The organism is Modicisalibacter luteus DSM 23508 (genome assembly GCF_000378505.1).
Taxonomy (GTDB): Bacteria; Pseudomonadota; Gammaproteobacteria; order Pseudomonadales; family Halomonadaceae; genus Modicisalibacter; species Modicisalibacter luteus.
Genome location: NZ_KB900003.1, coordinates 1 through 57671, shown reverse-complemented (window position 1 = coordinate 57671; position 57671 = coordinate 1). Strand labels below are relative to the sequence as shown.

Genomic DNA, 57671 nt, shown 5'->3' with positions numbered 1-57671 from the left:
CGCCGGTGTGCACCGTGCTCAAACAGGAACTGCTGCGCTTGCCGTTGTTCGGCTGGGCGCTACGGCTATTGCATCCTATCGCGCTGGATCGCTCGCGGCCCTCAAGGGCGTTGAAGCAGGTCCTGTCCCAAGGGCCGCAGCGTATCAAGGAAGGGCTTTCAGTACTGATCTTTCCCGAAGGGACCCGCGTTGATCCTGGCCAGCGCCGTCGCTACAACAAGAGCGGGGCGGTCATCGCCTGCCGCGCTGGGGTACCGGTTCTGCCTGTGGCTCATAACGCCGGCGAGCGTTGGCCTGGTCGGCACTGGGTCAAGAACCCCGGTCGGTTATCGGTAGTGGTCGGTGATCCCATCCCCACCGAAGGGCGCACGCCGGAAGACGTCCTGGTCGACGTCGAGCAATGGATCGAGGCCCGGCTTGAAGAAATCTCGGAAGTACGCCGGCCCGAGCGGGCTCAGGCACCTTCGCCTCAGGTACCAACGTAAGCCTGCCACTTTCACAAACGAAACGGGCGCCCTGTAGGGCGCCCGTTTGCGTCAGTACTATGCCCCGGCTCAGTCGCGCAGTTTTTCCATAACCAGGCAGGCGTTGGTACCGCCGAAGCCGAAGCTGTTGGAAAGAATACGATTCACCGGAACGTCGCGGCGAGCAGTGACGATATCGAAGCCTTCGGCCTGCTCGTCGAGCTGCTCGATGTTGGCTGATGCAGCAATGAAGCCGTGCTCCATCATCAGCAGCGAGTAGATGGCTTCCTGGACGCCAGTCGCTCCCAGCGAATGGCCGGTCAGCGACTTGGTGGAGCTCATTGGTGGCGTCGCACTGCCGAATACCTCGCGGATCGCCTTGAGCTCGGCGAGGTCGCCGACCGGCGTGGAGGTGCCGTGCGTGTTGATGTAGTCGATGCCGCCTTCGAGACCCTGCATGGCCTGACGCATGCAGCGCATTGCGCCTTCGCCGGACGGGGCGACCATGTCGTAACCGTCAGAGGTCGCGCTGTAGCCGACTACCTCGCCGTAGATCTTGGCGCCACGGGCCTTGGCGTGTTCAAGCTCCTCGAGCACCAGCATGCCACCACCGCCGGCAATGACGAAACCATCACGGGCCTTGTCGTAAGGGCGTGAAGCTTTCTCGGGAGTGTCGTTGTAGCCAGTGGACAGGGCGCCCATGGCATCGAAGAGACATGACAGGGTCCAGTGCTCCTCCTCGCCGCCGCCGGCAAACACGACATCCTGCTTGCCGAGCTGAATCTGCTCGACGGCGCTGCCAATGCAGTGCGCAGACGTGGCGCAGGCCGAGGAAATGGAGTAATTGATGCCCTTGATCTGGAAGGGGGTCGCCAGGCATGCCGATACCGTGCTGCCCATTGTACGGGTAACCCGGTAAGGGCCGACGCGGCGCAAGCCCTTATCGCGCAGGACGTCAGCAGCTTCCACCTGATTGGCGCTGGAAGCGCCTCCGGAGCCGGCGATCAGACCGGTGCGCTCGTTGGATACCTGCTCAGGAGTCAGCCCGGCATCTTCGATGGCCTGAGCCATCGATACATAAGCGTAGGCCGCGGCGTCGCCCATGAACCGGCGTTGCTTGCGGTCGACCAGAGCATCGAGATCGATGTCGACCGTACCGGCAACATGGCTGCGGAAACCTCGCTCCGCGTATTCTTCTTTGAAACGGATACCTGATCGTCCGGACTTGAGGGCATCCAGCACTTGATGCTGATCATTGCCGAGACAAGAAACGATGCCCAAACCGGTGACTACCACTCGTCGCATGCAAGCCTCCTGATCAGAAATTCGCAGTGGAGGTGAACAGGCCGACACGCAGGTCATTGGCCTGGTAGATCTCGTTACCGTCGACAGTCACAGTGCCGTCGGCGATACCCAGGACCAGCCGACGCGTGATTATCCGCTTCACGTGAATGTGATAGGTAACCTTGGCAGCGTCGGGCATGATTTGGCCCGAGAACTTGACCTCCCCGCAGCCTAGTGCACGGCCGCGCCCCGGATGGCCCAGCCAGCCAAGATAGAAACCGACCAGCTGCCACATGGCATCCAGGCCCAGGCAGCCGGGCATGACCGGGTCGCCGGGAAAGTGGCAGTCGAAGAACCACAGGTCGGGGCGGATATCTAGTTCGGCCACCAGTTCACCCTTGCCATGCTTGCCGCCATCCTCATGGATACGGATGATGCGGTCGAGCATCAGCATGTTGGGTGCCGGCAGCTGGGCGTTGCCCGGGCCGAACAGCTCACCTCTGCTGCATGCCAGCAGCTCTTCGTAGCTAAAGGAGTGTTGCTTGGTCACTGAATCGTTCCGAGAGTCAGAATTGAGCATCGTGCGCCCTGCGCAGATGCGCCTAGTCTACTGTTAGCGCGTGGCGATTGCACGCCATGCGGCGCATCGCTGACGGCATTTGGCGACATGTCAATCACCTTAGTTCGCTGGACAGGTCGACGCAACGCCAGCCGTTGAGCGCTTTCGGCTTGCGCCCAGCTTCCCCTGCGGGGCATGATGCCCGCTGATGTCGGCTGTCTAAACCCTACAACGAGATACCATGTGGCCTTCCTTTTCGCTTAATCGACCCCTTGCCTGGATGGGTCTGGCCGCCCTGATGGCGATGGCTTGGCTGCCGTTTGCTTCGTTGCGAATGGCAGCCTTGGCTATTGTGATTGTCGGCATGGTCGACTGCTGGCGACAGGTGCGACGCGAGCATCGCCGCCGCCAGCTGAGCGAAGAAGCGCTCAAGCTTTCCGAGGACGGCGTGGTCATCACTGATGACCACAATCGTATCGTGGCGGTCAATCCCGCCTTTACGCAGATCACCGGGTATACCCATGACGAAGTGCGCGGTCTGGACTCGTCTGCGCTCTCTGCGGGGCGTCACGACAAGGCCTTCTATGACCGCTACTGGCAGACGCTGCATGCCACGGGGCGCTGGGAGGGCGAGATCTGGAACCAGCGCAAGCATGGGGACCAGTTCCCTGAGTGGTTGCGGGTTCAATCTTGCCCCGACAAGCGGGGAAGGGTCAGTCATTATGTGGGGCTGTTTACCGATATTTCCCGGCACAAGGCTCGCGAGCAAGACCTTCGCCGTATCGGTTTCGAGGATCCGCTGACCGGCCTACCCAATCGCCGCCGCCTGCACGACATGTTGACGTCGCGTCTCCAGCGGCTGCGTGCTGGCGAGGGACTCGATCTGGCGTTGATTGATATCGACGGCTTCAAGGCGGTCAACGACGGCCTTGGCGTGGATAATGGTGACCGCCTGCTGGCACGCTTTGGCCAGCGCCTCGCTGCCTTCGTGGCCGGTGGCGTGGTCGGCCGCCTGGGTGGCGACGAGTTCATGGTGATCCGCACCACGACCTTCGACGACCACGAGAAGTGGGTCACCAGCCTGCGTGAACACATGAGCGAGCCCTTCGAGCTCAATGGCAATTCTCTGCGCCTGGGGCTGACCATTGGCAGCTGCCGTGCACCCGAGGATGGCAGCGATTCGGGCATTCTCTTTCAGCGCCTGGAGTCGGCGCTATACAGTGCCAAGCGCCATGGTCGCAACCACGATCGCCGTTTTCGGCCTTCGCTCGAAGTCGAGGGGGATCGTCAGCTGGCGCTGGTCAACGAACTGCGCCGCGCCCTGGCGCAGGGCGGTCAGCTCGAGCTTTTCTATCAGACCCAGCATCGCCTGGCTGATGGTGCACTGGTGGGGATGGAGGCGTTGCTGCGCTGGCGCCATCCTGAGCAGGGCATGATCTCGCCGGCCGATTTCATTCCCCTGGCCGAGCGTCATGGCTTGATGACCGCCCTGGGCAATTGGGTAATCGAACGCGCCGTCGCACAGCAGGCAAGCTGGCGTGCCAGTGGCATGCCGCGGGTACCCATCTGGGTAAACATTTCTGCACTGCAGCTGATTCAGGGGGATCTGGAGTCGCGGTTGGCCGCGGCGCTGGCACAGCACAAGGTGCCGGCGACCATGCTGGGGCTGGAGCTGACCGAGTCGGTGCTGCTCGATGAGCGCGCCGGTGATATCTCTCCGCGTCTCGAGGCGCTACGAAACCAGGGCCACCAAATTGCCATTGATGACTTCGGGACTGGCTACTCCTCCATGGCCTATCTGAAGCGTCTTCCTGTCGACAAGCTCAAGCTGGACCGCGCCTTTATCCAGGCCCTTCCTGATGACCGCGCCGATGCCGCCATCGTCGTGGCGGTACTCGCCATGGCTCGCGGGTTGCACCTGGAAGTGGTGGCTGAAGGCGTCGAAACTCAGGCCCAGTGCGACTTTCTCATCGAGCACGGTTGCCCGTTGACCCAGGGCTTTCTGTTTGCCCGTCCCGAGCCGGTTGCGTCGATCGAGGCACGCTATCTCAACGCATCTCAGCCGATCAACTGAGCAATACGATTCTGCCATGGCACTGGCTGCCCGCTGCCTTGGGTGGGGCTGGTCAGGGCAGGTTCTGTAGCGACTTGAAGGCATCTAGGACTCGCTTACGAGCAGCCTTGTGGTCAACGATAGGGGGCGGGTAGCCGCACGCCTCGCGTTGCTCCCGAGACGGATCATGGCGAGCCTTTTCCGGCAGACCTGCCAACTCAGGAACGAACTCGGCGATGAACATGCCGCTCGCATCGAAGCGCCGTGCCTGGGTAATGGGGTTGAATATCCGGAAGTAAGGCGCCGCGTCGGTGCCCGTCGAGGCCGACCATTGCCAGCCTCCATTGTTTGACGTGAACTCACCATCGATCAGATGCCGCAGGAAAAAGGTTTCGCCGCGCCGCCAGTCGATCATTAGGTGCTTGCTCAGGAACATGGCCGTGATCATGCGCAGCCGATTGTGCATCCAGCCCGTGGTCACGAGTTGACGCATGGCCGCATCAACGAGCGGATAGCCGGTGAGCCCCTCGCACCAGGCTTTGAAGCCGTCATCGTCGTCCCGCCATGGCAGGCCCGCTGTGTGTGACTGAAAAGGCTGGTGGCGGCACACTTCCGGAAAGCCGAATGCAATGTGCTGATAGAATTCTCGCCAGATCAGCTGGTTGACCCAAGCGGTCAGGCCGGCATCCCCGTCGGCCAGGTGCCCGCCGTTCCTGTGCATCACTGCCTGCAGGCACTGGCGATGTGAAACCATCCCCAGCGACAGATAGGGAGAAAGCTCGCTGGTACCAGGCACTGACGGATAGTCGCGTGCCTCGCGATAGTGCCGGGCGCGGTAGCGCAGGAAACGCGCCAGCCGATCAGCGGCAGCGTCCTGGCCGGCGGGCCAGAGACCAGGGGCGATGGGCTGGCCGCCGCCTTCCGGCAAGTCGGGCAGGGGATCATCTTCGATCGCGGGGCGTGCCTGGGGCGCTGGAGCGTCGTGAAGAGCCAGGCGGCGATGATCTATCTTGCGGTGCCAGGCCTTGGCGAAAGGAGTGAAGACGCGGTAGTAGCCATCCTTGCCGGTGAGCAACTCACCTGGAGCGAAGGCCACGGCATCGGTATGCGTCTGGACGTCCAGCCCGGCCTGCCTGAAAGTGTCGGCGACGGCCTGGTCGCGGCGCCATTCGTTGAGCGGGTACTCGTGATTGAAGTGCAGCGTGGCGATGTCATGCTCATGTGCCAGCGCCAAGAGTGCATCCGGGGCCTCGGCAAAGCGCGTAATGCTTCGCTGCAATAGCGGGATGTTCAGGTCATTCAGTGCATCGCCCAGCGTCTCGACACCGCGGCGCCAGAAATCGATCTTGTTGGCACCATGGCCGTGCTCCCGCCACTGGGGGATGCAATGCAGGAAAACGGCAATCACGGGCCCTTTGGCCGCTGCCGTTGACAGAGCCGTGTTATCGAGCGTGCGTAGGTCGTTGCGAAACCAGGCGAGTTGGCGTGCCATCGCTGATCCTGCTTCGATAGGTTACTGCCTCGAAAAGCTACTGAGTGAGGAGCGGGCCCAGCCGGCTGGCGGCCAGCACGGGGTCCTCGCCCAGGGTTTCCAGGCCACTGTTCTCGATTTCTGCTGAACGAATGCGTGTCACGGGTCCGGCCAGGCAAACCGGCGTGGCCAGTTGTTCGGCCAGCCGTGGTAATTGTCGTCGCATCAGATCCGAACGCTCTGCCTGAGCGCTGACCAGTACCATGGCGGCGATATGCAGCCGATCGATGGCAAGAGACAGTTCGTTGAGAGGAGGGGCGTTATCCAGCATCACTACACGGTACCCTTCATGCGAGGCGGCTAACGCCATCAGCAACAGGTTCAGTTGGCTGGTTTCCTCGGGCAGTCGTGACAGCAGTAGTCGCGGCCCGCGAGCCACATGGTTGGCGTGGTAGAGGCGGGTTCCCACACGGGTCCGCAAGAAGGCTTCCAACAAGTTACGTTGCAAACCGGCTCCCAGCCTGTCGCTCCAGCCCTCTTCGAGTTGGGCAAGGGCGGGTTGCCAAAGTTCGGCCAAGGCAACATTGACTGGATAAAGCGCCAGGCTCTGGTTGAACAGGGCTTCGAGCCGAGGCAGATCCAGCGACTCCACGGCGGCCATGAGTTGCTGGCGCTGGCTGACCCAGTCGCCACTTACGGTGTCGGGGGCAGGGGGGGCGGCTTCGGGCTGGTCGATCAAGTCGCGAACCTGGCTGACCGGAACGCCACGACCAAGCCATTGCAGAATGCGTTCGATACGGGCGATGTCGTCACGGGCATAAAGACGATGCCCCTTGGGCGTTCGCTGCGGACGGATCAACCCGTAGCGGCGCTCCCAGGCACGCAGGGTGACCGAGTTGACACCGGTCAGCCGGGAAACCTCGCGTATCGGATAGAGCGGCGCATCGGCCGGATTCATCGCCTTGTCATTCATGCGCACGCATTCCTTTTGCTGGAAAAGCCTTGCTGCCGCGCGATGGCGAGGCTGGCAGCTCATTCTGCCTCGGCAAGGTTTGGGCACCATATTGTACAAGGCGTCTGGTTTGTACAACCCTGACTTCTCAAGCTGCGGGGGGATTATCATGCCGCTCGATGATGCTGGCCAGCGCAACGGCAAAGACAGGATGCTGTCCTGGTCGGCGCAACCACGGGCCATCGCAGCTAGACTTACAAGGCTAGCAGCTATGTAGAATGGTTGTATAAACACTGAGCAACATGGGAGGTGCCATGCGTATTCTGGTCACTGGGGGCAGCGGCTTCGTCGGGCAATTGCTCTGTCGCTATCTTCAGGAGCGCGGCCATGTCCTGTCGGTCGTGTCCCGAACTCCGGACAAGGCGCGTCGGCGACTGCCTCCAGGCTGTGACATTCGCCAGCATGTGCTCGATTTCACGGATACCTCACCCGAGGCTATTGTCAACTTGGCGGGTGAGTCGATCGCGGGGCGGCGCTGGAGCGAGGCGCAAAAACAACGCCTGCGCGATTCCCGGCTGGGGATCACGCAGGACCTCGTGACACTGTGCTCGCAACTGACGACACCCCCCGGCGTGATGGTTTCTGGCTCGGCGATGGGCTACTACGGTGATCAGGGACAACGGGCGGTCGATGAGGACACCGCGCCACACGATGAATTCGCCCACCGGTTGTGTGCCGAGTGGGAAGCATCGGCGCGCGGTGCCGAGCAATACGGTGTGCGAGTGGCTCTTTTGCGTACCGGGCTGGTACTGGACGCCGGGGGCGGTGCGTTGCAAAAGATGCTGCCCGCCTTCCGGCTGGGCCTGGGGGGGCGTTTGGGCGACGGACGGCAGTTCATGCCGTGGATCCACCGGCTCGACCTGGTGCGCAGTATCGAGTTTCTACTCCGAGAGTCGTCGCTGGACGGGCCGTTCAATGGCTCGGCACCGCAGCCAGTGACCAATGCAGAATTTACCCGTTCCCTGGCCCGGCACTTGGGACGTCCGGCCCTGGTGCCGGCGCCGGCACCATTACTCAGGTTGGCACTGGGCGAGATGTCCCGTCTACTGCTGACCGGGGCCGACATGCGGCCCCGGCGGCTCGAGGCGGCGGGTTTCACCTTCCTCTATCCGACACTGGACGAGGCGTTCAGCGCCATTCTGGGACAATGACCTAGCGCCGCGTCTGGTTATCCACGGTCACGATCACTCGCGCGGCATCCAGGCGCAGGCGGGTGCCCTCGATGGCCGTATCGAGGACCTCACGCTCGTCGCGCAGGGCCTCGATCTCGTCATCACGGACTGCTGGATTATGCCGGGCGAGCGCCTGCAGGCGAGTGAGTTCATCGTCGAGCTCGTCACGCATGCGCTGTTGTGCCATCTCGATGATGCTTGGCAGCTCGCGGTCGGCCTCACCCTCGCCTTGTGTCAGCAGGTCGCGCAGTTGGCCATGGCGCGACTTGATGAGATCGCGCGCCACGGCTTTTTTGACCTTCTGAAGGTTCTTGGCAAGACCGGTAAAGGACACCTTGTCCGACAGGTTGGCCCCGGACTCATCGAGCAGGACGCGGATCGCGGTGGGCGGTAGAAAGCGATTGACGTGTAGGCGAGACGGCGCCGGACAGTAGGTACGGAACACCAGCTCCACCATTAACCGGCCGGCGGGAATCGCCGGGTGATTGAGCAGGGCCAGGGCGGTGTTGCCCATTGCACCGTCGAGGATGCGCCCCAGCATCTCGCGAACCAGAGGGTGTTCCCAGGACAGGCGCTGCACATCGTCACGGGCCAGGGCGCGGGCGCGTGACAAGGTGGCCGTAAAACCTTCCTCGCCCTTCGCCAGGCCGGGCAAACCATCCAGCATATGTGGGCCGGCCCGAAGATGGGTCAACTCACCTCCCAGATCCTGACTGTCGATGCCGAAGATGTCGAAAGCCTGGTCGAGATAGCGCGGGAGGGCCTTGTCCGCATCCAACTCGCGGATGGCATCGGCGACGGTTTCGGCGCGCTCGTGACGGCAGGCGTTGAGTTCCAGCAGGCGATTGCGACCGGCATCGCGCTCGGAAAGACGCGTCTCGAACAGGGCACGGGTCTCGTTGATGATCTCGTCGAGGCTCTCGGGGTCGAGCAGGGCATCGGCCAGGGCGTGACCGAAGGCGTCGTACAGATCGCTGCCCACCCCATGCGGGGCGCTGAAAGCGTCCATGCCCTCTTGGTACCAACGCAACAATCGCTCCCCCGGGCTGTCGGCGAAGACCGGAACATGCAATTCGATGGCGTGGCGCTGGCCGATACGGTCGAGACGCCCAATGCGTTGCTCGAGCTGATCGGGGTGCTGGGGCAGGTCGAACATCACCAGGTGGCGGCAGAACTGGAAATTACGCCCTTCCGAGCCGATCTCCGAGCACACCATGACTTGGCTGCCATCCTCCTCATCGGCGAACTCGGCTGCCGCGCGGTCGCGCTCGACCAGTGTCATGCCCTCGTGGAATACCGGAGCGTGCACGCCGCCCAGTATGCGCAGCGCTTCAGCCAAGTCGGTGGCTGTCTCACGGTCGTGGGCAATGACCAGCACCTTGTCGCGGCCGGCGTCGGTGAGCAGCTCCAGCAGCCAGGTCACACGCGGGTCGATCTGCCACCAGGGTTCGGCGTTGAGCGGGTCGTCGGACAGGGCCCGGTAGGTGGTATCGAGGTATAGCAATACATCGGGATGGTCGAGGCCGGTCTCGATCAGCAACTCATCGAGGGCATCCTCGTCGCGACTCAGCTTGCGTAGCAGGCGCCGATAGGCCGACGGCAGCTCCAGCGAGGCAACGTGAAGGTGACGCTCGGGAAATCCTGCAACGTGGCGGCGGCTGTTGCGAAACATCACCCGGCCGGTGCCATGGCGGTCGAGCAGTTGCTCGCGAAGTTGACGGCGTGCGGCGGCACGCTGCTCTTCGTTGCTTTCGGCGTCGACCAGGGTTTCGAGCAGGGCCTGGCTATCATCGTCGTCGATGACGCGCTCGACCACCGTGAAGGCATTACTGTCGCCGGGCAGTTTATCGAGAGCGTCGATGGCGGTGGCGACCTCGACATAGCCGGCTTCCTCGGCCATGAAGGCGCTCAGGTCGTGGTAACGGTCCGGGTCGAGCAGGCGCAGGCGGGCAAAATGACTTTCCACGCCCATCTGCTCCGGAGTGGCGGTGAGCAATAGCAGGCCGGACGCGGCATGGGATAACCGTTCGACACAAGCATAGCCTGGCCCGCTGCCTTCGGGTGACCAGTCCAGATGGTGCGCTTCGTCGACGATCAGCATATCCCAGCGGCAGGCTTCTGCCTGGGACTGGCGGTGCGAGTTGGCAAACAGCCACTGCTGGCTGGCCAGTATCAACTGGCCGGTCTCGAAGGGGTTGGTGTCGCCGTAGGCCTGGCTCTGCTGCTCGTCGAGCAGGGTCACTTCCAGGCCGAAGCGACGCAGTAGCTCGACCAGCCACTGGTGGGTGAGGCTGTCGGGTACCAGAATCAACGCTCGCTCGGCACGCCCAGTGAGCAGCAAGCGGTGCAGAATGAGGCCCGCCTCGATGGTCTTGCCCAGCCCCACTTCGTCGGCGAGCAGCACGCGTGGGGCGTGACGCCGCGAGACTTCATCGGCGATGTAAAGTTGATGCGCGATCAGGTCGATCTTGGGGCCGGCCAGGCCTAGCGCCGGGTTCTGCTCAATGCGATGAAAATGGTGCAAGGTACGGAAGCGCAGGTCGAACCAATCGTTGCGGTCGACCTGGCCAGTCAACAGACGATCGCGCGCCTGATTGAATTGCATGCTATCGGCGATCTGGGCTTCCGATAGCTCGCGCAGTTCGCCGTCGTCGGTCTCGCCGATATAGACAATAAGACCATCGATCTCCTTGATGTCATCGACGATCAGCTGCCAGCCCTCGGCGGCATCGATGCGGTCGCCGCTACCGAAGACCACACGGGTCAGCGGTGCCTGACGCACACTGTAAGTGCGCGTTTCCTGATTAGCGGCGAACAGGACGGTCACACTGCGGAAATCGACGTTCAGGATGGTGCCCAGGCCCAGTTCGGCCTCGCCGTCGCTAATCCAGCGCTGGCCGGGAATGAATTCGCTCATGGTGCCTCGATGCTCGAAAAACGGTGCTCGCCCGCCGCAATAAATCCTGCCGAGCCGCGTTGGCAGCGACGGGGCGCGGTATCTTACAGGAAATGAAGTAGACGATTAAGCGTTGATGTCAGGCTGCTCGACAGCATAGTCCAGTGAGCTAGTGCGACAGCCAGGCATCGAGCTGCGCTCGCGACAGTTCACCGACATGCTGGTCGACAAGGCGGCCGGAGGCATCGAAGAGCAGAGTGGTGGGCAAACCCGGCGTGGCGGTCAGGGCCATCATCTGCTGCTGGGGGTCAAGTAGGGCGTGCTCGAAGTCCAGCTCATTAGCGTCCATGTAACGGACGACTTGAAGCAGGCTTTCACCCTGGTTGACCACGACCACCCGAACACCGGCACGGGCATCGCTCTCGACGAGCAAGGGCATTTCGCGCAGGCACGGCGGACACCAGCTTGCCCATAGGTTGAGAATCACCGTCTCGCCCTTCAGCGATGACAAGGCGACGGGGTCGCCGTCGAGGTTTTCCAAGGTCAGTTCGGGCAGTGCCTGCACCTGGGCGTTGCTACCCAGTGGATTCCATAGCATGAGCCCTAGCCACACGGCAAAGGCGGTAGCCAGCATAACCTGGGCAGTAACCAGCGTGACCAGGCGCTGCCGCAAGTACCAGGCGCTCCATGCCGCAGCACCGAGCAGGCCCCATGTGGCACTGTAGCCGGGCTGCCAGAACTTCAGCGCATCCAGCGGGGCGGCAGCATAGCTATCCCAGTACATCAGCACATGGCCCAGGCGGGCGGCGATCAGCCAGGCCAACAGCAGGCCATTGAACCAACGGCCGCGCTGCGATCTGGATAACTGCAGGACCGCCAGGCTGGCCAGCACCAGGGCCAGGGCCGCAATGAAGGCATACAGACGGGGCAGGGGGATCAGCAGTGGGCCTAGCGCGAGGGCATCCATGGCGTGCAGGGGGTCCTTCGGAAAGCGGGTTTTCTCTCGGCGAGCATCGCCGGTTACAATACTGCCAGCCTACTGTTGTCGTTCGTTCCTGTCATCATACGGCGCTTGGCGTCGCTGGAGTGCTGTCATGGGCAAATCTTTCGATCCGCTGCGTGCACTGGCCATTGCCAGCCAAGCGTTCGGGTTCGTATTGATCATCATCTTGGAAACATGGCTGGAGGACGAGGCACGGCCCTGGCAGGGTGTCACGCTGGGTATCATGCTGCTTGTTGCGCTGAGCGTGGCGCTGATGCGGCTCTACCGTCGTAACAAGGCCCGCAAGGCGGCCGCCGAGCGTGCCCGTAAAGACTCGGAGAGTTGTATGTCGGACTGAGGCATTACTGCCGCGAGGTGGCGGGAGGGGCTGCCGTGATCGGTGCGCAGCGTGTCGGATCGATGCCGACGACAACTAACCTGTGGCCTTCGGGCGCATTGCAACTCAGGATGCGCCAGGCGCACCCCGGGGCGCTGCTGTCCTCGCTCTGGAACAGCTGGACGCCACGCTGGCGCAGATGCTCGCAAAGGGGCGGAAATTCCTTGTCGCTGACCTCCAGGGTCAGGTGGCGTGGGGTGTCGGCATGCTCATCGGCAAGCAACATGAATACTTGGGTATGCCCGCGAGTATCCACACCGAGCTCGAAGGTGACCGCCGTGGCGGTCTCCAGCAGTACGGGCAAGCGTAGCATGTCGATGCAGAACGCCTTCATGGCGTTCAGGTCTCGCACGCGAAGTATTCCCGTATCCAGTGATAGTCGCTGCATCGCGCACCCTTGGTTTTGTGTTGTCTGCTGTGCTTACCACCATGGCTTTGATTGGCATTTTTTTCCGTTTGAACTTGCTCACTGCCTCGATAGGCCTGAACTATCGCAGGCTGCGCATGTTTCTCATGGATCGGGCCGCTACGCTATATAACATCGCTTTTCAATCGGCTCCGCCTGTTCAAGGCTCATGGACGAGTATCTCGGCGGGGCTCAGGATGTCCAGGGAGGGCTGCTGGCGTGGAATCGCATATCTTCTTTCTTGGAGGCTTCGGGCTGCTGATCCTGTTGGTGGCCTGGTTTCCTATCTTTATCCGTAATCTACCGCTGACTCTACCAATCATTTGCGTGGCGATCGGTTACGGCTTTTTCCATTTGATGGATGAGTCGGGGCTAACGCCACGCGACTATCCGCAGGCCCTGACATTTCTGACGGAGCTCACCATCATCGTCTCGCTCACCGGGGCCGGGCTGAGCATCGACAAGCGGCTCAAGTGGCGGGAATGGGCCAATACTTTCCGCCTGATCGGGTTGGCCATGCCGCTATCCATTGCGGCAATCGCGGCGCTGGGCGCCTTCTTTCTCGGGCTCCCCTGGGAGACAGCAGCGCTGATCGGCGCAGCATTGGCACCTACTGATCCGGTACTGGCAGCCGATGTCAGGGTCGGGCCGCCCCAGGCGGAGCCGGAAGACGAAGTACGCTTCAGTCTAACCTCGGAAGCGGGGCTCAATGACGGGCTGGCGTTCCCGTTCACTTTCCTGGCTATCGGCTTGGCGGCGCATGGTGCCAGTTGGGGCCCGTGGACTTGGGAATGGCTAATTCTCGATGTGGTCTGGCGGGTAGCTGCCGGCTTTGCGGCTGGTTGGGTCGTGGGCAGTATGCTCGGTAACATCGTTTATCGGATGCGTCATAAAATCATTGCGCGTACCGGGCAGGGGTTTGCGTCACTGGGGATCACTTTTGTGGCCTATGCCGGGGCGGAACTGATCCATGGCTATGGCTTCGTTGCCGTCTTCGTCGCTGCCCTGGTCATGCGGCGGCGAGACAATCACAACGAGTACAACCATCGGCTCTACGATTTCACCGAACAAGCCGAGCATCTGCTGATGATGACCTTGCTGGTCCTCTTCGGAGGGAGCTTGGCGGGCCCGTTGCTCGATGGCCTGACCTGGCCGATCGTTGCGGCGGCGATTGTGGTCCTGTTCGTGATCCGGCCAGTAGTCGGGATGCTGAGCCTGGTCGGCAGTGGCATGCGTCGCTGTGAGCGCTCGATCGTTAGTCTCTTCGGCATCCGTGGCGTCGGGTCGTTTTACTATCTGTCCTATGCCACCAATATCGAGGACTTCGGTGAAGTCGACACGGCCTGGACACTGATCAGTCTCGTCGTGCTGCTCTCGATCGTATCCTACGGTATGCTTTCCGCGCCGCTCATGGGTTGGATGGACCGGCGTCGCAGACACGTGGGTGCGGCGTAGCGGTGCCACCATCTGAAATGCAACGCAAAACCGCCACCCTGAATCATTCAGTGGCGGCGGTTTTGCTAGTGATTGGATTAATGCTAAATCAAGCTCGCAAACGCTTGTCCAAGGGGCTTCGGTTGCTAACGACCTGTTATTCGACTCGGTTGATTGTTGCGTAGCGAGGACCAGCTTTTAAGTTCGTTCACTGACTGCATCAGATGCTATAGCTCTGCCTTGGGCGGGGCATCTCTTCTGACCTACCACAAAAGCGTAATCATCTTTACTGAACCTGACATCGAAGGGTTTAATTGCAGTGATGCTGCTGGAGCCAGCGTCTTTTGACTCTCGCTTATGCACCAGCTGATCCTCAGGGACCGGGCGACCCAGCATATAGCCTTGGACTTCATCGCATTCTAAGCTGCGTAGTGCCTCCAGTTGATCCATGGTCTCGATGCCTTCTGCGTTTACCTGCATCTGTAGCGAGTGCGCCAGCGAAATGATCGATTTGACAACCGCGTCCACCTTCGAGTCCACGGCGATGCTTTCAGTGAAAGCACGGTCAATCTTCAACTTGTCAAAGGGAAAGCGCCAAAGATACGCCATGCTCGAGTAGCCTGTGCCGAAGTCGTCCATGGCAATCCGTACTCCCATTGCGCTAAGGCGGCCCAGCGTCTGAGTGATCTGGGTGGTATTGCTCATCAGCATCGACTCGGTGATTTCCAACTCGAGGCGATAGGCCGACAGCCCGCTCACATCGAGTGCCCTGGCAACGTCTTCGACAAGGTCTTGTTGTCGGAGCTGAACGGCGGAAAGGTTGACTGCAACGCTCAGCTCCTCCGGCCAGCTGGCCGCTTGCGCACAAGCAGTATGAAGAACCCATTTGCCTAGCGGTACGATCAGGCCGGTCTCTTCTGCGAGTGGTATAAACTTATCCGGCATTTGTAAGCCGAGGGTAGGGTGTACCCAGCGCAGCAATGCTTCGTATCCCTTGAGGGTAGTGCCATCCGAAGCAAATTGAGGCTGGTAGAACAGCTTGAATTGCTCTTCATCTATCGCTTTTCGAAGCTCTCCGGTCAAGATACTACGTTCCGCCAGCTCCTTATCGAGCTTCTCGTCATAAAAACTGAATATGCCGCGTCCGAACAGCTTGGAGCGATAGAGCGCGAGAGCCGCTTTGTGCAGCAACACATCGGTAGTTGTTGCATCGGTGCCGAAGATGGCAGCGCCTACCGACCCCCGGCACTGCACTGCCTCGTTACCGAGGTCAAAGGAGATGGCAAGAACCTCGATTATCCTTTGCGCGAGAGTGCTGACGTCCTCGGGTGAGTGCACGCCAGTCTGTAAAATGGCGAATTCGTCGCCTCCCAGGCGAGCGGCTAAATCACCGTGACGAATCAGCGAGCGCAGGCGTTCGCCGGTCTGACGAAGCACCTCGTCGCCAGCGGCGTGGCCGAGGGCGTCGTTCACGCTCTTGAAATGGTCAAGGTCGACACAAAGCACCGAGAAACTCGGCCCGCCCGACTGATAGCTCTGGGCGGCTTCATTCAGGGCTTCGTTGAAACTTGACCGGTTCATCAACCCCGACAGGACATCATGATAGGCCAGGTAGCGCACGCGCTCATCCGCCCGCCGCTCAGCCTTGATGCGCCTCAAGAGAACACTGCCGCCAATCAGTCCGAACATGCTCAATAAGATGAACATTGCCCCGGCAACGACGTTGAACGCACGAGAGATGAGGGCGGCACGCTCGGTTTGATTGACGTAGACCTCGACGACGCCAAGCATCTGCCCATCTCGCTTAAGTGGTACATAGGCCTCACTGTAAATGGGGGGGCGCTGCTGGTTATCTTCCGCTCTCTTCAGGAGGACCACGTTCTGTCCATTCAGGACTAGATTTCGCACCTTGGTGTTGCCATGCCCAATGTTGCTTACCGTAGGCTCGGCGCCAGCCGGGTTATCCAGGTCGTCCGAGACGAGCATGGTGTGCCCCTCGCGATTGAACATCTTAAACCGGAACACTTCCTCCACTTGCCGAAAACGCTTCAATTGGATATGGGCGTCGTCAGTGAGCTCACCTTCCGTAAGCAGTACGTCGAGATCCGGGACACTACTGCTGGCGAACTCAGCCCAAAATATGGCGGTCTGCTCGGCGTCGCGCTCAAGCAATTGCATCGACGAATAGCGCATCACCCCCGCCATCACCGCCACCGCCAGGACTATGCATGTAAAAATCGTGACACCAGAAATCCATATGGTTTTGTTCTTCATGAATAATTTACCCGTTCGAGGTGGCCTGCGTTAAATATTGTTCTTTTGTGTATTAAAAATGTAGCACTTAAAAATGAAAGGGCAATGCCATCTAACGCAATGACTACTGGGTGAGAACAACCCGGCTTTTCAGCGGGTCATATCGCTAGCAATAGCGATCCTTTGGCCCGAGCCATGGTCGCCAAGTGGGCCACGCAGAATACGGCTCATCTCAACCGGGTCGGTCAAAAAGGCATTCGCAAGTGGGGCAGGTGCCTGAGGGGGGATGTGTATCTACGGATGCCATGTACCTTCTGCTGGCTCGTCATGGGCCGCTGATGTTGATCTAGCGCTATGACATGGTGAGGACAGGCGATCAACGCTGGAGGCAACTGCAAGGTGACTTGAGTGTCGAAACAAAAACCGCCACTCGGCTTGATCCGTTAGTGGCGGTTTTGGCGGGGATTTCTGGACAGAGTGATAGGATTTGAACCTACGACCCCTGACTCCCGAATGTGGCGTATATGCCGCGTTTCGAAACACAGGCACGGGGCAGTTCCTAGGATCGAGGGACTACTGCAAATGCATTCATACAACTCCTCGACGGGCACAAGCCATCCTAACGTCTAACGGCTGGCCGGTGCGCCATGGCTAAAAGAGAGGGCGTGGCAAACGTCAACTAGCCGCTCCCTGTAGGTGGGACCCGGTAGCCGTTTCCTTCTCCACAGCCTCCCAAGTCAAGTCCCCGGTATAGCGCCAGGCCATACGGCCGGCTTGGTCTAACGCGAAGAGGTGCATCCATCGGTTGTCGAATAAAGCACGCACGCTATCGTGGCGTTTGAGGATGTCCATCATCGCTTCGCGTGGCGCCTCAATGCATACCGAAAGACGTAAGGGCTCATGAATAAAGGCCTCGCCATCATGAACTGACTGCCACGCCAGGCCGGATCGCATTGTCCCGCCGTTACCTTCGACGATACCGATGCCGCCGGTGACATTGTGGAGGAGCTTGTTGCCGGAACCGTAAACCGATGGCGAGACGGTGGAACCGTAGTACTGCAGACTAATCCAGCTCGCTACCACTACCGGCGCGGTCATAATCTGTTCGAGTACGCTAAACCGTTCGTCCTGACGCCAGTCGTAGTTATGCAGAAACACCCGCCCCTCGAAATTTCTGCCGGCAGTCCGTGAACGCGGGGCGGCGATAAAGGCCTTGCAACCGGCCAAGCCCCATTCCGGGCGGACTTCTGCCCAGTTACGGCTACGCCGCGGTATATCCTCTTCGTGGCCGGCTCCGGGTAGGCGCAGAGCGCGTTCGCCCCGGGCGGATTTACCCGCCGCGGCGAGCCAACTACGGGCCTGCGCAATGTCCTTTTGGTGCGTCTCTACTGCATGGTCCGTATCATAGAGAGTCACGGCGTCGGTCGTAGTATCGTGCAGCGCGCCGAGGAATAGCGTGTCATCGGGGATCGCCACGCCCCGGGCTTGCAGCCCCTGTCTTACCTCTGTGTCGTTTAGAAGCCCAGCCAGCAGTCGCGCGTTCACCTCGCCGGAATAGCCTCCGCAGGCCCCGCAGTCCAGCGCGCTGCCCTGAGGGTTGTTGATCACTCGCGCACCATGTCCCGTTAGCAGTACCAGACGGGCGAAGTCCTGAGTGAGCGACATGGCTCGTAGAATCTTCTCGGCCATGTCGATTCGCGACTCGACGTTGAGGGCGGGCTCGAAGCGTGGAGCCGGGTCACTCGGCATAGGCGTGGAATCATGCCCCAGGGCGTCGCGTAAAAGCTTTGCCAGGTAGACAGGCCCTGTAGCCTCCACGAAGGCGAAAGAGGATACGGCGGCGAGCTTGAACCGGCCCCAGGCTCGCTTGGCCCGGGCCGTAAAACGCGTAGTTCTATCTGACTCGGCGTCCTCCGGCCCGCCCGAGAGGCTTGAAACGCTGGGGCTGAGGAGGGCCGGCATTCGCCGCTCCGGTATATCCGATGCGAACCGACAATGAGCCGTCGGAATCCCGAAAAAGCCAGCGAAGCCCAAGGTTCGGATGCCGGGATCGACGTTCTCTAGGGCGCGCCGGAATACCTCCGAGCGCACGTCAATACAGAACGCTGCCTGTAGCGTCGGACGCGACGCCGTGGGTAACGCCTTTGCAGGCGCTTTTAGAGCCTCAGCAAGTTCCCGCTGGGCCGCGCGCTCGGTGGCGTCTTGCAGGATGGTGTCGATCACCAGCGCGGCGGTCGGCTCAGGCGGCCTGGCGTGGGCGGTTCGCACTTCTTCCCAGTGGGCAGCAATGTCCTCGGCATATTGCTCGAAAAGTGCTTCCTCCCAGATCAGGCGAATGACAAGAAGATCTGTGAGCGTATCGTCTGACTCCCCTGACAATTCCGCCTGCCAGAGCTTATAGCGCGCGTACTGGGCCCAGCCGCCGAGTGACATGAGCAGTTCATGGAAATAGGTCTCAAGTGCCGCCTCCGCAAGCCCGAGGCGTTCTGCTGCTCGCGCAAGCGTTTCCTGCGCTCGTTCAGGTGCTTGAGCAACAAAAGCTGCGAATCCGGAGAGGCCCGCTATTTCGGGCGTCAGATCGTAGGTCGCGACACCACGCCATGCGGCGTAAGTCCCTTGTGCGCGAGGCGCAGGCCAGAGCGCCTGCCCTTCGTCGAAGTAAGAGGCCGCCCAGGCGCCGAATCGCTCCTCAATGATGCCTGGCCAGTCGATTCCGGAAACTTCGGCGGCAAGATCGGCGACGGTAGGCAGCGGCTGGGCCTTGGGCGCCGGCTTGTCTGCCTCCGCCTTTAACGCGGCGACATCAGCGGGGCGCCGCTCCGCCGAAACCGCGGCCAGCGCCGCTGCGAGTTCGGTGTCGCCGAGCTTGCCCGAAGCGATCTGCTCACGATACCAACTGCGTGGCATGGTAACGTTTGCACCAGCGACCCGGGCCAGACGAGCACCCGCCGCGGCGAGATCTTCATGAACCTGTCCTAGAAACGGATTAACGGCAACACTGGAGTCTAGCGGCCAGAGCGGCGGTACTGCACGCGCCGCGGCGAGTGCGTTCGCGCAAAGGTTAACGGTAGAGTCGGGCTTGACCACTGTCAGTAACTCCTTCCGGATCGACGCGCGGACCAGCCACCGACAAGGCGGTTGAACAGCGCATTGGCGTAAAGGCCGTTGGACAGATGCACGCGCAGGCTTGCCGCTGCTGGGTGGTGTACCCAGAGTGGAAACGTCGCCTGTGCCACCGCCACGAAGCCGAAGCTGAGGACTGCGAGGATTATCAGCGCCCACTCGAGGGGGCCTGGTGCGGGAGTTTGAGGTAGCGTTCCTGCCGTCAGCCATTCGGCCCCAGTCTGAAGCGCGAAATAGGCGACCGCAGCTGCGATCGAGTAAAGTCCAGTGCGCCGGGTTAGGATCTTGGGTGCGTCATCTGCCAATCCCTGTGCCAACAGATAGGCCACACCAAAGATCAGGATCGCACCAAGCGCGATCGCCTGAGACGACTTGCCATCGAAGCCGGCAACTGCGCCGACCACTCCATAGATCACCAGCGCGATCACGAATGCGCGCGCTACTGCGGCTTTGTCGGGGATAGCAACCGGCCCGGGGCGGCGGCTTGCGGCGACCTGTTTGACCGCGCCGCCTGATGCCAGGAATGCGTGAGCCTTATAGAGTGAATGGGCGACGATATGCAGGAGGGCAATAGGGAAAAGCGCGAGACCGCACTGTAGGATCATGAAGCCCATTTGCGCTACCGTCGACCACGCAAGTGATGTTTTAACAGCTGGCTGCGTGAGCATTACCAAACCGCCGAACAGCGCCGTGAAGCCGCCGATCATTACGAGCACTGCAAGTACTCCGGGAGCCAGCAGCATCACGTCGGCGAAGCGGATAAGCAAGAAGCCGCCCGCATTGATGACCCCGGCGTGAAGCAGTGCCGAGACCGGCGTGGGCGTCTCCATTACCTCCGTTAGCCAGCCATGGGCCGGGAATTGCGCTGACTTTAAGATTGCTGCTACAGCGAGCAACCCGGCGGCCCAAAGGGCAGTGGTAGAGCCTTCGCCGGCGCGGGCCGCTTCGTTGATCGCGGCAATATCGGCAGTGCCAAAGTCGATCGCTAGCAGCAGAGCGGCCGCCCCGAGAGCAACATTGACGACCCTTGCGGTTACGAGCCTCTTATAGGCCGCCCGTTGTGCCATGATCCGATCAGGATAGAAGAGCAGGAGTCTCTGCAGGGAAAAGCTGACTGCAACCCATGCGCCAACGAACTGGAACAGGTTACCGGCTTGAACAAGAAGCAAGACCGCCCCAAGAGTTACACACAGCCAGCCAGTGAAAGCGCCTTGCCGTGCCTCGCCGTCCATATAGGAGACGGCGTAACGCAGCACGACCCAGCCGATAAAAGATACGAGCAGTAGCATGGCGACGCTGACGGCATCGACGCGTACCGCCAACCCGATCGTATCGGTACCCAGAATCGGACTCGTACCTTTGCCGTACAAAACTAGGATCAAGGTCGCCAGCACCGCGACGACTAATGAGGCCAATGCTGCGACTTCCGCGAGTCGGGGCGTCAGGGGCGGTCGTCTGCCGGGGTTCAGGAAAGCGGCAATGGCCGCCAGAAACAGCACGGCCGGTGCTGCAAGTGGCAACAAGTAAGTAAGCAATTCTTTCTCCGAAGCGTGACCCGTTCCACGGCAAACCTTAACAGTTGAGGTAAAATATAAAAAATACATTGTTTGCCATGAATCGTTCACTTAAATAGAACTAATATGCGTGACCTTAATTACCACCATCTCCGTTACTTCCACGCGGTAGCCCACGACGGCAACCTCACCCGCACCGCTGAACATATCAACCTCTCGCAGTCGGCCCTGTCGGCACAGATTCGGACTCTGGAGAAGCATCTCGGTCAGGCCCTGTTCGAACGGCGTGGTCGTCAACTGCATTTGACAGAGGCTGGGCGCATCGCACTCGACTATGCCGATACTATCTTCGCTGCCGGTGATGAATTGGTAGCAACATTGCAGGCGACGGGCCGGGCACGGCAGATTCTGCGGGTCGGGGCATTGGCTACTCTGTCGCGAAACTTTCAGATCGGCTTTCTACGTCCGGTCCTGGCGCGACCGGATGTCGAGGTGACCCTGCGTTCCGCTGGCATGGCGGAGCTGCTTCAGGGGCTCGAGGCGCTTAGCGTAGACGTGGTCCTGATCAATCAGCGCCCAGCGCAGGATGCCATGACGCCGTTCGTCGCGCACAAGCTGGCCGAACAGCGGGTCAGTTTGGTCGGCACGCCCACACGCCTGCAGGACCGAGGAACTCTAGCCGATCTCCTTTCCTCGCAAACGATGATCGTACCCTCGCACGGTAGTGTGCGGAGCGGGTTCGATGCACTGACGGATCGCTTGGGCATCCGCCCGCAAATTGTTGCCGAGGTCGATGACATGGCCATGATGCGCCTTTTGGCGCGGGAGGATATTGGGCTTGCCGTGTTGCCTCCTATTGTGGTCAAGCACGAGTTGGAAAGCGGCCACCTAGTAGAGGCCGACAGTCTTCCCGGCATTGCAGAAATCTTCTATGCAGTAACCGCCAAACGAAGATTCCCGAACCCACTGCTGCGCAGCCTGCTCAGGGCCACCGAAAGTAGGCATCAGCAGTGACATTATCCCGCGTACCAGGGTTGAGCGCACCGCGTAAGCTGGCAGCCTGCCCAGATGTATCGATGGGCGAATGGGCGTTATTGAATCTCTCGTGTATTCGATAGCCACAGCACATTCGGCGGAGCCGGCTGAAACTGCCGTCGAAACAGATCCATCGGGCAGGTCTGGGTGGAGAAACTCTTTTGCCACTACCAGCAGGTCGTCGACGCTCAGACGCAGGTGGCCGCGCAGGGCCACCAAGGTCTCTTCCTGAACGGGAGGCAGCGTCGCGAGCAAGTTGTGTCGCGTGTGGGATCGGTCATGTTGTGTGCTGCGGTAACGCCACCGGGCAATGGTGACTCGTGGTATTCGGTCTCGCACTGCACGACGGGATGAGGAAGGAAAGCAGCTATGGGAAGCGAGTGCACTATTGCCTGGCTGGGATATGGATGGGTGTAGGTAGACAACTGCTGACTAGACAGCTGCCACCTATATGTCACCTACCGAAAGGCATAGAAAAACCGCCACTCGGTATGATCCGTAAGTGGCGGTTTTTGCGGGAATTTCTGGTCGGAGTGATAGGATTTGAACCTACGACCCCTGCCTCCCGAAGACAGTGCTCTACCAAGCTGAGCTACACTCCGACGCTGTTGGGCTCGCGCCTCAACGGTGCTGCATTATACGCATCGCGCTGACTTGCGCAACCCCTCGTCCTCGATCAGGCCTGGCGATCGACCGCTAGCTTGGCCAGTTCTGCCAAGGTGTCGCGATAGCGGCTGTGAGGCAACACGTCGAGCTGGCTCAGGGCGCGGCGGGACATTTCTTCGGCACGTTGACGGGTGTAGTCCAGCGCGCCGGTTTCCGCGATGATGGCCAACACTTCATCAAGCTGATCCAGGCCACCTTTGCGTATCGCCTTGCGAATCAACTGGGCCTGCTCGGGGGTCCCGCAGGTCATGGCCTGGATCAGCGGCAGAGTGGGCTTGCCCTCGGCAAGGTCGTCGCCGACATTCTTACCCATGGTATGGGCATCGCCCTGGTAGTCGAGCAGGTCGTCGGTGAGCTGGAAAGCTAGCCCCAGGTAACGGCCATAGAGTTGCAGCGCCATCTCCTGGTCGGCATTCGCTGCAGCGAGCACGGCGCCGCTATGCGTCGCAGCCTCGAAGAGCATGGCCGTCTTGCCCTGGATGGTCTCGAAGTAGGCCGCCTCATCGACGTCGGGGTTGCCGATATTGGTCAGTTGCAGGACTTCGCCCTCGGCAATGGTGCAGGTGGCGGCAGAGAGAATCTCCATGACGCGCATCGAACCGACCTCGACCATCATCTGGAACGAGCGAGAATAGAGGAAGTCACCGACCAGCACGGAGGGGGCATTACCCCAGTTCACGTTGGCTGTCTTGCGCCCGCGGCGCATGCTCGACTCGTCGACCACGTCGTCATGCAGGAGCGTGGACGTATGCATGAACTCGATCAGCGCGGCCAGCGTGACATGGCGATCGCCATCGTAGCCCAGGGCGCGAGAGGCCAGCAGTACCAGAAGCGGGCGCAGGCGTTTGCCGCCGCTCTCGATGATGTAGTGGCCGATGCTTTCGACGAGCGGGACACGGGAGTCGAGCTGGGCGAGAATAGTGCGGTCGACGGCAGCGAAGTCCTCTGCCACCGCCGCATGGATTGGCGATGCGTTAGGCTGCATGTTGGCTTTCTATAAAGGGATTGGGCCGCTTCGAGAACCACGCCACAGGTGGGGCCGGCCTTGGGTGGGGTTATGCTATGGGCCCCTTGGCAGGGCGTCAAGGCAAGTCGCCGTTGGGATGGTGATGGTCTTGTGGTCCTATGCGCGAGTCGTTATAATCCGCGACCCTACTCATCATGCTCCCTGTCAGATGGCTGCCGGAAGGGGCGCCACTCGCCGCAGGTCGATGAAGAGCCCACCCCGATGAGTGTCTGGAGAGTGAGTTATGTACGCAGTTATCAAGAGCGGCGGTAAACAGTACCGTGTCCAGGAAGGCCAGACCCTGAAGCTCGAGAAGCTTGAAGTGGCCACCGGCGACAGCCTGGATTTCGACCAGGTATTGCTGGTTGCCGATGGCGACGACGTCAAGGTTGGCGCACCGCTGGTCGATGGTGCCAAGGTTTCTGCCGAGATCGTGTCTCATGGTCGTGGCGAGAAGGTTCGTATCATCAAGTTCCGTCGCCGCAAGCATTCCATGCGTCGTCAGGGCCACCGTCAGTGGTACACTGAAGTCAAGATCACCGGGATTTCCGCTTAAGCGGAACCTCCCCCTGAACGAGCGAGGAGTTAGCAATGGCTCATAAGAAGGCAGCGGGTAGTTCCCGTAACGGTCGCGATTCCGAATCCAAGCGCCTTGGTGTCAAGCTGTTCGGCGGCCAAGCCGTGACCCCAGGCAACATCATCGTTCGCCAGCGTGGCACGCGTTTCCACGCCGGCACCGGTGTCGGGATCGGCAAGGATCATACCTTGTTCGCATTGAACGAAGGCGTGATCAAGTTCGAGACCAAGGGTCCGAAGAACCGCAAGTTCGTGAGTGTTGTCTCCGCCTGAGGCGGGATGCACCAGAGTCGCCAGCGGAATGGCGGTTGCCGGGCGCAGCCGTTCGACCGTGGCAGAAAAGGCCCCGCAATGCGGGGCCTTTTTGTATGATGGCGGGTAGGCCGTCGGGAGAGTGACAGATGCAATTCGTCGATGAAGCCTCGATTATCGTGGAGGCCGGCAAGGGCGGTAGCGGTTGCCTGAGTTTCCGTCGCGAGAAGTACGTGCCCAAGGGCGGCCCCGATGGCGGTGACGGTGGCCATGGCGGCAGCGTCTACCTGATCGGGGACGAGTCGCTGAATACCCTGATCGATTTCAAGTACCAGCGCTTCTACAAGGCGCAGAATGGCCAGCCGGGCCAGGGCCGTCAGATGAGTGGCAAGGCTGGTGACGACCTTCATGTAAAGGTGCCGGTAGGTACTACGCTGATCGACGTGGACACTTTTGAGGTCATCGCCGACGTCACCGAACCCGGTCAGGTAGTGCTGGTCGCCCAAGGGGGGCGGCGTGGCTTGGGCAACATTCACTTCAAGTCGTCGACCAATCGTGCGCCGCGGCGGACAACGCCCGGCACCGAGGGTGAGCGCCGCAATCTGCGCCTGGAAATGAAAGTCATGGCCGATGTCGGCTTGCTGGGCATGCCCAATGCAGGTAAATCGACATTGATCCGCTCGGTTTCGGCGGCCAAGCCCAAGGTGGCCAACTACCCCTTTACCACGTTGGTGCCCAACCTCGGGGTAGTCAAGCTAGGAACGCACGAGCATTTCGTGATGGCCGATGTGCCGGGGCTGATCGAAGGGGCCTCTGAAGGGGCTGGTCTGGGGCTGCGCTTCCTCAAGCATCTGACGCGTACGCGCCTGCTGTTGCATGTGGTCGATGTGGCACCATTCGATGAGTCCGATCCGGTTGATGCCGCCCAGGCCATCGTTCATGAACTCGAGCAGTTCTCGGCGACGCTTGCCGAGCGGCCGCGCTGGCTGGTGCTCAACAAGCTTGACCTGCTGCCCGAGGACGAGCGCGAGACGCGTGTCGATGATATCGTCTCCCGGCTAGGTTGGGAGGGCCCTGTATATCGCATATCGGCGATCAGTGGCGACGGAACTCAGGCGCTGGTACAGGCCGTGCATCGCTGGTTGACCGAGCAGCGCCAGCTAGAGGCCGAGGATGAGGGGGCGGCCGAGCGTGAGCGCGAGATGCGCCAACGCATGGAGGCCGAGGCGGTTGCGCGGGCCGAGTCGCGGCTCAGCCGCAAGCGCAAGCGTGACGAGGATGACGACGACGATGACTTCGATGATGATGATTATGAAGTCGAGGTCGAATATGTGCAGTAGGGCGCAGCATGACGGATAGCGAGCAAATGCCAGGGCGTGAAGCGCTGACTGAGGCGAGGCGGATCGTGGTCAAGATCGGCAGTGCCCTGCTGACCAATGATGGGCGCGGTCTCGACGAAGCCGCCATCGGTGGCTGGGTCGACCAGATGGCGGCCCTGCATGCGCGGGGCATCGAGGTGGTGCTGGTTTCGTCAGGGGCAGTGGCAGCCGGTATGGTGCGCCTGGGCTGGAATGTACGCCCGTCGGCGGTGCATCAGCTTCAGGCTGCTGCCGCTGTTGGGCAGACCGGGCTGGCACAGTGTTACGAGGGGCATTTTGCGCGTCATGATTTGCGCAGCGCTCAAGTACTGCTGACCCACGATGACCTGTCCAATCGCAAGCGTTATCTCAATGCGCGTTCGGCCTTGCGTACCTTGGTCGACTTGCGGGTTGTGCCGGTAATCAACGAGAACGACACCGTAGTCACCGATGAGATTCGTTTCGGCGACAACGATACCCTCGGGGCGCTGGTTGCCAACCTGCTCGAGGCAGATGCTCTGGTAATCCTGACCGATCAGGAAGGCTTGTTCGACGCTGACCCGCGTCTTAGCCCCCAGGCACAGCTGATTCATGAGGGCCGCGCCGACGATCCCAGTCTGGCGGCCATGGCGGGTGGTGGTGGTGTGCTGGGGCGGGGCGGTATGACTACCAAGGTGCGTGCTGCTCGCTTGGCGGCGCGCTCCGGGGCGGTAACGGCGATCGCCAGTGGGCGCCAGCCTGGGGTGTTGACCCGTCTGGCCGACGGTGAGCGACTGGGAACCCTGTTACGCCCGGACCACGCTCCTCTGGCCGCTCGTAAGCGCTGGCTGGCCGGGCAGCTTCAAGTGCGCGGCACGCTCACGTTGGATGCCGGTGCGGTCAATGTTCTGCGTAGCCGGGGGTCGAGCCTGTTGCCGGTGGGTGTCAAAGCGCTGAATGGCCACTTTGTCCGTGGTGACATGGTGGTTTGTGTCGACGAGCAGGGCGAGCGGGTCGCCAAGGGGTTGGTCAATTACGGCAACGATGAGGCGGCGCGCATTCTCGGTCAGCCGAGCCATCAGATCGAGGCGATCCTCGGCTATATGGAAGCACCGGAGCTGATCCATCGCGACAATTTGGTAATTCTTTAGGCTATGTGTGTGATTGTTTGCAGCAGTCATGCGGCAAATACCCATTTACACTGCACAAACCCCGCTTGCTCGCTGATTTTTGCCTTGCCTGATGTTCGCCACCGACTTTTCTTGGGAGCGGCAGCAGGCGAGCCAGTCTTTACGCGGGCTGTAGCAAGGCCTGGGGGGCTATGCTAGAATGCCGCATCCTCTCAGACATGGCCCGTGATTCTTGAACGGCCGAACAGGCTTGGGGTGAAATAAAGCCAAGTCTGATCAATGTTTTATATCGAATTTACACCGAAGCAACGGTTTCAGATTCTCCAAGGAGATTACGGTGGCGAATACCAAGCAAGCTCAGAAGCGCGCACGTCAGGCTGAACAGCGTCGCAAGCACAACGCCAGTCAGCGTTCCATGGTCCGCACTTACATCAAGCGCGTTATCAAGGCCATCCAGGGTGGCGACCATGCGACTGCCATGACTGAGTTCAAGGCGGCCCAGCCGGTCATCGACCGTATTGCTGACAAGGATGCGCTGTCCAAGAAGAAGGCTGCTCGTATCAAGAGCCGCTTGAACAAGCGTATCAAGGCGCTGGCTGCGTAAGCCGGTCGCCACGGGGAACACCGCTGGCGCATTGCGTCGGGGGCTGAATTCTCGGCAGAAAAAACCGGCCTCGGCCGGTTTTTTTGTGCATGACATCCTGGCCTGCATGAAAGGAGGCGACAGTGCAGCCTGACGATAGCCGCGAGACACCGCCTGCGGCCCAGGAAAATACACAACTTGACGCCGGTGCGCCGACATCGCCTTCGGCGGGTGATTGGGCATCAGGCAGTCCCGCAACGACACCTGGGCAGGCGCAAACGCCGCCCGAAGGCGGCCGGCCGGTACGTGCTGGACTGCTGCGTTCCGGGCTTGTCGTCAGTATGATGACCATGCTCTCACGAGTCCTCGGGCTGGCCCGCGACGTGGTCATCGCGGCGTTGTTTGGAGCGGGTAGCGGGGCGGATGCGTTCTTCGTCGCCTTCAAGATTCCCAACTTCATGCGTCGTCTGTTTGCCGAGGGGGCTTTCAACCAAGCCTTCGTGCCGGTGCTCTCCGAGTATGCCTCCCGGCGCTCCCGGGCAGAGGTGCGCGAGCTGCTCGATGCTGTCTCGGGTAGCCTGACGGTGGTTCTGGCGTTGATCACGGCGGCGGCGATCGGACTGTCGCCATGGCTGGCCTGGCTTTTTGCGCCGGGGTTCGGGCGCGATCCCGAGAAGCTCGCGCTGACCGCCGAGATGCTGCAATTGACGTTTCCCTACCTGATGCTGATTTCGCTGACGGCCTTCTCGGGGAGTGTGCTCAATACCTGGAACCGCTTTGCGATACCTGCGTTTACGCCGGTATTGCTCAATATTTCTTTGATTGGTTCGGCTCTGTGGCTGACGCCCTGGATGTCGGTACCCTCGATGGCGCTGGCCTGGGGCGTGCTGGTTGCCGGTGCCGCGCAATTGGTCTTTCAGGTGCCGTTTCTGGCCCGCCTAGGGCTGATGCCGACACCCTGGCCCAATTTCCGTCACCCCGGGGTGAAGCGGATTCTCAAGCTGATGACCCCGGCTCTGTTCGGGGTCTCGGTGTCACAAATTAATCTATTGCTCGACACGGTGCTGGCATCGTTTCTTGCTGCCGGCAGCGTGTCCTGGCTGTATTACTCGGACCGCTTGGTGGAGCTGCCGCTAGGTGTGTTCGGTATCGCCATTGCCACGGTGATTCTACCGGCGCTTTCCAAACGACATGCCGAGCAGTCTACCGAGCACTTCGCCAAGATGCTCGACTGGGCGGTCCGGGCAGTGCTGCTGATTGGCTTGCCTGCGGCGCTGGCGCTGGCGGTGCTGGCCGAGCCGCTGCTGATCAGCCTGTTCCATTATGGGGCGATGACCGACCACGACATCGCCATGGCGGCGATGAGCCTGCGGGCTTACGCCCTAGGGTTGATCGCTTTCATGCTGATCAAGGTTCTGGCGCCCGGTTACTTTGCACGCCAGGACACCGCCACGCCGGTCAAGATCGGCATGATCGCCATGGCTGCCAACATGGTCTTCAATCTGGCATTGATCCTGCCATTGGCGCATGCCGGCTTGGCGCTGGCCACAGCGTTGTCGGCCTTCCTGAATGCTGGGTTGCTGGCGCGCGGCCTACGTCGTCAGGGCGTGCTGGTGTTTCAGCCGGGCTGGGGGCGCTATGCATGGCAACTGGGCGGAGGTTGCGTGGTACTGACGGCCGGGCTGTGGTGGTGCTCGCCGGACTGGCAGGCCTGGCTGGCATGGGGCGTGTGGCAGCGTGCCCTGGTACTGGGAGGGCTGGTCGTCGGCGGGGCCTGTGTGTATTTTGCCTGGCTGGTCGCGAGCGGCATCCGTCTGCGCCACTTTCGCTTGAACGGGTAACGCACCCAGTGCTGGCTTGTGTCTCGATGGAGTTGGGTAACGCGGCTGTCAAGGCCGGACCCCTTCGTTATAATTGCATCTTTTATCGACACGTGAACGACGCATGGAACTGATCCGCGGTTTGCACAATCTGCGCGAGCATCATCGGGGCTGTGTCGCCACCATTGGTAATTTCGATGGGGTTCATCGAGGCCATCAGGCGATTCTCGACCAGTTGCGCGACCGGGCCGTGGCGCTCGGGTTGCCGGTGACGGTGGTGGTGTTCGAGCCCCAGCCGCGGGAGTTCTTTGCTGGCGATCAGGCACCGCCGCGCCTCACTCGGCTGCGTGACAAGGCGAAGCTACTGGCCTCGTACGGCGCTGAACGCATTGTCTGTTTGCCGTTCAACGATACCCTGCGTAGCCTCACGGCACGTCAATTCATCGACCGCATCCTGATTCAGGGGCTCGGCGTGCGTCACCTGGTCGTGGGAGACGACTTCCGTTTCGGTTGCGACCGGGTTGGTGATTTCGAGCTGCTGGCCCAGGTTGGAGAGGCGCGTGGCTTCGGCGTGGAGCATACGCGGACCTTCCTGCTCGATGACGAGCGTGTGTCGAGTACGCGGGTCCGCACGCTGTTGGCGAGCGGTAACTTCCTGCAGTCAGCGCGTATGCTGGGGCGTCCGTATCGTCACTGTGGGCGCGTTGTGGCCGACCAGAAGTTGGGGCGCACGATTGGCGTACCTACTGCGAACCTGCCGCTACTGCCTGGGCCGCTGGCGCTACGTGGCGTCTATGCGGTCATTACGCGGCTGGAAGACGGTCGCGCCCTGGCCGGAGTGGCCAATATCGGCTGGCGCCCTACGGTAGGTTCGCAACGCCCCGTACTCGAAGTGCATCTGTTCGACTTCGATGGCGACCTTTATGGCCAGCGGCTCGAGGTCGTTCCCTGTGCCCGGCTGCGTGGCGAAATGACTTTTGACGGGCTGGAGGCACTCAAGCACCAGATCCAGGCCGATCAGGCTCGGGCGCGCCACTATTTCAAGGCATGGTTCGAGGATCGGGCCGCCCCGGCCGGCAACGACAAGCAGGACTGGACACGATATCTGGCATCGGCGCCGCTGGCACCGATCGCAGTGAATACTGACTCCCCGGCGGGCTCTGCACCTGTCGGACGCGACGATGATGGGACCCCATGAGCGACTATAAGCATACCCTGAACCTGCCTGAAACCGATTTCCCCATGCGCGGCAATCTGCCCAAGCGCGAGCCGGCACGTATTCAGCGCTGGCAGGAAATCGACCTCTATCAGCGTCTGCGCGAGGCGGGCCAGGGCCGCAAGACGTTCGTGCTGCACGATGGCCCTCCCTATGCCAACGGCAGCATCCATATCGGTCACGCCGTCAACAAGATTCTCAAGGACATCATCGTCAAGTCGAAGGGGCTGGCCGGCTTCGATGCACCCTACGTGCCGGGCTGGGACTGTCATGGTCTGCCCATCGAGCATAAGGTCGAGACGACCCATGGCAAACACCTGCCGCCAGACGAAGCGCGGGCGCTGTGCCGCGAGTACGCCGCCGAGCAAATCCAGGGCCAAATGACCGACTTCGTTCGGCTCGGGGTAATCGGTGACTGGGAGCGTCCCTATCGGACCATGGATTTCGTCAATGAAGCCGGCGAGGTGCGTGCGCTGGCAGAAATGGTCCGGCATGGCTACGTGTTCAAGGGCCTCAAGCCGGTCAACTGGTGCTTCGATTGTGGCTCGGCATTGGCTGAGGCCGAAGTCGAGTATGCTGACAAGCAATCCGATGCCATCGATGTCGCCTTCGCGGCTGACGACGCCTCTGCGCTGGCCGCGGCCTTTGGTCTCGAGCAGCTTTCCAAGCCGGCCGCCGTAGTGATCTGGACCACCACGCCGTGGACCATCCCCGCCAACCAGGCGCTCAATGTGCATCCCGACGTCAGCTATGCGCTGGTCGACACAGGCGAGCGCCTGTTGATACTTGCCGAGGCGCTGGTCGAGAGCTGCCTGCAGCGCTTCGGGCTGCAGCAGGATGATGTGGTGGCGACCACGACCGGGGCTAAGTTAGAGAACCTGCGTTTCCGTCATCCGTTCTATGACCGCCTGTCGCCGGTCTACCTGGGCGACTATGTGGAAACCGACGCCGGTACCGGTATCGTGCACTCTGCGCCAGCCTACGGCGAGGACGACTTCGTGACGTGCCGCGCCTATGGCATGGAATTCGAAGAAATCAAGAACCCGGTCATGGGTGACGGCGTCTATGTTGACGACCTGCCATTCTTCGGCGGGCAGATGATCTGGAAGGCCAATCCGCAAATCGTCGCCAAGCTTGAGGAAGTCGGCGCGCTGATGGCCCATGAGAAGATCACCCACAGCTATATGCATTGCTGGCGTCACAAGACGCCGGTTATCTACCGGGCTACGGCCCAGTGGTTCGTGGGCATGGATATCGAGGGGCAGGACGGCAAGACATTGCGTCAGCGTGCATTGGACGGCATTGAGGCGACTCAGTTCGTGCCGTCCTGGGGCAAGGCGCGCCTGCATTCGATGATCGCCAATCGCCCCGACTGGTGTATCTCGCGTCAGCGCAACTGGGGGGTGCCGATTCCGTTCTTCCTCAACCGGGCCAGCGGCGAGCTGCATCCGCGCACCGTCGAATTGATGGAGGACGTGGCAAGCCGCATCGAGAAGGAGGGCATCGATGCCTGGTTCCGCCTCGATGCCACCGAGCTGCTGGGTGACGAGGCCGCCGATTACGAGAAGGTCACCGACACACTCGACGTGTGGTTCGACTCCGGCACCACACACTGGCACGTGTTGCGCGGCTCCCACGCTGCGGTTTTCGACCATCCAGACCAGGGCGAAGGGCTGGCGGCCGATCTCTATCTGGAGGGCTCCGACCAGCACCGCGGCTGGTTCCATTCCTCACTGCTGACTGGCTGCGCTATCGACGGCCACCCACCCTATAAGGGACTGCTGACCCATGGCTTCACCGTCGATGCCCAGGGCCGCAAGATGTCCAAGTCGGTGGGTAACGTGGTCGCACCGCAGGAGGTAATGGACAAGCTGGGTGCCGACATCCTGCGCCTGTGGGTCGCTTCTACCGATTACTCCGGTGAAATGGCGGTCTCCGACGAGATCCTCAAGCGTACTGCCGACGTTTACCGGCGCATCCGCAACACCTCACGCTTTTTGCTGGCCAACCTGAATGGCTTCGACGCCCAGCGTGATGCCGTGGCCTTCGAGGACATGCTGGCGCTGGATCAGTGGGTGGTGGACCGGGCCGCCCAGCTCCAGGCGCGTATCGAGACGGCCTACGCCGACTACCGTTTCCTCGATGTTTATCAGCAGGTGCATACCTTCTGTGCCCGGGAATTGGGCGGTTTCTACCTCGATGTGATCAAGGACCGCCAGTACACCACCCAGGCCGACTCCTTGGCGCGGCGTAGCTGCCAGACGGCGCTCTATCGCGTCGTCGAGGCGCTGGCGCGCTGGGTGGCGCCGATTCTGTCGTTCACCGCCGAGGAGGTCTACGAGCATATCCCCGGTGAGCGCAAGGCGAGCGTGCTGCTTGAAACCTTTTATACGGACCTACAGACCTTGTCCGACGATGCCGTATTTGGCCGCGAGTTCTGGGAGCAGGTGCTCGAAGTCAAGCAGGCCGTCAACAAGTGCCTGGAAGATGCGCGCAATGCCAAGGTCATCAAGAGTGGCCTGGCCGCTGAGGTGACGCTCTATGTCAACGATACATTGCGTGAGACCTTGGGCCGCTTGGGTCGCGAGCTGCGCTTCGTGTTGCTGACCAGCGAGGTACACTTGGCGTCACTGGAGAGTGCCGAGGCCCAGGCTGCAGAGGCGACCGAGCTGGATAGCCTCAAGGTGGCAGTGATGGCCAGCCCTCATACCAAATGTGAACGCTGCTGGCACCACCGTGAGGATGTAGGTAGCCATGCCGAGCATCCCGATCTGTGCGGGCGCTGCATCAGCAATCTGCCGGAGGGTCCAGGTGAAGAGCGTCATTATGCCTGAATTACAGGCCAAGCCGATGTCCCGCCCGCTGCGCTGGCTGTGGCTGTCGGTCGCGGTCGTCGTTCTCGATCTGGGCTCAAAGGCACTGGCCAGCAGCCTGCTCATCTACGGCCAACCGGTGGAACTACTACCGGTCTTCAACCTGACGCTGTTGCACAATACTGGCGCGGCGTTCAGTTTCCTGGCTGAGCACGGAGGCTGGCAGCGCTGGTTGTTCGCGCTCATCGCCATCGGGGCGAGCATTGGCCTGACCGTCTGGCTGACGCGTCTCAGGGCCCACGAGAAGCTGATGGCTGCGTCGCTGGCGCTGGTGATCGGCGGTGCGCTGGGCAACCTTTACGACCGACTGGTTCACGGTTATGTCGTGGATTTCCTATCCTTCCATTGGCAGAGCCACTATTTCCCGGCCTTCAACCTGGCCGATACGGCCATCACGCTGGGAGCCATCGGAATGATCCTCGAGTCTCTGCGCGATGCGCGCGGTGACCGCGATAAGGCCTCACGGTCTTGATCCCGAATACAGGACGCAAATGATGAGCGAATATCGTATCGGCGACGGCATGGAAGTTACGCTGCACTTCACCCTCAAGCTCGAGGACGGCTCGGTGGTCGACTCGACCCGTGACAAGCAGCCGGCGACGTTCCAGTATGGCGACGGCAACCTGCCCCCAGGGTTCGAATCGCCGATCAAGGGGCTGACCGACGGCGATACCGGCAGCTATACCATCTCGCCCGAGCACGCTTTCGGCCAGCATAACCCGCAGAACGTACAGCGCATCCCGCGCGACAGCTTCGAGGGGCCGGAACTGGAGGAAGGGCTGGTAATGTCGTTCGCGGATGCGGCCGGCGGTGAGCTGCCGGGTGTAATCGCCAGCATCGACGATACTCATGTGGATGTGGACTTCAACCATCCCTTGGCCGGGCGTACCCTGACCTTCGACGTGGAGGTTATCGAGGTGAAGCCGGCCACTACCCACTGACGACGTCGATCCATTTTCCGCCACGATACCGAGCGTATCAAGCGAGGCTATACATGCAGATAAAGCTGGCCAACCCCCGCGGCTTCTGTGCTGGTGTCGATCGCGCCATCGAGATTGTCAATCGCGCCTTGGATGTGCTGGGCCCGCCCATCTATGTGCGTCATGAGGTCGTGCACAATCGCTTCGTAGTGGAGACGCTGCGCAACCGGGGAGCGATCTTCGTCGAAGAACTCGATGAGGTACCCGACGATGTTACCGTTATCTTTTCCGCCCACGGTGTGTCACGGGCGGTCCAGCAGGAAGCCGAGAGGCGTGGCCTCAAGATCTTCGATGCCACCTGTCCGCTGGTAACCAAGGTGCATATGGAGGTGCTGCGTTACGCCAAGCGTGGCCAGGAGTGCATTCTCATCGGCCACGCTGGCCATCCCGAAGTGGAAGGCACCATGGGGCGCTACGATGCCTCGCATGGGGGGGCCATCTACTTGGTCGAGGACGAGGCCAATGTCGAGGCACTGCAAGTCAATAATCCCGAGGCCCTAGCCTTCGTTACCCAGACAACGTTGTCGATGGACGATACCGCCCGGGTCATCGATGCGCTACGCGCCAAGTTCCCGGCGATCCAGGGCCCACGCAAGGACGATATCTGCTACGCCACACAGAATCGCCAGGACGCCGTGCGTCAGCTAGCCAAGGAGAGCGATCTGGTTCTGGTGGTAGGCAGCGTCAATAGTTCCAACTCTAATCGTCTGCGCGAGCTGGCCGAACGCATGGGCACTCCGGCACAGCTGATCGATGACGCCAGTATCATCGATGAGAGCTGGCTGAAGGATGTCCAGGTGATTGGTATTACTGCCGGCGCCAGCGCCCCCGAAGTTCTGGTTCAAGGCGTGATCGAACGCTTGCGCGAACTGGGCGCCGAGTTGCCGCAGGAACTCGATGGACGCGAAGAAACCATCGTCTTCTCAATGCCTCGAGAATTGCGCGAGCAGGTTATCGTCAGCAGCTGATGAATCTCCTCGGCAATTCAGCGAAAAGTCGGGCTTCGGTCCGGCTTTTTTATGAATGCCTTGCTGGCAGGCTCGTATAGACTGATACACACTGAAACAAAAACTATTGGAAGCAGGTGACGTGATGCGGGGACGCGAGGGGGGCTTTACCCTGATCGAAGTAATGATTACGGTTGTAATCATTGGCATCTTGGCGTCCATTGCTTATCCCCTTTATAGCGGTTACGTCGAACAGGCCCGGCGTACCGACGGGCAGGCTGGGCTAATGGAAGCGGCGCAACAGCTTGAGCGCTGCTATACGGTCAATAGCTCCTATTCCGACTGCAATTTTCGTAGTTCTTCCCCAGATGGGTACTATGCGATTACCGGTGTCTTGACCGCCTCCACCTTCACCCTGACGGCGACTCCCCAAGGGGACCAGGCTGGGGACAAGTGCGGGAGTCTCACCCTGACCCAGACCGGGGCCAGGGGGACGGGTGGTGGCAATGATTGCCAGTGGTAAACCGGCTCGGCAAGCGGGGCTGACTTTGATCGAGTTGCTGGTCACTCTGGCTGTCATTGTCATCGTTTCCACCATTGCCGTACCAGGTTTCCAGAACTTGGTCGCCACCAGTCGATTGACGGCCGACCATAACGAACTGCTGGTTGGTTTGCACCTTGCGCGTAGCGAGGCAGTCAAGCGCCGCGAAGAAGTAACGGCTGTGGTTACGCGCCAAGGTGAATCGGGGTGGCGACTCGAGGTCAAGGTCGATGACGGTACATCACTAGCGAATATTGATTGCACCGACTCGACAGAAAACCAGTGCCTGCTGTACCGGAATGCCAGTGCCTCCCCCGTCGGTCTCTCGGCAAGCAGTGCCAGCCAAGTGACATTCAATTCTCTGGGGCGCTTGGTGGGAGGAAGCTGCCAAGTAGTGGACCTAGGCCATCAGGGCAATAGTGAATCCATAAAAATCGGCCTCACGGGCCGAATAGGGAAGTCGTGTGCGTGATTTGGGCATGAGTGGTAACACCCAATCGGGCTTCACGCTGATTGAGGCGCTGGTGGCCATCCTGATCTTGTCGCTGGGCCTTCTTGGTGTAGCAGCGGTGCAACTCAAGGCTATGCAGGGAGCTCATCTATCGTACCAGCGTTCTCTGGCTACTGTAATTGCCTTGGACGCTAACGAGCGGTTATGGGCAGCATTGGCTGGAATGGGTGGAAATTGCCCTGATGCTGGCAACGTGCAAGAAGTGTGGCGAACTCATTGGGAAGCTAAGCTGCCTGGCCTGAGCGCCAGCTCGATCGGGCCACAAGGCGATTGCGAATTTCTGATTACTGTTACTTGGGATGATGAGCGATTCGCGGGCGAGGATGATATCTCGACATTGACTTACTACACACGGTTGCCGGAAGAGGCGCCAACACCATGATCGTGCCCGAACAAGGTTGCGTAAGGCAGCGGGGCTTTACTTTGGTAGAGTTAATGATCGCCATGGTGATTGGACTAATTATCGTGCTTGGCTCCTCGCAGATATTTTCCGCCAATCGTCAGTCATTCGATCGTGTCGAGCAGCTTAATGATCGTCAGGAAAAGCTGCGCTTCTTAGTGGATGCTGTATCCCTAGATGTCAGAACGGCAGACAGCAGCATGGAGATCCTGAATGCAGGAAGTAAGCTGACCTTGCATTACAGTGGCAACCGTACAAGTGACCCTTATTGCTCAGGCGGCGTCTTGGAAAAGTTGGATTATGTTTTTAATGTAGAAACGTCGACTTTATCACTGACGTCATATTGCATTGGGGTTAGTCCTGTTGAGGAGCCTTTAATTTCTGACCTTGATCTGGTGAGATTCTCTGAGGGAGTCATTAATGGAATCTTGACATTTGTCGATGTCACCGTGCATTTCCCCGCGTTCGACAGCGAAGCATCGGCAGGCCGAGAGGTCACGTTTAGGGCTGCGAATCGGTCAGCTGTCATTGCTCGGATCAATGCCGACAACTAACCACGGGAGCATGGTGATGCAACGTCAGAAAGGAGCGGCTTTGGTTGTCAGCCTCGTGCTCTTGTCGGTCGCCTTGATGCTTGGTCTAAGTAATACGCAGTCGTCTCGGCTGGAAGAGGCCATGTCGGGAAATGCGCGCTCGGCAGCCTCGGCCAAGATGGCCGCAGAGTATGCGATTTCACGCTATTGGCAAACTATAGTGGCTGCGGAGGGGAGTGCCTCTTGTGGCTCCGGCCCTGAATATACGTTCGTTCCCTTTATTCCGGATATCGGCTGGGAGAGTCTCGATATCGCTCAACTGAATCAGCATGTGGTTTACCGTGTTGAATATTGTCATGGTGCGAGCGTCTACCGCGTAAGAGGGGTCGGTGCCGTTCTTTCAGGCAACAGCATCCTGGCTCAGCGAACTGTGGAGGCACAGGTCATCAAGCCGAGTAATGGTTTCCTCGGATTATCGCCGATTACCATCCCTTCCCCCTTAGGTAGGTTCTCTCCGGCTAGCTCGAACGCATTCGATGTCGAAGGTGAGGAACTAGTGGACGGTACTCGCAACCCTGCGATTTCAACAGCGAGTGAGCAAGATGCGGATGCTATTGAAGGAGCGTTGTCAGAAGACCGGCTGGATAATTATCTCGGGGGTATATCCAGTCCAATAAGCGAATCACTGCTGACTGATGCCAGTAAATTTTCTAGCTTTGTAGAGCTGCTCAGGGCTGAAGCAGATGTCTACTATGCAAAAAGTGTCACCGACCCCTCTGCTGGTTCTGAAGGTAACCCTCAGATCACTTTTATCGATGGCGATTTCAACCAAGGGCGGGGAAACTTTAGTGGCTCGGGAATTATGGTAGTGAATGGCAATGCTGACCTGAGCGGAACTCCCTCTTTTGAGGGACTATTGATTGTGCTCGGGAACTATACGGTTTCTGGCGGTGGGCGAGGTGTATTCAGTGGCGCCCTGCTGGTTTCGCCATATGAGGTTGATAATAGTGATGAGCCGGCATACATATCTGCGAACCTGGAGTTTTCTGGCGGCGGCAATGCGACATATCTATACAACGCAGCGTCACTGGACATGGCATACGCACTTTTGGATGAAGCTGGCGAGTTCTGGTCGGTGAACAATGAGAGTCAGCGTAAGCCCAGTAAACCATTAATCATAAAATGGAGTGAAACGGTAGAATGAATCAGCAGTTGGTATGCTCATGCCTGATTCGCCCCAGATTGCTCATGATTAACTGAACGCCTTGACCGCCACGCCCACAAATATCAAACGTGCCGTTATATCCTCTAGGCCAGCCCGTCGAGGGAAAACGCACATAGCGGTAATCATTGCGAAATGTGATACTGGCGACATCACTCGCCGAGAGGACTCGCAATATCGTCTCGGTGCCTTTCCGATAGCCACCCTCCGCGCGACCTTCCAGAATCATTAACGGTGCCGCCCAGTCCGCCAAGCATTCTACCTGATCATGGCTTGGGCACACTGTTATCGTCCCTCGGCGTGTGATGGCTGTGTTTTTAGCTTGTGCTAGCGCCGTTCTCAAGCGCATCACTTCGACGGATAGCTCATTCCTCGCCACGAACTGCTGGTAGCTCGGCACCGCCCAAGTCACCATAACAACGAGCACTGCAATGGCCACTAGTAGCCCGATCAGAGTAAACCCGCTCTGCACCGAGTTTATCTGGTGGGGCCGGTTTCGCAGTGTAGCACCGGGGGGCATCCACGGGGCGTGAGTGGTATCTTTTCGCATCGTTGCATTGTGCGTGGTGCAGGCAGAAACCCATATAAGCGAGGACGGAACCTGTCGTGAGAGATTTTCTGGTAGTGGGCGGTGGTGTCATTGGCATGATGACCACCCTGCAACTGGCCGATGCCGGCCATCGGGTGACGTTAGTCGAGCGGGGCGAGTGCGGGAAAGAGGCATCCTGGGCAGGGGGCGGGATCGTCTCGCCGTTGTATCCCTGGCGCTACAGCATGCCCATTTCTCAGTTGTCACGCTGGTCCGAAGGCTTCTACCCCGAGCTATCGCTGCGCTTGCTGGAAGAGACGGGCATCGATCCCGAGTATCGCCAAAAGGGGCTGCTCTATTTGCGGGTCGATGACGAAGGCCGGGCGCTGGACTGGGCGCGCGAGGTGGGCAAGCCGCTGGAACGGGTGGGCGCCGACTTCCTCTACGCCAAGGAGCCTCAGGCCGCGCCGGGATTCGCGAGTGGCCTGTGGATGCCCACCTTGGGCAGCATCCGTAATCCTCGGCTGGCGCAGGCCTTGCGTGCCCGTCTGTCAGCGATGTCCCGGGTCGAGCTTCGAGAGGGGGTTGCGGTCGAGCGCCTAGTGATCGAGAGGGGGCGTGTCAGTGGTGTGGCCAGCCGAGAGGAACGGTTCAATGCCGAGTGCGTGATCGTGTGTGGTGGAGCCTGGGCCGGCCAATTACTGGAAACCGCAGGAGTGAGTGTGCCGGTACGCCCCGTGAAGGGACAAATGATTCTTTTCAAGGCACCGTTGGGGCTGGTGGAGCGTGTGGTACTGATGGATGGCCGTTACGTCATCCCGCGCAATGACGGTCGCATCCTGGCCGGATCGACACTTGAGGATACGGGCTACGACAAGAGCCTCACGGCCGAGGCGCGAGAGTCGCTACACGATAGTGCCCTGCGCATCATACCCGCCCTGTCGGATTGCTCGGTGGAGCGGCACTGGGCAGGGTTGCGCCCAGGGTCACCGGATGGCATTCCCTTCATCGGCGCCGTACCGAGTATCGACGGACTGCACATCAACGCCGGACACTACCGTAACGGGCTGGTACTGGCGCCGGCATCGACCCGCCTGCTAGTGGATCAGTTGTTGGGCCGCACGCCGATCGTCGACTCCGAGCCGTATCGTCTGTCCGTCTAGACCGAGTTTTGTCTAACGAATCCGAGAGCTATCAGGCCGGAGGCTGCTGTTCGAGAAAGCGGTCGCGGTGCTCGCGACTGCAGAACCAGCGCCCGTCCTGGCTCAGCGCCTCGTCTTCTGGCAGATGTACCCGACAGAAACTGCAGCGCACCATGCGGCCGTTGTCGAGTTGCTGCTGACGTCGGGTCTCCTCGTCCTGCGACAATTTCCATTCGCGGTACATCCGGTAGAGCTTGAGGCCGGCCCAGAAAAGCACCGCGAAGATGACCAGACGTATAATCAAGAGATTCATCCTAGTGCCTATTGGTGGTTTTGCCTCCGCGCAAACCTTGCGGGACAATGAGTAGAGACGCTTATCTTATAGACCTCGCTCGCCCCAGCCAATTCAAGGAATCAACTCGTCATGCAAGACCTGACTCTGGTAATGGCCCAACTGGACCCCCTGGTCGGTGACATTCCCGGCAATACCGACCGTGCCATTGAAGCTGTTCGCGAGGCGCGCATCGAACACAAGGCCGATGTCGTGGTGCTGCCCGAGCTATTCCTGACCGGCTATCCCCCCGAGGATCTGCTACTGCGCGCCTCGATGGAAACCCGTCTGGCCGAAGCCCGCCAGCGAATGGCCGCCAAGGTGGCCCGAGACGTGATGGTCATCGTTGGCTACCCAGGGCGCCGAGAGGGCGGTTACTACAATCTGGCGGGGGTGCTCTATAACGGTGAGTGGCTGGGCGAATACGCCAAGCAGGCGCTCCCCAACTATCAGGTATTCGACGAGCGTCGCTATTTCACCTCCGGAAACCGCCCGCTGGTTATCGAGCACCGAGGTGTACGCCTGGGCGTATTGGTTTGCGAAGACATCTGGGAAGGCAAGCCCGTGCGTCAGGCCGAGGAGGCGGGCGCCGACGTGCTGGTGACGCTCAATGCCTCACCTTTCCATCAGAACAAGGCTGCCGAGCGTATCGATCTGCTGGCCGAGCGGGCTCGGGAAGTCCAGCGGCCACTGGTCTATGTCAACCAGATCGGCGGTCAGGATGAATTGGTATTCGATGGTGGATCACTGGTGGTCAGCGCCGAGGGCAAGCTGTGCGTACAGGCGCCGCACTGGCAGGTGGGGCTGATGCCGGTGCGCTTCGTGCATCGCGACGGGGTGTGGCATCCCGAGCCCGGGGAGTGCGAACCGTTGGCGGAGCCCGAGGATAACCTGTACTGCGCGCTGGTTACCGGACTGCGTGACTACGTCAACAAAAGCGGCTTCAAGGGCGTCGTGCTTGGCCTGTCGGGCGGAATCGACTCGGCGCTTTCCCTGGCCATCGCTGTGGATGCGCTGGGTCCCGAGCGGGTCCATGCGGTCATGATGCCCTACCACTACACGGCGGAAATCTCCCAGGCCGATGCCGCCGAGCAGGCGCGCATGCTCGGTGTCCATTATGAGGTGCTACCGATCGCACCGATGGTCGAGGCATTCACCGAGACGCTTGCCGAAAGCTTTATCGGCACCGAGAAGGACATTACCGAGGAGAACCTGCAGTCACGCTGTCGCGGTGTGCTGCTCATGGCGATCTCCAACAAGAAGGGGTTGATGGTGCTTACTACCGGCAACAAGAGCGAGATGGCGGTCGGCTACGCCACGCTCTATGGCGACATGGTAGGGGGCTACAACGCGTTGAAGGATGTCTACAAGACGTGGGTGTACCGTTTGGCCAAGTGGCGTAATACGCAGGACGCGGCGATTCCGGAACGGGTCATCACGCGTCCGCCATCGGCGGAGCTGGCACCTGATCAGCAGGATAGCGATTCGCTGCCCGGTTACGATGTCCTCGACGCCATTCTCGAGCGCTATATCGAAGGCGACATGAGCGCCGAGTCGATCATTGAGGCCGGGTTCTCGTCCGAGGACGTCTACAAGGTGGTGCAGCTGGTGGATCGCAGCGAGTACAAGCGGCGCCAGGCACCGATCGGTGTGCGTGTTACGGTACGGGGCTTCGGGCGTGACCGGCGCTACCCCGTAGTCAACGGTTGGCAGCCCGGCGCATGAGTATCGGGCTTCGCCGGTGTCACCCGGCGAAGCCCGAAGCGGTTACAGTCTGAGCGGCTCGGCGTCGACGTGCTCGGGCTCGAAGGTGTTCCCGTTGAGTCGCGCGTTGTTGGGGTCGTTCTCGATCAGGGTGGCCAACACCTCCCGGGCACGGTCGCGCATTTCCAGGCCCAGATAGCCTTCGACCATCACTGCCAGGGCGTCACGCGTGGCAGTGGCCTGGGGATAGTGTTCGATTACCCAGCGGCCGCGCTCGACGGCAGCGACATAGGCGCCCTTGCGAAGATAGAAGTCAGCCACCTGCAGCTCATGGCGCGCCATGACGTTACGCAGGTAAATGATGCGCTGGCGTGCATCGGCGGCGTAAGGACTGTCGGGATAGCGACGCACCAACTCGCCGAAATCCACATAGGCATCGCGTGAGGCGCCCAGGTCGCGCTTGGAAATATCGATCAGTTCCATGCCCTCGAGGCTGAAGCGTCCCGCCTGGTAAGCGGCCAGGCCGCGCATGTAGTAGGCGTAATCGACCTGGGGGTGATCCGGGTGCAGGCGAATGAAACGGCTGGCAGCAGCCCGGGCAGCTTCCCAGTTGTCGACCTGATAGTAGGCATAGATCAGCTCGAGCTGGGCCTGCTCGGCATAATTGCCGAAGGGAAACCGGGTATCCAAGGCTTCGAGTTGATCGACGGCCCGGGTATAGCGCCCTGCATCCAGTGAGGTCTGGGCCTGTTGGTAAAGCTCTTGTTCCTGCAGGTCTGGGGCGACCTCGTTGCTGGCGCAGCCGGCTAGAAGGGCGGCGGTCAGTGCCACGGCAGCAAGGGAAGAAACGCGCATCGTCATCCTCGTATCGAGCAATCTAGTGGGCCATGCTAGGCTGTGTACGAATCGTTCGCGCCCGACCCTACGGCTGGGAAAAACGGCTCAAATTACGTGTTCACCTCAGGTAAACTCCGCTTTTTGCTGTCTTCCGCCTCGTCTGGCCAATGTTCGCCGAGCGTCGTACAGGGCCTCGAATCGGCCGAATCCGGCTCACTATAAAGCAAAGGCCCGCAGGGGCGAAACTCACAGGCTATCCGCCCACTATGTCAGAAACCCTTCATCGCGACGAACGTATCCCCGATGCCATGGTCGGCATGCGCCTCGATCAGGCCGCCGCGGAGCTGTTTTCCGACTTTTCCCGCGAGCGTATCAAGAGCTGGATCAAGCAGGGCGTGCTGACGCTGGATGGTGCCCAGGCCCGCCCCAAGGACAAGGTATACGGGGGCGAGCGCCTGACGCTTGACGCCGTGCTGGAAGCCGAGGCGCGTTGGGAACCCCAGGCCATTGACCTGGAGATCGTCCACGAGGACGACGACGTGTTGGTCATCAATAAACCGCCAGGGTTGGTGGTGCACCCGGCGGCGGGCAACCCGGACGGCACGCTGCTCAATGCCGTGTTGCATCATTGCCCGCAACTGGCGGCGATCCCGCGGGCGGGAATCGTGCATCGTCTCGACAAGGACACCAGTGGCCTGATGGTCGTGGCCAAGACCCTGGCGGCGCAGACCTCCCTGGTCGAGCAATTGCAGGCACGCACCGTATCGCGGGAGTACGATGCCGTGGTCATCGGCGTTATGACTGCCGGAGGGACCGTGGATGCACCCATCGGCCGGCATCCCAAGGACCGCAAGCGCCAAGCAGTGACCGAGTCGGGCAAACCGGCGGTAACGCATTACCGGGTCGCCGAGCGTTTTCGCGGGCATACCCATGTGCGTTGCCGCTTGGAAACGGGGCGCACTCACCAGATCCGTGTCCACATGGCCTACCGGCGCTTTCCGCTGATCGGCGACGCGCTCTATAGTGGACGTTTCAAGGTTCCGGCCGGCGCGTCCGAGACACTCAAGGAAATATTACGTGAGTTCCCGCGTCAGGCGCTGCATGCACGCAAGCTGGCCTTCATTCATCCTCGGCGTGGTGAAACGATAGAATTTCGTGCCGATTTGCCTGACGATCTGCTGATGTTGCTCGATTACCTTCGAGTCGATAGCGAGGAGCGTGCATGAGTGACCAACCGACCCTGTTGCTTCCCGACTGGCCGGCCCCCAGCACTGTCGGGGCTTTCGTTACCACACGGGAAACCGGCCCTAGCCAGGGGCCTTATGCCGCCTTCAACCCGGCGCTGCATGTCGGTGACGATCCAGCGACGGTTGCCCTCTGCCGCGACCTGCTGACCGAGCAACTAGATGACCGGCGCCCACTGCTGTGGCTCGATCAGGTGCATGGCGCCAATGTCGTGCAGCAGTACCAGCCCGAGTTCGCCGAAGCGTCGCCCAGGGCCGATGCTGCCGTGGCGTTCGACACGCAGCATGCCTGTGTCATCCTCACCGCGGATTGTCTGCCGGTTTTCCTGTGCGATCGTCGAGGGACGCGAGTGGGCTTGGCTCATGCCGGCTGGCGCAGCCTCGCTGGCGGCGTGCTGGAAGCGAGCGTGGCGGCACTGGGCTGTTCGCCAGATGACGTCATGGCCTGGCTTGGCCCGGCCATATCCAATGCCCAGTTTGAAGTCGGCAAGGAAGTCTTCGATGCGTTCGTGGCGGTCCAACCCGAAGCCGCCAGCGCCTTCGAGCACAGTCCCTATCGTCTAGGTCATTACATGGGCGATCTTTATCGCCTGGCACGACTGCGGCTAGAGCGGTTGGGCGTTTCGCATGTCAGCGGGGGCCACTTCTGCACGGCAAGCGAATCCCGCTTCTACTCCTACCGGCGTGATAACGGCGTGACGGGAAGAATGGCCAGTGTCATCTGGCTACGCTAACCACTATTGCTGCATATCGGTCGCTCGGCGCTGAACGCGGCCTCGTGCACTCTCGTGGCGTTACATCCTCGTCCTGGTTTGTCTTGCCTGGCCTGTGCTCGCCGGGGCGTCTCTACCTTGATGAACTCACGCGGCTCGCCGTCTCGGCTTGTCGATCGTATGCATTCGGGTAGAGCGTTAGCAGCTTGCGTAATACGCCATTGGTCCAGCCGAAGCCGTCCTGGGCTGGGTATTCGCCACCCCCGGCTCGCTGATTGTCCATGACGTTGTATTTCTCGACCAGCTTGCCTTCCTCCCGATAGCGCGTCAGGTTGGTCTCTATCCAGCGCTCGGCGATCATTCGCGCCAAGCGCTGGTTGCCGTAATGACGCAGTCCTTCTATGGCGATCCACTGCTGCGGCGCCCAGCCATTGGGGGCATCCCACTGCTGGCCGGTCTTGTTGAGAGTGGAAACCAGGCCGCCGGGCATCAGCAGGTGCTGCTCCAAGGTCAACGCCGTGGCCGCAGCCTGCTCGGCGTCGGCAATACCGTAGAACAGCGGAAAGGCGGTGGCGCTGCTCAGGGTGCCGGTCAACCGATCCTGTCGCCAAAGGTAGTCACCGAAGGCCTGGTCCGCTTCGCTCCACAAGACGTCGCGAATCGTCTGGCGGCGGGCATCGGCACGTTGGCGGTACTCCCTCGCTAGATCATGCTGGCTATCGAGGGCATGGGCCTTGGCCAGGGTCCGTTCCAGATGATAGAGCAGGCTGTTGAGATCCACGGGGGCGATGTCGGTGGTGCGTATGGTGGCCAGTGTCGCTTCATCGGCCAACCAGCGTGACGAGAAGTCCCAGCCACTTTCGGCGCCCGCCCGCAGGTCACGCCAGACATCGACCGCTGGTCGCTCACTCTCGTCTGCCGTCGCCAAGTCCTCGCTGAACGATTCCTGACGTGGCGTATTGGCGTCATCCCAGTAGCGGTTCAATAGGCGTCCATCGTCCAGGCGCACCACGCGCCGGTAGGCCTCGCCCGGGGCCAGTGTCTCGGCGCCTTCCATCCAGTAGTCATACTCGGTCTGCAGCGCAGGCAAATAGCGGATGTAGGCAGCGCTTCCTTCGAACGTTGCCACCAGATCGACCATGCTGGCGAAGAAGGGCGGCTGTGAACGGGTCAGGTAGTAGGTTCGATTGCCGTTGGGGATATGACCGTATTCCTCGATCAGGTAAGCGAAGTTGTTTGCCATGTCGCGTACCCGCTCCTGCAGACCGCTCTCGAGCAGGCCAAGCATGGTGAAGTAGGAATCCCAGTAGTAGATCTCGTTGAAGCGGCCACCTGGCACGACATAGGCGTATGGCAGTGGCAGGCGCGAGGACCAGCGGCTCTCACGTGTGTCGGGCTCACGCGTAAGCACGGGCCAAAGCGCATCGATATGCTCGATGACCGGTTGGCCTTCCTGTAGCGGGGCATGTGCCTCGGCCTGGTCGGTCCGGAAATGCTCCTCGACGAAACTACGCAGGGCCGCGTCGCTGGTATATGCGGGAGACTCGGCGAAGCGCTCGTAATCCTCCAGTACGGCTGGGGCCGGCTGCGTGGGGATCAGGTCGACGAAGGTCTTGCTGTCCTCGAAGATGCCTCGGGTCTGGACGTCGAAGAACAGGTCTTCCCATAGCAGGTCCGGGGGCGGTGGAATGCTGACCGTCTCCCGGGTGGGAGAAGACGGCAATGGTGTGTCGGCGGCCCCGCTGTCAGGCAGCCCGGCCAGGCAGAAAGTGAGTGCTGCGGCCAGAGGCCACCCGGCATTCCTTGCTCGGCGTTGCATGATCGTGTCCCTTCGTGCGTTGTTGTGGCGGGCATGCGAAGCGTGTCGTTCCCCTTAGGTTAGCGACCTATTGATACCAATCAAGGTTGGGAGCTTTTCCCAACTGGGCGGCTTGAAACATGCCCATCATACCTCCATAGAGTAAGTCAACATGAAACAGGGACTGTGGCGCGTCAGAACGTGTCATCACCCCAATGGAGGTTTTCAATGCGAATCGATCGCATGACCAGCAAGCTGCAAAATGCTCTGGCCGAGGCTCAGTCGCTCGCCGTGGGGCGGGGCCACAATCAGCTCGATCCAGGGCATGTATTGACGGCTCTGCTCGAGGCCCGCGATAGCGGTATCAAGGGGCTCATCCAGAAGGCCGGTGGCGATGTCGCACGGCTGCGTGACGGCTTGGCTCAGTATCTCGACAACCTGCCCAAGGTCGGCCAGTTCGATGGCAATGTAACCATGAGCCAGGACCTGGCACGTCTGTTCAACCTGGCCGATCGTGAAGCCCAGGCCCGTGGCGACCAATACATCGCCAGCGAGCTGGTTCTGCTTGCGGCACTGGAAATGAATCATGCCATCAGCAAGGTGCTGACTCAGGCCGGCTTATCCAAGAAGAGTGTCGTGGCGGCCATTGACAGCTTGCGCGGCGGTGCCAGGGTTGACGACGCCAGCGCCGAGGAAAGTCGTGAAGCGCTCGAGAAATATACCCTCGATCTCACCGCGCGAGCCGCCGAGGGCAAACTTGATCCGGTAATCGGCCGCGATGACGAGATTCGCCGCACTATTCAGGTTCTACAGCGACGCACCAAGAACAATCCGGTGCTGATTGGCGAGCCCGGCGTCGGCAAGACGGCGATCGTCGAAGGACTGGCCCAGCGCATCATCAACGGTGAGGTGCCGGAAGGCCTCAAGGACAAGCTCGTCTTGTCACTGGACATGGGGGCGCTGCTGGCCGGCGCCAAGTTCCGCGGCGAGTTCGAGGAGCGCCTGAAGGCGGTGCTCAACGAGCTAGCCAAGGAAGAGGGCCGGGTGATCCTGTTCATCGACGAGCTGCACACCATGGTCGGTGCCGGTAAGGCGGAAGGCTCGATGGACGCCGGCAATATGCTCAAGCCTGCGCTGGCGCGCGGCGAGCTGCACTGTGTGGGCGCCACGACACTCGACGAGTATCGTAAGTATATCGAGAAGGATGCCGCGCTCGAGCGGCGCTTCCAGAAGGTGCTGGTGGATGAGCCCAGCGAAGAGGACACCGTGGCCATTCTGCGTGGCCTCAAAGAGCGCTACGAGGTGCACCACGGCGTCGACATTACCGATGGCGCGATCATCGCTGCGGCCAAGCTGTCGACCCGCTACATTACCGATCGCCAGCTGCCTGACAAGGCCATCGACCTGATCGACGAGGCGGCCTCTAGAATCCGTATGGAACTCGATTCCAAGCCTGAGGAGATGGATCGCCTCGACCGCCGGCTGATCCAGCTCAAGATGGAGCGCGAGGCGCTGAAGAAGGAGACCGACGAGGCCTCGCGAAAGCGCTTGGAAAACCTCGAAGAGCAGATAGGCGAGTTGGAGCGCGAGTACTCTGATCTCGACGAAGTATGGAAGTCCGAGAAGGCCAGCATCCAGGGCGCTGCGCAGTTCAAAGCCGAGCTCGAACAGGCGCGCATCGACCTCGAGGCGGCGCGTCGCCAAGGCGACTTGGGGCGCATGTCCGAGTTGCAGTACGGAGTCATCCCCTCGCTAGAGAAGAAGATCGTCGAAGCCGGCGAGGGGGATGGAAAGAGCGATCCGTCACAGCACGTGCTGCTGCGCTCCAACGTCACTGAGGAGGAAATCGCCGAGGTTGTGTCGCGTTGGACCGGGATTCCGGTGGCCAAGATGCTCGAAGGGGAGCGCGAGAAGCTGCTGCGTATGGAAGAGGCGCTGCACGAACGGGTCATCGGCCAGGACGAGGCGGTCAATGCCGTGGCCAACGCGGTGCGTCGCTCACGGGCCGGGCTCGCCGACCCCAATCGGCCGAACGGTTCGTTCCTGTTCCTCGGGCCGACCGGGGTAGGCAAGACCGAGCTGTGCAAGTCATTGGCCAATTTCCTCTTCGATACCGAGGAGGCCATGGTGCGCATTGACATGTCCGAGTTCATGGAAAAGCACTCCGTGGCTCGCCTGATAGGTGCACCGCCGGGGTACGTCGGCTATGAGGAAGGCGGCTATCTGACTGAGGCCGTGCGCCGCAAGCCATACTCGGTGCTACTGCTCGACGAGGTTGAGAAAGCGCACCCGGACGTCTTCAACATCCTTCTGCAGGTCCTGGAGGATGGTCGTTTGACTGATGGCCAAGGGCGGACCGTGGACTTCCGCAACACGGTAATCGTCATGACCTCGAACATGGGCTCCGACATCATCCAGCGTTTCGGTGGCGACGATAACGACTACGCCCAGATGAAAGATGCGGTCATGGAAGTGGTGGGTGCTCACTTCCGTCCCGAGCTGATCAACCGTATCGACGAGGTGGTGGTCTTCCATGCTCTGGGGCAGGAGCAGATCCAAGCGATCGCCAACATTCAGCTCGATCGTCTGCGGCAACGGCTGGCCGAGCGCGACCTCAAACTCGAGGTCAGCGACGATGCCATGGCTCAGTTGGCAGTGGTGGGCTTCGATCCGGTCTTCGGCGCGCGTCCACTCAAGCGCGCTATCCAGAGCCGGATCGAGAACCCGCTGGCGCAGGACTTGCTGTCTGGCCGGTTTACTTCCGGCGACACCATCCGTGTGGCCGCCGAGGATAGCCATCTGGTCTTCAGCAAGTAACCGTTTCCGGTCGCGTCCTACGACCTTTTTCGGCCCGCCACCAGGCGGGTCTTTTTATGTTTAGCGCTTAAGTGGAGGCAGGTGTCGTTATTGCATCATCAGGCAAAGGCAGAGGACAGGTCGGGAGCTGACTCGGATCGAGGATAGAGCGCCATCAGCTTGCGCAGCACGCCATTGGTCCAGCCGAACCCATCCTGGGCCGGGTATTCCCCGCCGCCAGCGTGACGGTTGGTGAAGACATCGTATTTTTCGAGCAGTTTGTGCTCTTGTGTGTAGCGTTGCAGGTTGGTGGCAATCCAGCGTTCGGCGATGGTGCGTGCCAAGGCATGTTCGCCATAGTCGCGCAGGCCATTGATAGCGACCCACTGCAGCGGGGCCCAGCCATTGGGCGCATCCCACTGCTGGCCGGTTCGCCGATTCGTCGCCGCCAAGCCCCCTGCCTGGAGCAGCTCGCGCTCGAGCAGCCTGGCCGTAAGCTCGGCCTGGCGAGGCGTGGCGATTCCATAATACAGCGGAAACGCGATGGCACCATGGATACTGCCGGTCAGGGCGTCTTCTTGCCACAGGTAATCGCCGAAGCGTGCCTGGGCCTCGTCCCAGCAATAGGTGTGAATTGCCTCGTGGCGGGCATCGGCCCGCTTGCGATAGTGATCTGCCCGGTCATGCTGGCCGTTGAGCGCATGGGCATGGGCCAGAGTCGCCTCGAGATGGTGTAGCAGGGTGTTCAGGTCCACCGGCAGGATGTCTGTCGTGCGGATCGTGTTTAGCACGGCTCCATCGGCCAGCCAGCGTGAAGAATAGTCCCAGCCGCTTTCCGCACCGGCACGCAAATTTCGCCAGACGTCGATGTGCGGGCGTGAGCCGGTCTCGGCCGTGCCGACATCCTCGTGGTGGGCTTCTTGGCGCGGAATGCACAGATCATCCCAGTATCGGTTGAGCAACGTGCCGTCGTCCAGCCTGACCAGGCGTCGGTGAGCATGGCCGGGCGCCAGACCTTCCTCTCCATCCATCCAGTAAGCGTACTCCCGCTCCATTTCCGGCAGGAAGCGTTGATACGCGTGGTGATCGTGCTGTTCGGCGAGGCGCTTGACCATGCTCGAGAACATGGGAGGCTGCGAGCGGGTCAGGTAGTAGGTACGGTTGCCGTTGGGCACGTGACCGTATTCGCGAATCAGGTGGGCAAGGTTATGCACCAGATTGCAGGCCAGATCGTGCCGGCCACTTTCCTCCATGCCGAGCATGATGAAGTACGAGTCCCAATAATAGATCTCGTTGAAGCGTCCACCGGGGATCAGGTACGGATAGCGCAGACGCAGACGCGACGCCAGCGGTGGCGCCTCGCGCCGGGGATGGCGGGTCAGCGCCGACCACAAGGCATCGATATGTGTCTCGATAGCGCGTCCCGGCTCGGCACAGTAGACCTCATCGGGTAGAGCATCCGAGGCGAAATGCGTCTCGACGAAGGTCTTGAGCACAGCATCGTCGAAGCCGGGATCCGCCTTGATACGGTGATATTCGTCAAGGATCGTTTCAGGTTCGCTGCAAGGCACCAGATCCACGAACGTCTTGCTGTCCGTGAATATCTGGCGTTCCTGAATGGCATAGAACAACTCGCCCCACAGCAGATTTGGCGGCAGTGTTATATGCGCCTCGAGAGGTGTCGCGAGGTTCTCCAGTGGCTTTACGCAGGCGCTACTATCCTGGTGATGCCCCGGCATGCAGGCTGTACCGCCTTGTCGCGTATCGAAGGACTGTAGTGGCCACCTGTTATGCATCGCACCCCGCATCACTTACCTCCCTTCGGGTTAGACTTTGGTCTAAGTGGCATCTGACAAAGTATGAAGAAGTCAGCTTGGCCTTCAAGCTTATGGCGAAATGTTCATATTCAATGGCCCGATAAGGCTGCGCTTTGTGGGCTTGGCCGTGGATTCACGGTTGACAGCGGCCGGAGGCTGTTGGAATCTTGTCCGTTCCTGATTCATGGGCGTGGCGCTGACGGGCGATCCCCGAATGCTGCGTGAAGGGTAGGTCCGCTGACCTCTACCCGCCTGTTAAGGATTTTTCCGGGCCCGGGCTAACCGCCTGGCCTGGCCTAACCCCCGACGCGGCGATCCGTCGCGATGAAGAGTGCAGGCCCTATCCGGGCCGGACAACGCCAGGGTTTGGCATCAGGTGCCGGCAATGACCGGCAGCGGCGTACCGCCGCACTCGATATTCGCCACCGCGCCAGGGGGCGAATTGGCACTCGAGACCTCCAGGGGAGATACCAACTGTGGAACTGCTTTCCGGCGCCGATATGATCGCCCGCTTCCTGAAGGATGAGGGCGTTGAATATATCTACGGCTACCCGGGCGGAGCGGCGTTGCATATCTACGATGCGCTGTTCCGTCAGGACGATGTTAAACATATTCTCGTACGTCATGAACAGGCCGCGACCCATGCCGCCGATGGCTATGCCCGTGCTTCGGGCAAGCCCGGGACCGTGCTGGTCACGTCGGGGCCTGGCGCGACCAATGCCGTCACCGGCATCGCCACGGCCTACATGGATTCGATCCCGATGGTCGTACTGTGCGGGCAGGTCGCCAGCCACCTGATCGGTGAGGATGCCTTTCAGGAAACCGACATTGTCGGCGTGACCCGGCCGATCGTGAAGCATAGCTTCTCGATTCGTCACCCGTCGGAAATCCCGACGGTCCTCAAGAAGGCCTACTATCTTGCGGCTTCGGGGCGCCCGGGACCGGTGGTGGTCGATATACCCAAGGACATGACCGCCCCCACCGAGCGCTACGAGTACGTTTATCCCAAGAAGGTCAAGCTGCGCTCTTACAACCCGGTCACTCGCGGCCACACCGGCCAGATCAAGAAGGCCGTGGAAATGATGCTCAAGGCGCGTCGCCCCGTCTTCTATACCGGGGGCGGCGTGGTTACAGGACAGGCCTGCGAGGGGCTGACCGACCTGGTTCAACGTTTGGGCTATCCGATCACCACGACACTGATGGGCATTGGCGCCTACCCGCAGAGTGACCGGCAGTCGCTGGGCTGGCTGGGCATGCACGGCTCTTATGAGTCGAACATGGCCATGCACCATGCCGACCTGATTGTCGCCATCGGGGCTCGCTTCGACGACCGCGTCACTAACAACACTTCGAAGTTCTGTCCGACTGCCAAGATCATTCACGTCGATATCGATCCCAGTTCGATTTCCAAGACCGTACGTGCCGATGTGCCGATCGTCGGGCCGGCGGGTAGTGTCATCGATGAGATGATCAGCCTCGTCCAGGGGCGTGAGCCGGCCAATCCGGATGCGCTCTCCGAGTGGTGGGACAAGATCGAAGGATGGCGCGAGGAACGGCGCGGCAAGCTCTACGATCCGTCCGAGCCCGGCGAGCCGCTCAAGCCCCAGCAGGTAGTCGAGACCTTGTGCCGTGTCACCCGCGGCGAAGCATTCGTAACCACCGATGTCGGGCAGCACCAGATGTTCGCTGCTCAGTACTACAAGTTCGACAAGCCCAATCGTTTCATTACGTCAGGTGGTTTGGGCACCATGGGCTTCGGCTTCCCGGCAGCCATGGGCATCAAGCTCAGCTATCCGGACGATGACGTGATCTGCATTACTGGCGAAGGCAGTTTCCAGATGATGATGCAGGAGCTGTCGACGTGTAAGCAGTTCGGGGTCGGCGTGAAAATCGTCAACCTCAACAACGGCTCACTGGGTATGGTGCGCCAGTGGCAGGACTTGAACTACAAGTCCCGTCATGCCCACTCCTATATGGAGTCACTGCCGGATTTCCAGAAGCTGATCGAGGCATATGGCTTCACCGCCCTGAAAGTGGAACGTCACGAGGATCTCGAGCCGGCGCTCGAGCGGGCTTTCGCCCACAAGGACGAGCTGGTGTTCCTCGACATCTATGTCGATCCACGCGAGCACGTCTATCCGATGCAGGTGCCCCTGGGCTCCATGCGTGACATGCTGCTTTCGAAGACGGAGCGGACCTGATGCGCCATATCATTTCGATCCTGATGGAAAACGAACCCGGCGCCCTGTCCCGCGTGGTGGGGCTGTTCTCTCAGCGCAACTTCAACATCGAGTCGCTGAACGTGGCGCCAACCGAAGATAGCACCCTGTCGCGCCTGACCGTGACCACGGTGGGGGACGACCGGGTGATCGAGCAGATCACCAAGCATCTCAACAAGCTGATCGATGTGGTCAAGCTGGTCGACCTGACCGAGGGCAACCATATCGAACGCGAGTTGATGCTGGTAAAGGTCAAGGCGTTGGGCGCGCAGCGCGATGAGGTCAAGCGCACGGCAGATATCTTCCGTGCCCAGATCGTCGATGTCACTCCGAGCGTCTACACCGTCCAGATCACTGGCGATGCCGGTAAACTGGACGCCTTCCTGCAGGCTATGGCACCCATCGGCATCCTTGAGGTAGCGCGTACCGGGGTGTCGGGAATCTCGCGAGGCGACAAGATATTGAGCCTTTAGGCTTATACATTGATCGATTCAAGCCGCTCTTCGGAGCGGCTTTTTTCTTGCCTGTCACGTCATGCCGCTGTCTGTTCCCACAGGGCTCGAATCAACGGGTTGCGAAGCTTCTTTTCGGTAACGCACAGGCCCACGTCATAGGGGGGCAGTTCCGGTTGAACATCGAGTAGACGCACGCGGCCGGCCAAAGGGCTGTTATCGAGCACGATCTTGGGAACCACGCCGATACCGAAGCCCAGCCCGACCATGCTGACGATGGCCTCGTTGCCGGCGACCTGGGCATAAATGTGAGGCTTCACCCCCAGGTTGCGAAACCAGGCATCGGCGCGTTCGCGGGCCAGGCCCGATTCCGAGAGGATCATCGGGGCGCGTGACCACTCCTCGGCGCTAGGGCGGGCTGTCGAGGCCGGGAGCCAGTCGGCCGCTTCGCTGGGAGCGATGAATACCAGGGGAGATACCGCAATGGGCTTGAAGGCGAGCTGGGTGGGTAAGGTTTCGGGGCGGGCCGTGATTGCCATGTCCTCGTCACCGCTCAGCACGCGGCCAATGGCATCGGCAGGGTCGCCGGTGTGAAGCTTGAGTTCGATGCGCGGGTAGCGCAGGCGAAACTCGCTCAGGAGTTCATATAGGAAGCTGTAGCTCGCCGTGACCGAGCAATAGATGCTGATTTCGCCAGCAAGGGCCCCGGCTTCCTCCATCAGTGAATGGCGCAGCAGTTCCCACTGTTCAAGGGCATCGCGTGCATATTGCTGAAACAGGCGGCCTTCTCGGGTCAGCTGCACGGTGCGATTGTCGCGCTCGAAAAGGCGCACATCCAAGCTATCCTCCAGTTGTTGTACGGTTCGGCTCAGCGTGGATGGGCTGACATGACAGGCATCGCTGGCGCGTCCAAAGTGCAATGTGTCAGCCAGTATCAGGAAGTGGCGTAGCGGGCGCAGGTCCATGAGTTTTTCACTTTTTGAATCGTTACATTGCAAATATAGCGTTTTACGCAATGCAATGTCTGTCGTATCGTGGCTGCCATTGCCAAGACACCAGCGCTACACAAGATAGCGCGGCCATCAACGCTGACACATTCCCACTTTTGCTGATTGGAGTCCCAGACATGCGCGTTTATTACGATAAGGATTGTGACCTTTCGCTCATCCAGGCCAAGAAGGTCGTTATCGTCGGTTACGGTTCTCAGGGCCATGCCCACGCCAACAACCTCAAGGAGTCCGGTGTCGACGTTACTGTTGCACTGCGTGCCGGGTCGTCTTCTGCCAAGAAGGCCGAAGCCGCTGGTCTCAAGGTCGCTACGGTCGCTGATGCCAGCCGTGAAGCGGATGTGGTCATGGTGCTGGCCCCCGATGAAAACCAGAAGGCCATTTACGAGAGCGAGATCGAACCCAACCTGAAGCAGGGCGCGACACTGGCCTTCGCGCATGGTTTCAACATTCATTACAACCAGATCGTGCCGCGTAGCGATCTCGACGTGATCATGATCGCGCCCAAGGCGCCGGGTCATACCGTGCGCTCCGAGTTCGCCAAGGGGGGTGGCATTCCCGACCTGATCGCGATTCAGCAGGACGCTTCCGGCCAGGCCAAGGAAATTGCCTTGTCCTATGCAGCGGCAATCGGCGGCGGTCGTACCGGTATCATCGAGACCACCTTCAAGGATGAGACCGAAACCGACCTGTTCGGTGAGCAGGCTGTACTCTGTGGCGGTGCTGTCGAACTGGTCAAGGCTGGTTTCGAAACCCTGACCGAAGCGGGTTATGCGCCGGAAATGGCCTACTTCGAGTGTTTGCACGAGTTGAAGCTGATTGTCGACTTGATGTACGAGGGCGGCATCGCCAACATGAACTACTCCATCTCCAACAATGCGGAGTATGGCGAATATGTTACGGGTCCCGAAGTCATCAATGACGAATCCCGTGCCGCGATGCGCAATGCGCTCAAGCGTATCCAGACTGGCGAATATGCCAAGATGTTCATTCAGGAAGGCAACACCAACTACCCCTCGATGCATGCCCGTCGTCGTCTTAACGCAGAGCATCCGATCGAGCAGGTCGGTGAAAAGCTGCGCTCCATGATGCCCTGGATCGCTGCCAATCAGCTGGTCGACAAGAGCAAGAACTAATCAGTATCGCCAGTTGGCAAGGCCGGACAAAGGCGCGGATTTCCGCGCCTTTGTCGTTTCGGATTGGCGCAAGGGCTGTGTCAGTGCCTATCGTTAGGGGCGGCAGGGTGTAGAATGCAAACTCATGCTCTGGTATGGCAACGGACGACGAGACTCTATGACTCAGGACAGTAAGCACCCCGAATCCGATTCTTCCACGCACCAGTTCAGTTCCGAATTCTCGGAGTTCGCGCGGGAAACTGACGTCGTCGAGGAAACGGTCGAGAACGGCAAGAAAGTCCGGCGTCGGGGCATTTATCTGTTGCCCAACTTGTTCACGACGTCGGCACTGTTTTCCGGTTTCTTTGCGGTGGTTGCTGCCATCAATGGCGACTTCACGGCGGCGGCGGTGGCAATATTCGTTTCGATGGTGCTCGACGGCCTTGATGGTCGTGTAGCCAGGATGACGAACACTCAGAGCGCCTTTGGCGCCGAGTACGACAGTCTGGCCGATATGCTCTCTTTTGGCGTAGCACCGGCGCTGGTCGCCTTCACCTGGATATTGCAGGACGTTGGCAAGGTTGGCTGGATTGCCGCCTTCGTGTATGTGGCTTGTGCCGCTCTCCGCCTGGCGCGCTTCAACGTGCAGATCGGCTCCACCGACAAGAAGTGGTTCATCGGCCTGCCTAGTCCGTCGGCGGCCGCGCTTGTCGCTGGATGCGTCTGGGTATTCCATAGCTTCGACGCCGAAGCGTTCCCCTTCAAGCTGTTGATGACGCTGGTGGTCGCAGCTACGGGGGTGCTGATGGTAAGCAACATCCGCTACTACAGTTTCAAGGAAATCGATCTCAAGGGGCCCGTTCCCTTCGTTGCCTTGCTGGCGATTGTGCTGGGCTTCGTGGTGATCTCGCTGGAACCCTCTGTAATGCTGCTTATCCTGTTCGGCTGTTATGTAGTATCGGGCCCGGCGATGGCTACCATGCGCAAGCTCAAGGGCCAGCCGGCACCGGATCAGGCAACTACCGAAAAGCCCGGCGAGTGAAGACCGCCTTCCTGCAAACGCCCGCTTCGTGCGGGCGTTTTTGTTATCCACACCCGGTGACATGGCGGGGCAAGACACCAGTTGTGGATAAAGTCGCATTCGAAGATATGACGAGGGTATGACGTACCCGCAAATATTTTATGACACAGGGCTTGTCAGCGAGCCTCGAGATCCGTAAAGTACGCATCCGCTGCCAACGACGGGCATACGTGGTTGGCGGTGAAGGTGGCGCAAGGCGCTGTTTCTGTTGGGGTTTTTCTCGGCTCGCTGAGAAAGG

The 57671-nt window shown here is 60.5% G+C and carries 48 protein-coding genes, 1 tRNA gene and 1 pseudogene (1 of these 50 running past the window's edge); 31 read left to right on the top strand and 19 right to left on the bottom strand.

Annotated features, from left to right (window positions below):
* Positions 1-485 carry the 3' portion of a lysophospholipid acyltransferase family protein gene (locus F568_RS0118640; RefSeq protein WP_019020283.1) on the top strand. It extends 274 nt beyond the left edge of the window, so the window shows 485 of its 759 coding nt (coding positions 275-759); its start codon lies off the left edge, out of view; it ends in the stop codon at positions 483-485.
* A gap of 69 nt (positions 486-554) precedes the next feature.
* On the opposite strand, the gene fabB is transcribed toward F568_RS0118640, so the two are convergent.
* Positions 555-1769 (bottom strand): beta-ketoacyl-ACP synthase I, encoded by a 1215-nt coding sequence (fabB, locus tag F568_RS0118635; protein ID WP_019020282.1) that lies wholly within the window; start codon positions 1767-1769, stop codon positions 555-557.
* 13 nt (positions 1770-1782) lie between these two features.
* On the bottom strand, positions 1783-2298 hold the full coding sequence (fabA, locus tag F568_RS0118630; protein WP_019020281.1) for a 3-hydroxyacyl-[acyl-carrier-protein] dehydratase FabA: 516 nt from the start codon (positions 2296-2298) through the stop codon (positions 1783-1785).
* Between the two features lie 250 nt (positions 2299-2548).
* On the opposite strand from fabA, the gene F568_RS0118625 reads away from it, so the two are divergent.
* The gene (locus F568_RS0118625; protein WP_019020280.1) at positions 2549-4381 is read left to right on the top strand and encodes a putative bifunctional diguanylate cyclase/phosphodiesterase; all 1833 of its coding nucleotides are present in this window, start codon (positions 2549-2551) and stop codon (positions 4379-4381) included.
* A 52-nt stretch (positions 4382-4433) separates the two neighbouring features.
* Here F568_RS0118625 and phrB read toward each other — a convergent pair whose 3' ends face one another.
* Positions 4434-5852: a deoxyribodipyrimidine photo-lyase gene (gene phrB / locus F568_RS0118620; protein ID WP_019020279.1), complete on the bottom strand. Its 1419-nt coding sequence runs from the start codon at positions 5850-5852 to the stop codon at positions 4434-4436.
* A gap of 37 nt (positions 5853-5889) precedes the next feature.
* Positions 5890-6804: a MerR family transcriptional regulator gene (locus F568_RS0118615; protein ID WP_019020278.1), complete on the bottom strand. Its 915-nt coding sequence runs from the start codon at positions 6802-6804 to the stop codon at positions 5890-5892.
* Between the two features lie 293 nt (positions 6805-7097).
* On the opposite strand from F568_RS0118615, the gene F568_RS0118610 reads away from it, so the two are divergent.
* The gene (locus F568_RS0118610; protein ID WP_019020277.1) at positions 7098-7994 is read left to right on the top strand and encodes a TIGR01777 family oxidoreductase; all 897 of its coding nucleotides are present in this window, start codon (positions 7098-7100) and stop codon (positions 7992-7994) included.
* 1 nt (position 7995) lies between these two features.
* On the opposite strand, the gene rapA is transcribed toward F568_RS0118610, so the two are convergent.
* Both rapA and F568_RS0118600 read right to left on the bottom strand, forming a co-directional pair.
* Entirely contained in the window at positions 7996-10932 is a 2937-nt protein-coding gene (gene rapA, locus F568_RS0118605; RefSeq protein ID WP_019020276.1) for an RNA polymerase-associated protein RapA, read from the bottom strand.
* A gap of 148 nt (positions 10933-11080) precedes the next feature.
* Positions 11081-11878: a TlpA disulfide reductase family protein gene (locus tag F568_RS0118600; protein WP_019020275.1), complete on the bottom strand. Its 798-nt coding sequence runs from the start codon at positions 11876-11878 to the stop codon at positions 11081-11083.
* Between the two features lie 127 nt (positions 11879-12005).
* On the opposite strand from F568_RS0118600, the gene F568_RS0118595 reads away from it, so the two are divergent.
* Positions 12006-12251, top strand: a complete 246-nt coding sequence (locus F568_RS0118595; RefSeq protein WP_019020274.1) for a hypothetical protein — start codon at positions 12006-12008, stop codon at positions 12249-12251.
* A 4-nt stretch (positions 12252-12255) separates the two neighbouring features.
* Here F568_RS0118595 and F568_RS0118590 read toward each other — a convergent pair whose 3' ends face one another.
* Positions 12256-12678, bottom strand: coding sequence for a VOC family protein (locus F568_RS0118590; RefSeq protein WP_019020273.1), 423 nt, complete (start codon positions 12676-12678; stop codon positions 12256-12258).
* Between the two features lie 237 nt (positions 12679-12915).
* On the opposite strand from F568_RS0118590, the gene F568_RS0118585 reads away from it, so the two are divergent.
* A complete protein-coding gene (locus tag F568_RS0118585) occupies positions 12916-14151 on the top strand; it encodes a cation:proton antiporter (RefSeq protein ID WP_019020272.1) in 1236 nt (411 codons plus the stop codon).
* A gap of 177 nt (positions 14152-14328) precedes the next feature.
* Here the strand turns inward: F568_RS0118585 and F568_RS24035 are convergent, their stop codons facing one another.
* The 3 genes from F568_RS24035 to F568_RS0118570 form a co-directional block, all read right to left on the bottom strand.
* Positions 14329-16404, bottom strand: coding sequence for a putative bifunctional diguanylate cyclase/phosphodiesterase (locus F568_RS24035; protein WP_083933067.1), 2076 nt, complete (start codon positions 16402-16404; stop codon positions 14329-14331).
* 654 nt (positions 16405-17058) lie between these two features.
* The gene (locus F568_RS23305) at positions 17059-19470 is read right to left on the bottom strand and encodes a YbcC family protein (protein WP_019020270.1); all 2412 of its coding nucleotides are present in this window, start codon (positions 19468-19470) and stop codon (positions 17059-17061) included.
* A gap of 2 nt (positions 19471-19472) precedes the next feature.
* Positions 19473-21131: a proton-conducting transporter transmembrane domain-containing protein gene (locus F568_RS0118570; protein ID WP_211213454.1), complete on the bottom strand. Its 1659-nt coding sequence runs from the start codon at positions 21129-21131 to the stop codon at positions 19473-19475.
* Positions 21132-21146: 15 nt separating this feature from the next.
* On the opposite strand from F568_RS0118570, the gene F568_RS0118565 reads away from it, so the two are divergent.
* Positions 21147-22034, top strand: coding sequence for a LysR family transcriptional regulator (locus tag F568_RS0118565; RefSeq protein WP_019020268.1), 888 nt, complete (start codon positions 21147-21149; stop codon positions 22032-22034).
* A gap of 159 nt (positions 22035-22193) precedes the next feature.
* Here F568_RS0118565 and F568_RS25835 read toward each other — a convergent pair.
* The 3 genes and pseudogenes from F568_RS25835 to ispB form a co-directional block, all read right to left on the bottom strand.
* Positions 22194-22370 (bottom strand): annotated as a pseudogene (locus tag F568_RS25835) (IS481 family transposase); the annotation flags it as partial.
* A 210-nt stretch (positions 22371-22580) separates the two neighbouring features.
* Positions 22581-22657 (bottom strand) — tRNA-Pro (locus F568_RS0118560).
* A gap of 74 nt (positions 22658-22731) precedes the next feature.
* Entirely contained in the window at positions 22732-23706 is a 975-nt protein-coding gene (gene ispB / locus F568_RS0118555) for an octaprenyl diphosphate synthase (protein WP_019020267.1), read from the bottom strand.
* Positions 23707-23971: 265 nt separating this feature from the next.
* Here ispB and rplU point away from each other — a divergent pair, with 265 nt between their 5' ends.
* The 16 genes from rplU (at position 23972) to F568_RS0118475 (ending at position 38630) form a co-directional block, all read left to right on the top strand.
* The gene (gene rplU, locus F568_RS0118550; protein ID WP_019020266.1) at positions 23972-24283 is read left to right on the top strand and encodes a 50S ribosomal protein L21; all 312 of its coding nucleotides are present in this window, start codon (positions 23972-23974) and stop codon (positions 24281-24283) included.
* 35 nt (positions 24284-24318) lie between these two features.
* Positions 24319-24576, top strand: coding sequence for a 50S ribosomal protein L27 (gene rpmA, locus F568_RS0118545; RefSeq protein WP_019020265.1), 258 nt, complete (start codon positions 24319-24321; stop codon positions 24574-24576).
* 128 nt (positions 24577-24704) lie between these two features.
* Positions 24705-25895 (top strand): Obg family GTPase CgtA, encoded by a 1191-nt coding sequence (cgtA, locus tag F568_RS0118540; protein ID WP_019020264.1) that lies wholly within the window; start codon positions 24705-24707, stop codon positions 25893-25895.
* 8 nt (positions 25896-25903) lie between these two features.
* A complete protein-coding gene (proB, locus tag F568_RS0118535) occupies positions 25904-27043 on the top strand; it encodes a glutamate 5-kinase (protein WP_026300644.1) in 1140 nt (379 codons plus the stop codon).
* Positions 27044-27359: 316 nt separating this feature from the next.
* The gene (gene rpsT, locus F568_RS0118530) at positions 27360-27626 is read left to right on the top strand and encodes a 30S ribosomal protein S20 (protein ID WP_019020262.1); all 267 of its coding nucleotides are present in this window, start codon (positions 27360-27362) and stop codon (positions 27624-27626) included.
* A gap of 296 nt (positions 27627-27922) precedes the next feature.
* Positions 27923-29446 carry a murein biosynthesis integral membrane protein MurJ gene (murJ, locus tag F568_RS0118525; RefSeq protein ID WP_051088005.1) on the top strand — a complete coding sequence of 508 codons (1524 nt, stop codon included), beginning with the start codon at positions 27923-27925 and terminating at the stop codon, positions 29444-29446.
* A 103-nt stretch (positions 29447-29549) separates the two neighbouring features.
* Positions 29550-30623 carry a bifunctional riboflavin kinase/FAD synthetase gene (gene ribF, locus F568_RS0118520; RefSeq protein WP_019020260.1) on the top strand — a complete coding sequence of 358 codons (1074 nt, stop codon included), beginning with the start codon at positions 29550-29552 and terminating at the stop codon, positions 30621-30623.
* Positions 30620-33475, top strand: a complete 2856-nt coding sequence (ileS, locus tag F568_RS0118515) for an isoleucine--tRNA ligase (protein WP_019020259.1) — start codon at positions 30620-30622, stop codon at positions 33473-33475. Before ribF ends, ileS begins: the two co-directional genes overlap by 4 nt.
* A complete protein-coding gene (gene lspA, locus F568_RS0118510) occupies positions 33468-33986 on the top strand; it encodes a signal peptidase II (protein WP_019020258.1) in 519 nt (172 codons plus the stop codon). Before ileS ends, lspA begins: the two co-directional genes overlap by 8 nt.
* Before the next feature lie 22 nt (positions 33987-34008).
* Positions 34009-34455: an FKBP-type peptidyl-prolyl cis-trans isomerase gene (gene fkpB, locus F568_RS0118505; protein WP_019020257.1), complete on the top strand. Its 447-nt coding sequence runs from the start codon at positions 34009-34011 to the stop codon at positions 34453-34455.
* A gap of 53 nt (positions 34456-34508) precedes the next feature.
* The gene (ispH, locus tag F568_RS0118500) at positions 34509-35462 is read left to right on the top strand and encodes a 4-hydroxy-3-methylbut-2-enyl diphosphate reductase (RefSeq protein ID WP_019020256.1); all 954 of its coding nucleotides are present in this window, start codon (positions 34509-34511) and stop codon (positions 35460-35462) included.
* A 124-nt stretch (positions 35463-35586) separates the two neighbouring features.
* On the top strand, positions 35587-35964 hold the full coding sequence (locus F568_RS0118495; protein ID WP_019020255.1) for a type IV pilin protein: 378 nt from the start codon (positions 35587-35589) through the stop codon (positions 35962-35964).
* Positions 35948-36454: a GspH/FimT family pseudopilin gene (locus F568_RS24030; RefSeq protein ID WP_019020254.1), complete on the top strand. Its 507-nt coding sequence runs from the start codon at positions 35948-35950 to the stop codon at positions 36452-36454. The genes F568_RS0118495 and F568_RS24030 overlap by 17 nt, the downstream gene beginning before the upstream one ends.
* A 7-nt stretch (positions 36455-36461) precedes the next feature.
* Entirely contained in the window at positions 36462-36875 is a 414-nt protein-coding gene (gene pilV / locus F568_RS23295) for a type IV pilus modification protein PilV (RefSeq protein ID WP_156817496.1), read from the top strand.
* The gene (locus tag F568_RS24025) at positions 36872-37447 is read left to right on the top strand and encodes a PilW family protein (protein WP_019020252.1); all 576 of its coding nucleotides are present in this window, start codon (positions 36872-36874) and stop codon (positions 37445-37447) included. Before pilV ends, F568_RS24025 begins: the two co-directional genes overlap by 4 nt.
* Positions 37448-37463: 16 nt before the next feature.
* Positions 37464-38630, top strand: a complete 1167-nt coding sequence (locus tag F568_RS0118475; protein ID WP_019020251.1) for a PilX N-terminal domain-containing pilus assembly protein — start codon at positions 37464-37466, stop codon at positions 38628-38630.
* A 1-nt stretch (position 38631) separates the two neighbouring features.
* On the opposite strand, the gene F568_RS26395 is transcribed toward F568_RS0118475, so the two are convergent.
* Positions 38632-39168 carry a GspH/FimT family pseudopilin gene (locus tag F568_RS26395; protein WP_019020250.1) on the bottom strand — a complete coding sequence of 179 codons (537 nt, stop codon included), beginning with the start codon at positions 39166-39168 and terminating at the stop codon, positions 38632-38634.
* An 86-nt stretch (positions 39169-39254) separates the two neighbouring features.
* Between F568_RS26395 and thiO the strand changes: the two genes are divergently transcribed.
* Entirely contained in the window at positions 39255-40340 is a 1086-nt protein-coding gene (thiO, locus tag F568_RS0118465; RefSeq protein ID WP_019020249.1) for a glycine oxidase ThiO, read from the top strand.
* Between the two features lie 31 nt (positions 40341-40371).
* Here the strand turns inward: thiO and F568_RS0118460 are convergent, their stop codons facing one another.
* Positions 40372-40632, bottom strand: coding sequence for a PP0621 family protein (locus F568_RS0118460; RefSeq protein ID WP_019020248.1), 261 nt, complete (start codon positions 40630-40632; stop codon positions 40372-40374).
* A gap of 111 nt (positions 40633-40743) precedes the next feature.
* Between F568_RS0118460 and F568_RS0118455 the strand changes: the two genes are divergently transcribed.
* Positions 40744-42375 carry an NAD+ synthase gene (locus F568_RS0118455; protein WP_019020247.1) on the top strand — a complete coding sequence of 544 codons (1632 nt, stop codon included), beginning with the start codon at positions 40744-40746 and terminating at the stop codon, positions 42373-42375.
* 42 nt (positions 42376-42417) lie between these two features.
* Here the strand turns inward: F568_RS0118455 and F568_RS0118450 are convergent, their stop codons facing one another.
* A complete protein-coding gene (locus F568_RS0118450; protein WP_019020246.1) occupies positions 42418-43209 on the bottom strand; it encodes an outer membrane protein assembly factor BamD in 792 nt (263 codons plus the stop codon).
* 248 nt (positions 43210-43457) lie between these two features.
* On the opposite strand from F568_RS0118450, the gene rluD reads away from it, so the two are divergent.
* Positions 43458-44417: a 23S rRNA pseudouridine(1911/1915/1917) synthase RluD gene (rluD, locus tag F568_RS0118445; protein ID WP_019020245.1), complete on the top strand. Its 960-nt coding sequence runs from the start codon at positions 43458-43460 to the stop codon at positions 44415-44417.
* A complete protein-coding gene (gene pgeF / locus F568_RS0118440; protein WP_019020244.1) occupies positions 44414-45169 on the top strand; it encodes a peptidoglycan editing factor PgeF in 756 nt (251 codons plus the stop codon). The genes rluD and pgeF overlap by 4 nt, the downstream gene beginning before the upstream one ends.
* A 112-nt stretch (positions 45170-45281) precedes the next feature.
* On the opposite strand, the gene treF (F568_RS0118435) is transcribed toward pgeF, so the two are convergent.
* Positions 45282-46967 (bottom strand): alpha,alpha-trehalase TreF, encoded by a 1686-nt coding sequence (treF, locus tag F568_RS0118435; RefSeq protein WP_019020243.1) that lies wholly within the window; start codon positions 46965-46967, stop codon positions 45282-45284.
* Between the two features lie 207 nt (positions 46968-47174).
* Here treF (F568_RS0118435) and clpB point away from each other — a divergent pair, with 207 nt between their 5' ends.
* A complete protein-coding gene (gene clpB / locus F568_RS0118430) occupies positions 47175-49763 on the top strand; it encodes an ATP-dependent chaperone ClpB (protein WP_019020242.1) in 2589 nt (862 codons plus the stop codon).
* A 98-nt stretch (positions 49764-49861) separates the two neighbouring features.
* On the opposite strand, the gene treF (F568_RS0118425) is transcribed toward clpB, so the two are convergent.
* Positions 49862-51481 (bottom strand): alpha,alpha-trehalase TreF, encoded by a 1620-nt coding sequence (treF, locus tag F568_RS0118425; RefSeq protein WP_156817495.1) that lies wholly within the window; start codon positions 51479-51481, stop codon positions 49862-49864.
* Between the two features lie 554 nt (positions 51482-52035).
* On the opposite strand from treF (F568_RS0118425), the gene F568_RS0118420 reads away from it, so the two are divergent.
* Complete coding sequence (locus F568_RS0118420; protein ID WP_019020240.1) at positions 52036-53760, top strand: acetolactate synthase 3 large subunit; 1725 nt, start codon at positions 52036-52038, stop codon at positions 53758-53760.
* Positions 53760-54251, top strand: coding sequence for an acetolactate synthase small subunit (ilvN, locus tag F568_RS0118415; protein ID WP_019020239.1), 492 nt, complete (start codon positions 53760-53762; stop codon positions 54249-54251). The genes F568_RS0118420 and ilvN overlap by 1 nt, the downstream gene beginning before the upstream one ends.
* A 59-nt stretch (positions 54252-54310) precedes the next feature.
* Here the strand turns inward: ilvN and ilvY are convergent, their stop codons facing one another.
* Entirely contained in the window at positions 54311-55195 is an 885-nt protein-coding gene (ilvY, locus tag F568_RS0118410) for an HTH-type transcriptional activator IlvY (RefSeq protein WP_019020238.1), read from the bottom strand.
* Between the two features lie 161 nt (positions 55196-55356).
* Between ilvY and ilvC the strand changes: the two genes are divergently transcribed.
* Complete coding sequence (ilvC, locus tag F568_RS0118405) at positions 55357-56373, top strand: ketol-acid reductoisomerase (protein ID WP_019020237.1); 1017 nt, start codon at positions 55357-55359, stop codon at positions 56371-56373.
* Positions 56374-56530: 157 nt separating this feature from the next.
* Positions 56531-57394 carry a CDP-diacylglycerol--serine O-phosphatidyltransferase gene (gene pssA, locus F568_RS0118400; RefSeq protein ID WP_019020236.1) on the top strand — a complete coding sequence of 288 codons (864 nt, stop codon included), beginning with the start codon at positions 56531-56533 and terminating at the stop codon, positions 57392-57394.
* The last annotated feature ends 277 nt before the right edge of the window (positions 57395-57671 follow it).

Excerpts from the sequence above, each read along its gene's own strand:
- ispB (WP_019020267.1), bottom strand. The coding sequence starts at position 23,706 with ATGCAGCCTAACGCATCGCCAATCCATGCGGCGGTGGCAGAGGACTTC.
- fkpB (WP_019020257.1), top strand. The coding sequence starts at position 34,009 with ATGAGCGAATATCGTATCGGCGACGGCATGGAAGTTACGCTGCACTTC.
- F568_RS0118565 (WP_019020268.1), top strand. The coding sequence starts at position 21,147 with ATGCGTGACCTTAATTACCACCATCTCCGTTACTTCCACGCGGTAGCC.
- rluD (WP_019020245.1), top strand. The coding sequence starts at position 43,458 with ATGTCAGAAACCCTTCATCGCGACGAACGTATCCCCGATGCCATGGTC.
- ilvC (WP_019020237.1), top strand. The coding sequence starts at position 55,357 with ATGCGCGTTTATTACGATAAGGATTGTGACCTTTCGCTCATCCAGGCC.
- F568_RS0118600 (WP_019020275.1), bottom strand. The coding sequence starts at position 11,878 with ATGGATGCCCTCGCGCTAGGCCCACTGCTGATCCCCCTGCCCCGTCTG.
- F568_RS0118625 (WP_019020280.1), top strand. The coding sequence starts at position 2,549 with ATGTGGCCTTCCTTTTCGCTTAATCGACCCCTTGCCTGGATGGGTCTG.
- F568_RS0118590 (WP_019020273.1), bottom strand. The coding sequence starts at position 12,678 with ATGCAGCGACTATCACTGGATACGGGAATACTTCGCGTGCGAGACCTG.
- fabB (WP_019020282.1), bottom strand. The coding sequence starts at position 1,769 with ATGCGACGAGTGGTAGTCACCGGTTTGGGCATCGTTTCTTGTCTCGGC.
- ilvY (WP_019020238.1), bottom strand. The coding sequence starts at position 55,195 with ATGGACCTGCGCCCGCTACGCCACTTCCTGATACTGGCTGACACATTG.
- pssA (WP_019020236.1), top strand. The coding sequence starts at position 56,531 with ATGACTCAGGACAGTAAGCACCCCGAATCCGATTCTTCCACGCACCAG.
- F568_RS0118615 (WP_019020278.1), bottom strand. The coding sequence starts at position 6,804 with ATGAATGACAAGGCGATGAATCCGGCCGATGCGCCGCTCTATCCGATA.
- phrB (WP_019020279.1), bottom strand. The coding sequence starts at position 5,852 with ATGGCACGCCAACTCGCCTGGTTTCGCAACGACCTACGCACGCTCGAT.
- ilvN (WP_019020239.1), top strand. The coding sequence starts at position 53,760 with ATGCGCCATATCATTTCGATCCTGATGGAAAACGAACCCGGCGCCCTG.
- lspA (WP_019020258.1), top strand. The coding sequence starts at position 33,468 with ATGCCTGAATTACAGGCCAAGCCGATGTCCCGCCCGCTGCGCTGGCTG.
- F568_RS24025 (WP_019020252.1), top strand. The coding sequence starts at position 36,872 with ATGATCGTGCCCGAACAAGGTTGCGTAAGGCAGCGGGGCTTTACTTTG.
- F568_RS24030 (WP_019020254.1), top strand. The coding sequence starts at position 35,948 with ATGATTGCCAGTGGTAAACCGGCTCGGCAAGCGGGGCTGACTTTGATC.
- cgtA (WP_019020264.1), top strand. The coding sequence starts at position 24,705 with ATGCAATTCGTCGATGAAGCCTCGATTATCGTGGAGGCCGGCAAGGGC.
- ileS (WP_019020259.1), top strand. The coding sequence starts at position 30,620 with ATGAGCGACTATAAGCATACCCTGAACCTGCCTGAAACCGATTTCCCC.
- pgeF (WP_019020244.1), top strand. The coding sequence starts at position 44,414 with ATGAGTGACCAACCGACCCTGTTGCTTCCCGACTGGCCGGCCCCCAGC.
- F568_RS0118595 (WP_019020274.1), top strand. The coding sequence starts at position 12,006 with ATGGGCAAATCTTTCGATCCGCTGCGTGCACTGGCCATTGCCAGCCAA.
- F568_RS0118455 (WP_019020247.1), top strand. The coding sequence starts at position 40,744 with ATGCAAGACCTGACTCTGGTAATGGCCCAACTGGACCCCCTGGTCGGT.
- F568_RS0118460 (WP_019020248.1), bottom strand. The coding sequence starts at position 40,632 with ATGAATCTCTTGATTATACGTCTGGTCATCTTCGCGGTGCTTTTCTGG.
- rapA (WP_019020276.1), bottom strand. The coding sequence starts at position 10,932 with ATGAGCGAATTCATTCCCGGCCAGCGCTGGATTAGCGACGGCGAGGCC.
- rplU (WP_019020266.1), top strand. The coding sequence starts at position 23,972 with ATGTACGCAGTTATCAAGAGCGGCGGTAAACAGTACCGTGTCCAGGAA.
- treF (WP_019020243.1), bottom strand. The coding sequence starts at position 46,967 with ATGCAACGCCGAGCAAGGAATGCCGGGTGGCCTCTGGCCGCAGCACTC.
- ribF (WP_019020260.1), top strand. The coding sequence starts at position 29,550 with ATGGAACTGATCCGCGGTTTGCACAATCTGCGCGAGCATCATCGGGGC.
- F568_RS24035 (WP_083933067.1), bottom strand. The coding sequence starts at position 16,404 with ATGAAGAACAAAACCATATGGATTTCTGGTGTCACGATTTTTACATGC.
- proB (WP_026300644.1), top strand. The coding sequence starts at position 25,904 with ATGACGGATAGCGAGCAAATGCCAGGGCGTGAAGCGCTGACTGAGGCG.
- clpB (WP_019020242.1), top strand. The coding sequence starts at position 47,175 with ATGCGAATCGATCGCATGACCAGCAAGCTGCAAAATGCTCTGGCCGAG.
- F568_RS0118475 (WP_019020251.1), top strand. The coding sequence starts at position 37,464 with ATGCAACGTCAGAAAGGAGCGGCTTTGGTTGTCAGCCTCGTGCTCTTG.
- treF (WP_156817495.1), bottom strand. The coding sequence starts at position 51,481 with ATGCCGGGGCATCACCAGGATAGTAGCGCCTGCGTAAAGCCACTGGAG.
- ispH (WP_019020256.1), top strand. The coding sequence starts at position 34,509 with ATGCAGATAAAGCTGGCCAACCCCCGCGGCTTCTGTGCTGGTGTCGAT.
- F568_RS0118450 (WP_019020246.1), bottom strand. The coding sequence starts at position 43,209 with ATGCGCGTTTCTTCCCTTGCTGCCGTGGCACTGACCGCCGCCCTTCTA.
- rpmA (WP_019020265.1), top strand. The coding sequence starts at position 24,319 with ATGGCTCATAAGAAGGCAGCGGGTAGTTCCCGTAACGGTCGCGATTCC.
- F568_RS0118495 (WP_019020255.1), top strand. The coding sequence starts at position 35,587 with ATGCGGGGACGCGAGGGGGGCTTTACCCTGATCGAAGTAATGATTACG.
- F568_RS0118610 (WP_019020277.1), top strand. The coding sequence starts at position 7,098 with ATGCGTATTCTGGTCACTGGGGGCAGCGGCTTCGTCGGGCAATTGCTC.
- pilV (WP_156817496.1), top strand. The coding sequence starts at position 36,462 with ATGAGTGGTAACACCCAATCGGGCTTCACGCTGATTGAGGCGCTGGTG.
- F568_RS26395 (WP_019020250.1), bottom strand. The coding sequence starts at position 39,168 with ATGCCCCCCGGTGCTACACTGCGAAACCGGCCCCACCAGATAAACTCG.